Raw genomic sequence first — 57,671 nt, 5'->3', positions numbered from 1 at the left:
CGACGCGATTCTGTCCGGCATCCTCATCGGTGGCGGCTCGCAGCCCATCCACGTGCTCATGAAATTCCTGAACGAGCGCAGCGTCGTGGACATGAAGCCGGTGCGCCAGGAAGACCTCGTCATCACGCCGGCCGCCGTCGCCGGCCCGCCGCTCGATCCGCCGACTCGCTCCGCACCCCATGCCAGTCTCGACATCCCGTACGATGGCGGTGTCGATCGCGACACGCTCGACCCGGGTCGACGCCGGCTTGCGAATCCGGACCTGATCGTGTACCACCATACCGCCATGCACAGCGACGCGGCGTTTGAGGATGTCGTCCGCGTGATCAAGGGGCGGGGATGGTCGACCGGCTACCACTGCGTGGTCACCTACGACGGAGCGATTCACCCGTTTTGCCGCTGGGACTATGTGGGCAACCACGCGTTCGGGGTGAACGACCGCTCGTTGGGGATCGCGCTGAACGGCAACTTCCATACGACACCCGGCGATAGCGGCGCCAATGACCGGGGGCAGTACGGTCATGCCTGTCCGGCCGACGACCAGTTGTTCAATGCCGCGCGCGTCGTTGCCCTGTGGTGCCACCTGTACGGGATACCAGTGGAATTCGGGCGGACGATCGTGTCGCACCGTCAGATCCGGGCGACGGCTTGCGCCGGCTCGAATTTCCCGGACCGGATCTTCGAGCAGCTTGTCCGCGGTTTCTACGAACAATGGCGCACGCCGGCGGCCCAGGCAGAACTCGACCTCTATCGCAGGAAGCAATTCCTTTTCCCGGCTTGACCCATGGACATCCTGCTGCTACTCACCTTTCTTTATCTGATGCTCCTGCTGTTGGCGTTGCTGGTCGAGCGCATCATGGAGCTACTGCACGCGGTGTTCAATTACGTCGAGTGGAAATTCCATTTCGAGCGGATCTGGAACCGCCGCGCACGCCGGCTGCTTACGCGATACGACTCCAAAGCCAAATCCAACATACTCTCCCACGCGCTCATCATCACGCAACTCGGACGCATGGTCAAGCAATATACCCCTTCCGAAGAGGGCGTGTATCCTGGCAATGTGATCATCATCTCGGGCAAGGCCGTTCGGCAGGTGCTGGTGAGTGCGTTGTCCCGCGTCGTCGCGACCGGTGTGGCCTTCGTGCTCTGTGCCGCGTCGGGCATCAACCTCTTTACGGTGATCGATCTCGCGCTGGGCGCGTCGGCCCAAACGATCCCGTTTTACCGCGCGATAGACGGACAGACCCTGCAGCTGGCCATCACCGCAGTACTCATCGGGCTCGGCTCCGAACCCGTGCATCATGTGATCAACAACATCGAGCGCCGGCGTGAGCTGAACGTCGAGAAAGAGCGCCTCAACAAGGCGCTCGTCGAAGCCGCCCAGAAACAGGTCTGACCCATGCGCTACGACATCCTCGTCTTCTCGGCTATCGGCGTCTTTCTCCTCGCGGGTTTTGCGATACAGTTCCTCGATTTGAAGGGACGCGGCATCCTCTACGCATTCGGCGCACTAGGCGCGCTGGTGGGGTTGCCAACGCTCTACCGCATGCGCAAGACCAAGTTGAAGCGATCGATCGAGCGCCGGCTGCGTGCCCTGAACACGCAGCAACTCCGTCTGGACGAGTTGGCCACCCTTTATGCCAACGCGCCTTCCATAGCCCGCACACGGGAAGCACTGCTGCGCGCACGCGCCGATGGTCTGCGTCAGATCGCCGAGATCGAAGCCGAGGCGCGCATGCCCCTGGCTGAGGCCCGAGAATACGCCCGGCTGTTAACGCGGGTGGACCTGGAGGCTTACGCACCGTCCCGCGATGGAGGGGGCGGCCACCGCATGTCTTGAGGCATTCAATCCATTGGCTGAATGCGTCTTTCCCTGCCCCCCTGCTTCAGCGTGGGGGCAGGGGCTTGCACCTTTGCATGATTTCTCAATGAGCAGGCGACTTGCTTGACCTGATGCCCCCACGCTGAAGCATCGGGGCTGCAGTTGTATCCCAAATGTCGGGCAAGATCGTTGGCCTTGAACATCGCGCCTAGCCCCCATGCTTCAGCGTGGGGGCTAGGGTTTGCAGCATTGCGCAAGCCACTCATCTTGTTTGGTGGCCCCAAGGTGCAGCGTGGGAGCAGGCTTCTCGCAGATCTCCTGGCGCTTGGATGAGCTGAAGCCAGGGAGATGCCGCTCAAACATTTTTCATCCTTTTCGCGCCTTCCCCCATCCATGCGTACATTCCAGCATCGCTTTCCAGAGCCCCCAACGCCAGCATCCGCCATGAAAACCGTCTACCTGCTGATCATCCTCCTTCTCCTCACCCTCCCCGCAGCCGGCCAGGACGATAGCTTCCGCCCGCTATTCGACGGACAAACCCTCGCCGGCTGGGAAGGTAATCCCACCTACTTCCGCGTCGAGAACGGCGTCCTGATCTCCGGCCGGCTCGATGCCGATATCCCGCATAACAATTTTCTCTGCACCACGGAGGAATTCGACAACTTCGATCTCCGGCTCGACGTTCGCATGAACGGCCGGCGCAACAACGGCGGCATCCAGATCCGCACCGAGCGCATCCCGCTCCACTACGAAGTCTCCGGCTACCAGGCCGACATCGGCGAGTGGCCGCCGGAGGACACGAAGTTCGTCTGGGGGGCGATGTACGACGAAACGCGGCGCAATACCTACCTCTCGCCGGCCCGGGAGGACATCCCCGACTTCGTCCACATCACCGACTGGAACGACTACCGCGTCCTCGCAGACGGCCCCCGCATCCAGATCTGGGTCAACGGCGTCCTCACAACCGACTACACCGAAACCCAGGCCGTACCGGGCAAGGGCCGGATCTGCGCCCAGATCCACGGCGGACCCGCCGCCGAGGTGTGGCACAAGAACATCCGCATCAAGGAACTGAGCTACCCGCTGTTCGACGGCAAGACCCTCGCCGGCTGGGAAGGCAATCCCGACTACTTCCGGGTCGAGGACGGCTCCATCGTCGCCGGCCGGCTCGACCGCGCCATCCCCAACAACGAATTCCTCTGCACCACGAAGGAATACGGGGATTTTGAGCTGACGCTCCAGGCAAAGATGCGTGGCAACGTCAACAACGGGGGCATCCAGTTCCGAACCAAGCGCATCCCGAACCACCACGAGGTATCCGGATACCAGGCGGATATCGGGGCCGTGGGCACCAACGAGAAGCCCGTGCCGGTATGGGGCTCGCTGTACGACGAGAGCAGGCGCGACCGCTACCTCGTGCCGGCCGTTCCCGACATCGCGTCTTTCTCCAGCATGACGGAGTGGAACGACTATCGACTGGTGGCGAAAGGCTCCCGCATCCAGATATGGATCAATGGCCGGCAAACCACCGACTTTACCGAGGTCTCGCACGTAGACGACTCCGGTGTGATCTGTGTCCAGATACACGGCGGGCAGGCGGCCGAGGTGTGGCACCGCAATCTGGCGATCCGGGTATTGCGCTAGGGCATCCTGCGGGATCGCAGGATGACTTCGGCTCGAACAGACAACGAGAACTGCCGCCGGCGGCGGCAGAAAACCTGATGCTTTCAGATAAATCCGTTTCCTTTGCCTCCCTCCACGCCGGCCCCGGCTTCGTCATTCCCAACCCGTGGGACGTCGGCTCCGCGCGGCTGTTGCAGGCGCTCGGGTACGAGGCGCTCGCGACGACCAGCGCCGGCTTCGCCTGGTCGCTCGGCCGGCTCGACGGCGAAGTGACGCGCGGCGAAAAACTGGCGCACTGCCGGGCTATCGTCGAGGCCGTCGACATCCCCGTCAGCGCCGACCTCGAGAACGGATTCGGGCACAAACCGGAGGAAGCGGCCGAAATGATCGTGCTGGCTTCGGAAACGGGGCTGGCCGGCGGATCCATCGAGGACTACAGCGGCAACCCGGACGACCCGATCTACAGCCTCGATCACGCCGTCGAACGCATCCAGGCCGTCGTCGAGGCGATCCGTGGTCTCCCGACTCCCTTCGTGCTCACCGCCCGCGCCGAGAACCTCCTTCACGGCCGCATGGACCTCGACGACACCATCCGCAGGCTCCAGGCCTTCGAGGCCGCCGGCGCGGACGTGCTCTACGCCCCGGGTCTCAAAACGCTCGACGACGTTCGCCTCGTCACCGGGTCGCTGTCAAAACCCGTCAACGTCCTCGGCCCTATGGTCGCCGGCGCATCCGTCGATGACCTGTTCGACGCCGGCGCCCGGCGCATCAGCCTCGGCGGCGCCCTCGCCCGCGCCGCTCTCGGCGGCATGCTGGACGCGGCCGTCCAGTTGCGGCAAAACGGCGGCTTCGGCTGGCTCGCCGGCGCCGCCCCGGGGGCTCGCATCGCGGCGCTGCTGCAACGCTGGCACTGATAGCGTGGTTGACAAATTCCCTCGTAGTCATCCATTGTACGTTCTATGGCCCCCACGCTGAAGCATGGGGGCTGCGGATTTTTCCCAGCCATTGCGTGATGCTTCTAGCCTGCCTGGCTCAAAACCCGCAAAAAACGCTCGAAACCATTTTTCCCCCATGCTTCAGCGTGGGGCAGCCACCCCGGCCGTCCACCACTTGACCGCAAGCCGTTTTAGCACACAATTTCTCGACCATGGCCGCAACCGGATCGCAGCTAGGTCGTAATCGACCTAGCACTATGTCCAAACAGACCTAGACGATCCGCCCATGCAATCCAAACGCCTCCTCGCGGCCTCGCTCGAACCGGTGATGCTGACCTTGCTGGCCGAAGGGCCCAAGTACGGCTACGAAATCATCCAGCGCGCCCGCCGGCTCTCGAACGGCCGCATCCAGTGGTCGAACAGCCAGCTCTACCCCCTCCTGCACCGACTGGAGACGGACGGACTCGTCGAGGCCTTCTGGGAGGCGTCCGAGAACGGGCCCGACCGCAAGTACTACCGCCTCACCCCGCAGGGCCTCGATGCGCTCGACGCGACGAAAAACGAATGGCGCGCCATGCACGCGATTTTTGCGGAGCTGTGGGGCCCCGAGTTCACCCTGGGACTGGCCGGCTGAGGAAACGCATATGTTCGATCTGGAAAAAGCGATCGCCGCCTGGCGGCATCCCTACACCTTTGCCAAGGCGTTCAGCGCGCGCGACATCGACGAAATGGAGCGCCACCTGCGTGATCAGGTTGAGGAACTGGTTCAGGCCGGCGCGTCGCCGGAAAGTGCCTTTCGCCAGGCCGTCGCCGAGATGGGCCCGCTGGACGCCGCCACCCGGGAGTACGGCAAAGTATGGTGGCGCAAGGTGCGGCACCGGGGCGCGGTATCCCACGAAGCACGCGCGATGTACGCCATGGCGCGCAACGATGTCAGACTGGCCTATCGCAACCTCTGGCGCGACCGGGTGCCGTCGGCGATCAACATCCTCGGCCTGTCCATCGCGCTGGGCTGCTGCATCACGGTATATGTATTTCTGGCGACCTGGTATTCGCTCGACAGCTTCCACGCGCAAGGCGAACGCCTGCTGCTGGCGCAGCATGTCGTCGAACGCAACGGCCAGTCCGAGATCTGGGGATCGATGCCCATGCCGCTCGGGCCAGCGCTGGAGGCGGATATCCCCCAGGTGGAACGCGCCGTACGCATCAACCGCGCCGGCGTGAGCATCCGCCGCGGCGACGAGCTGTTCGACGAAGCGGTCACCTTCGTGGACATCGGCTTTTTCGACGCCCTGTCCTTCCCCCTGGCATCCGGCACGCCGGAGGCGCTGCGCGATCCATCGGCCGTCCTGCTCAGCGAACCCATGGCGCGCCGGCTCTTCGGCGAGGCCGACCCGGTGGGAGAAACCCTCGCGATGACCTTTGACCGACGCGTGCGACGCACGGTGACCGTCGCCGGCGTCCTGCAGCCCTTCCCGGCCAACAACGGCTTTCGGTTCGACATGCTGATGGGCTTCGACACCCAGTACGACCTCGGACTGGCCGAGCGCGACGATTGGCGGACGCAGACCTCGGGCCTGTTCGTGCTTGCGCGCACGGCCGGCGATGCCGCGTCGATCGCCGAGCAGATGAACCGCTACCTCCCCGTCCAGCACGCCGCGAACTCCGAATGGCCGATCCAATCGTTCGGATTCGACACTTTCACCGCTCCGTCTTCCGACGCCTTCCGCATCCGGGGGCGCATCTCGGAGCCGGCGGATCCCGCGCTGACGGTGCTGCTCGTGCTGATCGCCGCTTTCATGCTGGCGCTGTCGGTGTTCAACTACATCAACATCACGCTGGGATCGGCCGCGCGGCGGCTCAAGGAAATCGCGCTGCGAAAGGTGATCGGCGGCAACCGGCGGCAGTTGATCGCCCAGTTCATGACGGAGAATGTGCTGCTCTGTCTGATGGCCCTGGCGATCGGCATCGCCCTGTCACGGTTGGCGATGGTGCCGCTATTCAACGCCACCTTTGTGTTGAACCTGGACCTGCGGTTCTGGGAGCACCTCGGCTTCTGGGCCTTCCTGGTCGGGCTGCTGGCGTTCGTCGGCATCGCCTCGGGCGCCTATCCCGCGCTGTACATCGCGTCCTTCGAACCCGTCGCCATCTTCCGGGGCCGGCAGCGGCTGGCGGACAATGCCTGGTTCACGCGCGCCTGCCTCACGTTCCAGTTCGTCCTCGCCTTCATCACCGTCATCATGGGGGTCGTGCTGACGCTCAACAGCCGCTACCTGATCCGGCAGGACTGGGGCTACGACCCTTCGCACACCCTCGTATTCGAACTCGAGGACATCAGCCAGTACCAGCCGTTCCGGGATGCGCTCGCGCAACACGCCGGCGTGCTCTCCGTCGGCGGCGCGGCCGAGCACATCGGGCGGACGCCCGGAAGGGCGGAACTGCGGAGGCCCGACGGCGAAACGACGCCCGTGCTCCGCTACGACGTCGACTCCGCCTATGTCCAGACGCTCGGATTGCGCCTTAGGGAAGGCCGGCTCTTCGACCCGGGGCGCACCGGCGAGGCGGGCCGCGCGGTTGTCGTCAACGACCGCTTCGTCCGTGCGATGGGATGGGCCAATCCGCTTGGACAGACCGTCCGGCTCGACACCACGGTGTACGCGGTCGTCGGCGTCGTCGAGGACTTCTCCTTTTTTCTACTCGCCGAACCCCAGCCCGCGGCGCTCGTGGCGAGCCCCGCAACGGCCTTCCCCTACCTGACCGTCCGTGTGCGCGACGATGCCCTCGCGGGGGTGGAGGCCTATGCCGAAACCGTGTGGAAGCGTCTCTATCCCGAATCCACGATCTCAAAGTACCGGCAGGCGACGGTATTCGACGACACGTACCAGCAGTACAACAGCGTCACGCAAACCTTCAACTACATCGCCGGCCTCGCGCTGCTCATCGCGTGCATGGGGTTGTTCGGTCTGGCGTCGCAGAACATCGCGCGGCGGATGAAGGAAATCAGCATCCGCAAGGTCGTGGGCGCTTCGCTGGGGCGGCTCACGATCCTGATCAATCGGCGTTTTCTCGTGCAGCTGGCGGTGGCCGCCGGCATCGCCACTGCCCTGTGTATCCTGGGTATCAACCTGCTTCTCGGGGTCGTCCGCGAATCGGTCCCGATAGCGCATATGCCCCTGACTCCCCTGCCCTTCCTGGTCGCGTACGCCCTGGTGCTGGGCACCACCGCCCTGGCGATCGGGTCGCAGTGGCACAAGATCGCGGGCGCGAATCCCGCTGACGTGCTGCGGGGCGACGGGTGAGTCCTTGAGGAAAGATTCGCCGGCATGACAGGGTGACGTTCGTTAACTTCGGCCACGAACGCCAACCCGATATCCCCCATGCAGCAATCCTGGATCACCCGCGCCGGCGGGCCCGAGGTACTCGAACTCCGAGAAGCCCCCACCCCCGAGCCCGGCCCGGGGCAGGTCCGCATCCGCGTCGAGGCGAGCGGGGTGAATTTCGCGGACGTGATGGCGCGGCGAGGCCTCTATCCGGACGCTCCGCCGCTGCCAACCGTCGTCGGCTACGAAGTGGCCGGCACGATCGACGCGGTTGGCCCGGGCGTGGAGCGCTCGCTCGGCGAACCGGTGCTCGCCTTTACGCGCTTCGGCGGGTACAGCACGCATGTGATCGTCGTCGATGGCCAGGCGATAGCCCGGCCGGCGGGCATGCCGGTGAACGATGCGGCCGCGCTCCTCGTCAATTACATCACCGCCTTCCAGGCGATGGTATTGATGGGCAGCATCCGCCGGCCCGAAGAGATCGGCCGCCCGGTCCGCGTGCTCGTCCTGGGTGCCTCGGGCGGCGTGGGCACGGCGGCGGCGGACCTCGGACGCTACTACGGCGCGGAGATGTATGGCGCGGCCTCGGCCTCCAAACACGCGTATGTGAGGGAACGAGGCTATGCGCATGCGCTGGACTACCGGGAAACGGGCTGGGAAAAACGCGCGAAGGAGCTGACGGACGGGCATGGGTTCGACCTCATCCTGGACCCCGTCGGTGGCGAGAGCTGGTCGACCGGATTCGACCTGCTCGCGCCGGCGGGCCGCATGGTGATGTTCGGCTTCTCGACGGCGTTCGATTCCGGCAAAACCATGGGAAAACTGGCGTTCCTCAAGGCCATGACCAGCGTGCCGTGGCTCAAATTCCTCCCTTTTCCCCTGATCGACACCAACAAGGGCGTGCTCGGCCTCAACGCCGGCCACCTCTGGGGGTATCCCGAAGAAGTGCGGCGTTGGATCGATCGCCTGCTTGAGTTATATACCGAAGGGCATCTCAAACCGGAAGTCGACCGGACCTTCCCCCTCGCCGAGGCCGGCGCGGCGCACGCGTACCTGGAGGAGCGTCGCAATCGGGGCAAAGTATTACTCATTCCTTAACCAGATGCTACTTTCGGGCAACGGGAAGATGGATTACACTGGAGCAAACATGACACGCCGCATGTCGCGCCCCTGTTTTCAGGTTGGCCTGGCGGTTGCGCTGGCCGTCGTCGCGCTCGCCGGCTGCGCGCGCCAATCGGCCATCGTCACCACCGCCACCGGGCTTCGGTATCAGGTGCTCGTGGCGGGCGAGGGCGACCCCGCCCGTCCGGGGCAGCGTGTGACGATTCACGAAACCGTGACGCTCCGGAACGGCACCCCCGTGTTCGATTCGCGCGAGAAGAACACGCCGATCACGATTCAACTGGGCGTCAATCAGGTCATCGCCGGCCTGGATGAAGGGGTCACCGGGATGCGGATCGGCGAACGACGCATCTTTACGATTCCGCCGGCGCTCAGCCATCGGTCGTCGTATCCCCCCAACACACCGCCCGACTCGACGCTCGTGATCGACCTCGAAGTCCTGGACATCCTCGATCCCTGATCGACCTGTATCCGCAGCAGAACCCAGATCTTTCCAACGCCCGCATGTCTGGCATCCGTCGCTTCGTCACCCTCGCATGCGCCCTCTCCTTCGTCATCCTGGCCGGCGATAGCGCCGCACAGGTGCGCAATCCAAACCGCTTCCTTCCGTTGGAGGTGGGCAACCGGTGGGAGTTCGCCACGACCCGTAAATCCGGCGCGGCCGTGCCGGCTTTTCTCGTCTATGCCGTCCTCCGGGACACCGTGATCGATCGCCGCGCCTATGTCGTCATCCAGGAACGACGCCTGAGCAACATCCGAACGCACGTCGCCTCGAGCGAATGCGTCATGCCGACTGGCGGCGAGAATCAGGCCCGTGTGCCGCCGGCCTTCCCTGCCTGCTTCGAGATGCTGGTCACGCCCCGGTGGGCCGGGCAGTCCGGGACGTCCCGCGATCGCCCTGTTGAAATCCGGATCGGAATGGACGCGCAGTATGCGGCCCCCGCGACCACGACCCACCGCGATGCATGGACCTCGTCGTACGGCGATGAATACACGGCAACCACAACCTACGCGCTCGGATTGGGGCCGTATCATCACGAGCAATCGCGCAGCTACCGCGTCGGCACGCGGCCCGACGATGCGTGGGAGGCGAATCTCATCTTTGCGCGCGTCGGCAACGCGACATATGGAAAAAGTGCGCTACCCGTGGCATCCTCCTCAGCGCGCGCCGACGCGCTGCCGGCATTTAACATCCACCCGAATCCCTTTTCGGATCGCCTCGTAGTGGAGACATCGGCCGACGTGCGGCAGGATATCCGTGTCGAATTATTCGATCTCCTCGGGCACAGCGTGGCGGATACGACCACCCGATTCCCGGAGGGATCCATCACGATTCGGGTCGCCGGCATGGCCGACGGCATGTATCTTCTACGGTTGAGCGACGTCCACGGGCACGCACTCGCCCGGCCGCTTGTCCGACTTTCCAGATGACTCACCTGATCGCGCTCTGTTATGTGGGATGAACGCTACAGCACGGAAGAATACATCTACGGCACCGACCCCAACGACTTTCTGGCCGAGATGGCCGGATCGCTCCCGGTCGGACAAACGCTCTGCCTGGCGGATGGCGAGGGGCGAAACGGCGTTTATCTGGCCGGCCTGGGCCATGCCGTCACCGCGGTGGACAGCTCGTCGGTCGGGCTCGACAAAGCACGCCGGCTCGCCGCGACCCGGGGGGTCGAGATCGCAACCGTTCATGCCGACCTGGCCGACTTCTCCATCGAACCGGGCGCCTGGGATGCCGTCGTATCCATCTTCTGCCATCTCCCCGGCGCCCTCCGCCGCGCCGTGCACCGCCGTGTCGTGGAGGGACTCAAACCCGGCGGCGTGCTCCTGCTCGAAGCATACACGCCGGATCAGCTCCGCTTCGGGACCGGCGGACCGCCGGATGTCGACCGGTTGATGCGGCTCGCAGATCTGAAAACCGAACTGGATGGACTGACGTTCGAGGTCGGTCGCGAGCTGGAGCGCGACGTGATCGAAGGCCGCTTTCACGGCGGTCGCGGCGCCGTCGTACAGGTCTTCGCCCGCAAGAAATGATATGAAGCGCGCTGCTCTCGTACTGCTCGTCCTGCTGGCGGTGGCGGTAATCGGCTGGCGCATCAGCCGGTCCCGGTCGTTTCAGTTTTTCGGCGGGCTGGTTACGCGCGTCGACACCGCCGAACCCGTCGTGGCGTTGACCTTCGACGATGGCCCGACCGCGCTCGGCGTCGATTTTATCCTCCCCTTGCTGGACAGCCTCGACGTGCGCGCCACCTTTTTCCTGACCGGCCGGGAGATCGCCGAGTCGCCCGAGCTGGCCCCGCGGCTCATCGCCGCCGGCCATGCGATCGGCAACCACTCCTACACCCACAGCCAGATGGTGCTGAAGTCGCTGTCCTTCGTCCGCGACGAAATCGAGCAGACCGACGCGCTCATCCGCCAGGCCGGCTGGACCGGCGACATCCCGTTTCGGCCGCCCTACGGCAAACGGCTTCTGGTGCTCCCTTATTACCTGGATGCCACGGGGCGAAAGACCCTGCTCTGGGACGTCGAGCCGGAATCAAACCAGGGCCCCGAACCCGATCCGGTGGCGATGGCGACCGACGCGATCGAGTACGCGCGGCCGGGATCCATCATCATCATGCACATCATGTACGAAAGCCGGCGGACCTCCCGCGAGGCCATACCGCTCATCGTCGACGGGCTTCGCGACCGCGGCTTTCGGTTCGTCACCGTGCAGGAGTTGATGCAGGCATACGCCAACGACTAAACCATCGCACGCTCATGGCACACCATCGCGCAGCCCGACTTCTGTTCGCCGCCGCCCTGCTTCTCCAGGCAGGCTGCGATCCCTCAACCGACGCCCCCACTACGGCCCTGCCCGGGTGGACCCTCGTCTGGAGCGATGAATTCGACACCGACGGCCTGCCCGACGCGGGTAAATGGGGATACGATGTCGGCGATCACGGCTGGGGGAATCAGGAACTCCAGAATTACCTCGCCCGAAATCCCGAAACGGCCCGCGTCGAAGAGGGCCACCTCATCATCACGGCTTCGTTGACCGGCGAAGGCGACAGCAAGACCTACCCCTCCGCCCGGCTCGTCACAAAAAACAAGGGCGACTGGACCTACGGCCGCGTCGAGGTGCGCGCGAAGATCCCGCGGGGCCGCGGCACGTGGCCGGCGATCTGGATGCTGCCCACCGCGAACACCTACGGGACGTGGCCGGCGAGCGGCGAGATCGACATCATGGAGCACGTCGGGTTCGACCCCACCAACATTCACGGCACCGTCCACACCAGTTCGTTCAACCACACGATCGGCACCCAGAAAGGCGAGGCGCGCATCGTCCCGACGGCGCTCGACGCGTTCCATGTCTACGCCATCGAGTGGCGCAGCGACCGCATCGACTTTTTCGTCGATTCCGACCGCTACTTCACCTTCGCCAACACCGGCAACGGGCCGGCCGATTGGCCCTTCGACCAACCCTTCCACCTCGTCATGAATATCGCCGTCGGCGGGTCATGGGGCGGCCAGCAGGGCGTCGACGACACGATTTTCCCTCAGGAAATGCAGGTGGATTACGTGCGCGTGTATCGCGAAGAATAAACGATCTCCGGTGCCAACCCAATCCCTCACCCATCATGAATCGAACCTGGACAGGCCTCCTCCTGCTCGTGGTATCCGGCTGCGCCATCGGCCAGGAGCGCTTTCTCGACACCCCCTATCTTCGCGCGCCTGAACACGCGCCGGACCATTTCATGGTGGCCGGCGCATCCGATGCCGAGCTGGTCGAGCCACGTCCCGGCAACGGGTGCGTGAGTCCGATGGTGGATCCGCGCGATGGCACCCGCCTGCTGCTCTTCCGCTCCGCGGCGGGGCTGGGCGATTACGACGCGCCGGCCGGGCAGTACGGCCTCGAAGATGGCGAGTTGCTGCGCATCGAATGCGCTACCGGACGTCCGGAAGGGGTGGTCAGGCGCTAGCCTGCCCTGCCCGTCCGCAATAAAAAAGGGACGCCACCGCGGTAGATCCTCGCGGTGGCGTCCCGATCAGGTGACGGTCGAGGGCAATCAGTCGCTCCCGCCAACCAGCTCGTTGAGACCTTTCAGGATGAACTGTTGCTGTTCCTTATCCTGCGCCTTCTCCAGATGACGCGCCAGGGCCTGGACGGCCTCCGGAGAATCCATCGCGGCGACGCGCCGGACGGTGAAGTCGAGCTGCTTCGGCAGCCTGGACGCCATGGCCAGGTCGAGGGCCCGGTTGAGGTCGACCGTCGCCATCGGCTCGGCGGCGTACCAGACGAGCAGCGGCAGGTTGTGGTCGCCGGCGTCTTCCGCGTGGGCCATCAGGCCTTCGAGCACACCCCAGCGCTGCGCCGGCTCGATGCGCTGCATCGCGCTCGCGAGATAGAGCCGCACCAGCGCCGACGCGTCCGTCTTCGCCATGGAGGCCATCTTCGTCAGCGCGCCGTTCGGCAGCGTCCTGTCCTCCGCCATCAACTGGATGGCCCAGCTGCGGACGGCCTCGTCTTTGTCGCTGAGCAGCTTCACCATGTCCTGATCGCTCAGGCCTTTCGTCACGTGGAGCGCCCACAGCGCGCGCAGACGGCGCGTGACGTCGGTGTTGCCGTCGAGGATCTTCTTCAGGCCGGCGTGCACCTGCGGGTTCGGGCCGCGCTCCTGGAGGATGCGGCGCGCATGGCGCACGTACCAGTCGTTCTTGTTGAGCATCTGCGCGACGAGTTCGTCGTTGCTCATCTTGCGGAGATCGACCCGCACGAACCGGTCGTTTTCGTGCGTGATCTTGAAGATGCGGCCCAGCGTCTTGTCGTGCACGTCGGGGTTCGAGCTGTGGCACTGGTTTTTGTCGTACCAGTCGATCGCGTAGACCGAGCCATCCGGCCCGTACTGCAGGTTGAGCCACTGCGACCACGTATCGTTCGTGAGCAGGAAGTCGTCCCCGTGGTGCCCCACGTAACCCGATCCCTGCCGCTCCATCACATCGACGTTCGTGCGGTTGCCGTGGATGTTGTTCATGAACAGCTGGTTGCGGTATTCCGCCGGCCAGGATCCGCCCAGATAGAACATCGCGCCGGCGTGGGCATGGCCACCGCCCTTCAAATCCGACCGGTTGTTGCCGGCGTGCGGACCGCGCTCGCCGACCCAGTGGACGTGGTCCGCGTGCGTCGTGATGTCGTCGTAGATGTACGGGTTGAAGTGCTTGCCGCCCTGGCGGAAGTAGCGCCCGCCCTGGATCACGTGATACAGATGCGGGATCACGCAGGCCGTGATGAAGAAGTGTCCCTCGTCGTTGTAGTCGAGCCCCCACTGGTTGCTGCCGCCCTCGGCGAAGACCTCGAACTCGTGGCGAGTCGGATGGTAGCGCCATACGGAAGCGTTGAGCCGCGTGCGCTCCGCGTCCGTCGCGCCGGGCTTGCCGACGTTCGAATGCGTGAAGACGCCGTGGTTGCCGTACAGCCAGCCGTCAGGACCCCAGGTAAAGCTGTTGAGCGTCTCGTGGGTGTCTTCCGTGCCCCATCCGTCGAGCAGAATCTGCGGCGGCCCGGACGGTTTGTCGGCGCCTTCCTCCATCGGGATAAACATGAAATACGGAGCCGCGCCGACCCATACGCCGCCGAAACCGACCTCGAAGCCGCTGACCAGGTTGAGGCCGTCGGTGAACAGCTTCTTGCTGTCCAGCGTACCGTCGCCGTCGGTGTCCTCAAATATGTAGATGCGGTCCTTGCCCTCGCCCTCCGGCGCCGGCGTGGGATACGTGTTCGCCTCGACCACCCAGAGCCGGCCCCGATCGTCCGTCGTCATCGCGATCGGGCGGACGATGTCCGGCTCGGATGCCGCCAGCGTCACCTTGAAGCCGGCCGGCACCTTCATCGCCTTCACGGCTTCCGGACCGGAGAGGCCGGCGTTGAGAACCGGATCCATCGGCGGCATGATAAAGACGTCCGCCGGATTAAATTCGTTCGGGAAGATGGGCCGCGAGTCGTAGAACTTGAAGTCGTCGAAACTGATAAACGCGAAGCGCTGGTCGGAAACGTACGGGATCTCGGAGATCCCGGTCTCGTCGTCGATCAGGCGGATGTAGATGTCCTGGCCCTGATACGGGCGGAGGTCGACCACCACCGGACGCAGCGTCGAGTGGTCGGCGCCGTTGGTCTTGAAGATCACCTCGTTGTTGCTCGCGCGGACGAGTTCGACCCGCGTATCCGCGAGCGCCCCGCCGGCGACCAGAAAGCTCGCATAGGGGTGATTCACGGAGAAGGTGGTGGACGTCATCTGGCCCAGCGCCCGGTGCCCGACGACTTCGCCGCTGCTGACCCAGTATTGCCCTTCGTGTCCGCTCCGCGTATCGCCCGTGCGTACCACGACCACGTCGCCGTTGATCGGCTCCGGCGTGAAGCCGGTGCCCTCGACCGTCCAGTCCGTCAGCGTGCCGTCCTCGAAGTTGAGGTTGACGGGGCGGCCGTTCTTGACCGCCGGGAAGCCGGCGATGACCGGGCCCACATCCTCGAGAATCTGGAACTTGCCTTCCATGCCGGCGGCCCGATGCCCCGGTATGGTGCAGAAATAGATGTCGCTCTCCTGGGCGACAAATGTGATGACGTCGCGATCGCCCGTCTCGACCAACGTCTTGCTCTTCGCATCATGCTTCTGCAGGGCGATGTCGTGCGTCATCGGCTCGGCGTTGATGATGGTGATCTGAACCGTCTCGCCCTTCGCGGCCTGGAGCAGCGGGTTGCGGATGCCGTCGATCGCGCCGCCGACGCCCCGGTAGCCGAGGATGGACGCCTCGAGCGTGTACTCGCGATCCGCGACACGCGCGCCGGCCGTCTGCGTCTCAGGTTGCGCCGGCAGGAACCAACCGGAAAACGTAAGGAGTCCGAGGACGGCGACCGCCGCCAGAGTAAGTAGGGAAGTTTTCATCGCCTAAGGGGTGAACCGCGGGTGGAATACACGGAAAGCGCGGAAGCGCTTCAGGAATGTAGGGAGTCCCTTTCAAATAAGCGACGGTTGCGGAAATGCGCGTTCAAGGTTTAATGGAATCGGGAGACCCTTGAACGCTGAACCTTGAACCTCGAACCTTAAACCTCGAACCACTGCACGCAGCAGCCTTCAGCCCCCGATCAGAATCATCGGCCGGTTCTCTCCCGCGGCGATGTTGTACATGCCGGCGTGGGCGGCTTTTTTCCGCTGGACGGCGGCCTCGACGATCTCCCGCATCGTTGCGTCGCTGGCGCCGGCGCGCATTGCATCGCGGAGGCTAACTTCGGCGTTGCCGAACAGGCAGACCTTGAGGTTGCCATCGGCTGTTATGCGCAGGCGGTTGCAGCCGCCGCAAAAGTTCTCGCTCATCGAGGTGATGAAGCCGACCGAGCCGGCGTAGCCGGGCACGCGGTAGGTCTTGGAGGTCTCGTTCGGTCCATCCTCCTGGCGCGCCAGACCCGGGTGCTCCGCCTCGATCCGCTCGATCATCTCGGTGTAGGCCATGAACCGGTCGTCCTTCCAGCCGTTGCCTTCGAACGGCATGTATTCGATGAACCGTACCTCGATGGGCTTTTCGCGCGTTAGCGTCACAAAATCGGCCAGTTCGTCGTCGTTGAAGCCGCGCAGGACCACGCAGTTGATCTTCACCGGGCGATACCCGTATTCGATCGCCATGTCGATCGCGCGCATCACCAGCTCGAACCCCTCGCGGCGGGTGATGGTCGCGAACCGATCCTCGCGCAGGGTATCGAGGCTGATGTTGAGGAGATTCACGCCGGCGGCATGCAGCGCCGGCAGCTTTTTGGGCAGGAGGAGCCCGTTCGTCGTCATGGCGAACGTGCGCAGCCCCTCAAGCCGGCCGATGCGTCCTACCACGTCTTCCACATCCTTGCGCACCAGCGGCTCGCCGCCCGTGAGCCGGATCTTGGTCACGCCGGCCTCGACGAAGAGCCGCGAAAGGCGTTCGATCTCTTCGAACGTAAGGATGTCGGCGTGCGGCTTGAGCGGCACCCCCTCCGCCGGCATGCAATACTGACACCGCAGATTGCACCGCTCGGTAAGCGAAATGCGCAGGTACGTGTGATGGCGGCCGAAGGTATCGGTAAGCATGGCGGTTGTCGATTCGAAAGGCGGGCACGGGGTTGTACCGAACGCGCCCCGCGAGGTTCGGCCGGCTTACTCGCGCGCCACCGGCCGGTCGGGGTCGGTGATCCATTCGCTCCACGAACCCGGATAGAGCCTCGCTCCGGGGTAGCCGGCGTGCGCCATCGCCAGCAGATTGTGTGCCGCCGTCACACCCGACCCGCAATAACAGACCACGTCTGATTCCTCCACCCCCTCGAAAAGCGGCGCGAAACGCGCCTTGAGCCGCTCCGGCGGGAGAAACCGGCCGTCGATATCGAGATTTCCCCCGAATGGAAGCGATCGGGCGCCCGGAATATGCCCCGCGACGGGGTCGATCGGCTCGACGCGCCCGGCGAAACGCTCGTACGCCCGCGCATCCAGCAGTACAAAATCACCGGCCTCGCGGCGGGATGCTACCTCCTCGGCCTCGGCGACGAGCCCCGCGTCGAGCCGCACCGTGACCGCCCCTTCCCGGGCCGGCGGCGTCGCGGTGTCGACGGACCCGCCCGCCTGCTGCCACGCATTCCATCCCCCATCCAGCAACGCCACCCGTTCGTGTCCGATCCAGCGCAGCAGCCACCACAGCCGGGACGCCACGCCGCCGCCGGCGTCGTCGTAGACGACCACCTGGGTATGATCCGTCACGCCCCATCCGGCGACGGCCCGCGCAAACTCCTCCGGATCGGGCAGCGGGTGCCGGCCGGTCTTGCCGGGCAGGATGGGGCCGGACAACACCTCGTCCAGATGCGCGTAGTAGGCCCCGGACACGTGCCCTTCCGCATAGGCGCGCCGGCCGCGCTCGGTATCGTCGAGCGAAAATCGGCAATCGACCACGACCCACGACGGATCGTGCAGGTGCGTTTTCAGCGTATCGGCGGAGACGAGGGTCGTGAAGGCCATTGGATTTGCGATTAGCGATTAGCGATTAGCGAAGGGGATTTCCCTGCTTGGCGTTCCGGTGGCAATTTCGGGTGCGCATACCGATTTTACCAGGGGAAAAAACCTGCAGGCGCGTTGAACGGGATGCGGTTGATAGATTCGGGAAACACACAATAACCGACATCCTGCATCCCGCATCCCGTATCTTTATCCCCAGACACCCAGCGCATTCTACCCCACGCCGATGTACGAAGTAAAGCAGATTCTCCACCACGCTCGTCGGCTGCGCGACGCGGGGCAGCCGTGTGCGCTGGCGACCGTGGTCAAAATCGGCGGATCCACCTACCGCCGGCCCGGCGCGCGCATGCTCGTCGACCGCGACGGCGCCACCTGGGGCACCATCAGCGGCGGATGCCTGGAAGGGGAAGTCGCCGAGCGCGCCCTCGAGCAGATGAAAACCGGGGTCGCCGAAACGCACCCCTTCGAACTGGGCGAGGACGACATCATTCTCGGCTTCGGCACCGGATGCAACGGGATCGTGCACGTGCTCATCGAACCCTTCGCCGCCGGCGAAGCGGTGACGCCGCTGGACTGGATCGGCGACGCGTTCGCGTCGCGCAGGCCGGCCGTCATGGCGACCGTGCTGGTGGCGACCGGCGCCTGGGAAAACCAGGTCGCGCGGCATGCCCTCTTCGCCGGCGATGAACCGATGCAGACAAGCGCCCCACTGCCCCCCGATCTGCTGAACGCCATCCGGCAGGACGCTCGGGCGTTGCTCGACGACCACAGTGTGCCCGACCACAAGCAAACCTGGCAGAACCGCGTTTACGAAACCGCCACCGCCAGCGCCGACGTCCTCTTCGAGACGGTCCAGCCCCCGATCCGCCTGTTCGTCTTCGGCGAGGGCCACGACATCGCCCCGATCGTCCGCATCACCCGCTCGCTCGGCTGGGAAACCTGGATCGTGGGCCGGAAGCCCGAAGCCGAACTCGCGCGCAAGATCCCCGACGCCGACCGGCACGTCTTCCTCATGCACCCGGAGGAGGTGGCAAGCCGCATCACGCCGGATGCGCGGACGGCGGCGTTCGTCATGAACCACAGCTACCTGCGCGACCGGGCGCTGCTCGCCGGCCTGATCGAAACGCCGATCCGTTATATCGGCCTCCTCGGCCCCCGAAGCCGCACCGAGCGCATGTTCGTCGAGCTCGCCCCGCTCTCCGAGGAGGTCGAGACCCGCATCTACGGACCGCTGGGCCTGGACATCGGCACCGAGACCCCGGAAGAAATCGCCCTCGCGGCCATCGCCGAAGCCCAGGCCGCCTTCCACGGCCGCGCCGGCGGCATGCTCCGCGACCGCACTGCCGCGATTCATTCGTGAAGGTTGCAGGTTACACGTTGCAGGTTGGCAGGTTTATTTCCTGAGGTGCTTGAACGTGCATTGGATGGCGAGATGCCGATCTAGAGCGCTTTCGACAACCCCGTCGCAAGCGCCGGGGGCTCAGGAAGACAACCCGTTTTTATTTCTCAACTGTTTCTGAGGCATCATGCGCGAGTCATCGCATATCCAGACGCGTTGCCGTGCAGCATCCAGCATGGCACCGTCAACGCATCTTGCGATGTGCATGGTGCGATTTTAATTCCTCGAAAGCGTTCTCCGTATCCACATCCCGCAGCACTCCCTCGTCGTCTACCGGCACCTCGACGACGCGGGCCGCGTGGCGCTTGAGGATGCCCCGGCATCCCTCCGGCTCTTCGTGCGCCAGGATCTCGTCCCGATAGGCGCTGGAGAAGAGGACCGGATTCCCGCGCGTTCCCCGGTAGACGGGCACCACGATCCCGCCGGCCTCCAGCGCGTCCACCAGCAACGCCAAGGTCGCCGGCCGCACCAGCGGCATGTCGCCGAGCATGATCAGATAGCCGTCAGCCGATTCGGACGCAGCGCGGACGCCGGCCTGGATGGAGGAGGTCATCCCGGACGCATAGCCGGCGTTCGGGACACAACGAAGCGCCACGCCTTGCAGCACCGATCCTACCTGGTCCCCCTCATGTCCTACCACCGCCATGCACTCACCCAGCGGCGCTTCTCCCAGTGCCCGCGCGGCATGGAGCACCAGCGGCAGACCGCCTAGCGGCATGAGCAGTTTGTTCGCCTCGCCCATCCGCGAAGAAAGCCCCGCCGCAAGCAAGATACCCGATACAAACACCGGCTTTTTGCGGTCCGATTTCGTCATTTGCGTATCAGTCGATGCCGATCTAACTTCCGATCCGAATTGCCGTCACCGGCTGCTTCGCCGTCAGCAAGACGTCCTCCGGTTTCAGTCAGCGCCCATCTTAACGAGGATAGAACGGAATGTCCATTCAGAAAATATCTTTCAACGAGCAGGTCAGCGCAAACCTCAAGCGCGCCGCCGCTCTTACCGATTACCCGCCGGGACTCATCGAGCAGATCCGCATCTGCAACAGCGTTTACTCGATCCAATTCCCCCTCAAGCGGGACGACGGGAGCATCGAGGTCATCAAGGCGTGGCGCGCCGAACACAGCCACCACCGCACGCCGGTCAAGGGCGGGATCCGGTATAACGAACACGCCGACCAGGACGAGGTGATGGCCCTCGCCGCGCTGATGACCTACAAATGCGCGATCGTCGATGTGCCGTTCGGCGGCGCCAAGGGGGCGGTCAAGATCAATCCGCGCGCCTACTCCGAGGCCGAACTGGAGCGCATCACCCGCCGCTACACCTACGAACTCATCGCCAAAAAATTCATCGGCCCGGGCATCGACGTGCCGGCGCCCGACTACGGCACCGGCGCCCGCGAAATGGCCTGGATCGTCGATACCTACAACTCGATGACCACGTCCGAACTCGACGCGCTGGGCTGCGTCACCGGCAAGCCGGTCGCCCAGGGCGGGATCCGGGGCCGCGTCGAGGCCACCGGCCGGGGCGTGTGTTTTGGCATCCGCGAGGCGTGCAGCTTCGAAGAGGACATGAAGACGCGCGGCATGAAGACCGGTATCGAGGGCAAGACGTGCGTCGTGCAGGGGTTTGGCAATGTGGGGTACCATTCCTCCAAGTTCATCCAGGAGTCGGGCGGCGTCATCCTGGCCATCGCGGAGTACGACGGCGCGATCTACAACCCGAAGGGGCTCGACATCGAAGCCGTCGACGCCCACCGCAAAGAGCACAAGACGATCACGACGTTCCCCGGAGCCACGCTGATCAAAAATACGCTGGAAGCGCTCGAACTGGAATGCGACATCCTCGTGCCGGCGGCGCTCGAGAACCAGATTACGATGGAGAACGCGTCCCGCATCAAGGCGAAGATCATCGCCGAAGCCGCTAACGGACCGGTTACGGCCGACGCGGCCGAGGCGCTCACGGCGCGGGGCGTGCTGATCATCCCGGACATGTACCTCAACGCCGGCGGCGTCACCGTATCCTATTTCGAGTGGCTGAAAAACCTGTCGCACGTGCGTTTCGGCCGCATGGAGAAACGCTTCGAGGAGCGGAGCAACATCCAGATCCTGCAGACGCTGGAAAAAATGACGGGTAAGTCGATCGACACCTCGATGATGCGCAGCATCGCGCACGGGCCGGACGAGGTCGACCTCGTCAACTCGGGGCTCGAGGACACGATGGTCGAGGCGTACCGGCAGATCCGTGTCATCCAGGAGCGTCACGAGATGAAGATCGATCTGCGCTGCGCCGCGTTCATCTCCGCCCTGGAGAAGATCGCCTACGCGTACGAGCTGCGGGGTATTTTCCCTTGACATCGTGCATCGTAACGATGTTTTTGGGTAACGCACCCCGCGTCTAAGGACCCACGCACGTAGATGCCCGAACCCACCTGTTCAGAGGACCCTGCTTCAGGCGACGCTTTCGTCGCCGGTCGCCGGGTTGATGTCGCGCACCACGGCCTGCTGGTGTTCTTTACGCTGATCTGGGGCTCCAACTTCGTGCTGGCGGAGATCGCCCTCCAGGAGCTGGCGGCGATCTCATTCAGTGTGGCGCGTTTCGTCGCAGCCGCCGGCGTGCTGCTGATCGTCCTCTACCTGCGCGGCCGCGCCACCGGGCCGCGATGGCTGGGGCTTTTCCCTGTCCTGCACCGGGCCGACTGGCCACGCCTGCTCGTCGTATCCCTGCTGGGGGCCACGATGGCCCCCTGGCTCGGTATCGAGGGGCTCCACCTCACGTCGAGCGGACGCGCCGCGCTGTGGCTCGCCATCTGTCCGGCGGTGAGCGCCGGTCTGGGCTTTTTGCTGCGGACCGAACGCTTGAACCGCATCGGCCTCATCGGTCTGGTGGTGGCGGCGGCGGGCACGATCGGCCTCGCGCTCGACGGGATGGCGCCGGGCCGTAACGCCTGGCAGGGCGACGCGCTGCTTTTTCTGGGGATTTGCTGCACAGCCGCCGAATTGCATCTCATCAAGCCCCTCGCGATCGCCTACGGCGCCACCTCCGTGGTTGCCGCGCGGACTGCGATCGGCGGCATGCTGTACGTGGCCATCGCCCTGCCCTCCATCGCCGCACAGCCCTGGCTGTCGCTCAGCGCATGGACCTGGATCGCCATCCTCGCCGGCGGGGCGATCGGCGTGGGCGTGGGACAATGGATCAAGGTTCGCGCCCTGGACACGCTCGGCCCCACCCGCGTGGTACTGTATGGCAACCTGGTCCCGCCGGCCACCCTGTTCCTCGCCTGGCTGATCCTCGGGACGGAGCCCACGGCGGTCGAGATCGGCGCCGGCGTGACGATCATCGCCGGCGCGATATGCCTCCAGCTGGGCGATCCGCATCGGCCGAAGGAGCTCTCGGTCGCGTCCTGATGCGCGCATCCCCGGCACCCGGTGGGCGCGCCGGCATCATTTCACCTCGCCGTCGTACCGCAGCCGTTTGTTGAGCAGCGTGCCCCAGAGTTTGTTGTAGGGATGCACCTGTTCGACCGGCCGGCCGTCGCGCTCTACAGGAAACCCGTTGTTGGCCCACATGAACAGGGAGCCCTCCAGGTTGGCGACCTGGCCGGCGCCGGCCTGCCGCAGCTTCTCGGCCCGGGCGGAAGACCGGTACCCGACCGAGCAATAGACGACGATAGGCCGGCCGGCCGCTACGGCGAGGAGCGAATCGGCATCCTCGGCATCCGGATCGGCATGCACCGCGCCGGCGATGTGGCTCACGTCGTATTCGGCCCGGGTGCGCACATCGACGAGCAGGGGTTGCACCCGCGTGTCGTCGGCAAGCCAGCGCGCCAGCGAGTCCACGGTGATCTGATCGACTTCCGGATACCGATGCCGCACGTCGCGCAGGACGGTCGACCAGACCAGCGTCTGCGCGTTCGCCATGGCCACGGGAAGGAAGAGGGTGAGAACCAGGAATTTTGTCATGTATCGGAATGTTGATTCGACTCGACGCTTCAGATCGCCCATCGGACCGCACCATCGGATCGCCCCATCGGATCGCCCCATCGGATCGCCCCATCGGATCGTAAGAGCACCGGCGCTGTCCCGGATTGGAACGCCCGAGAAGCCCCTCCGTTCAACGAGCCGACCCTCAACAACCTCCAAACCCCCTTTTCCGACCGATCCAATGAGCACCCAGGGACGCGTACTGGTAGCGATGAGCGGCGGCGTCGACTCGTCCGTCGCGGCCGTGCTGCTGCGCGAGCAGGGGTATGAGGTGGTGGGGATCACGATGAAGACGTGGGACTACACGTCGAGCGGCGGACGCGGCGGCAAGGAAGTCGGTTGCTGTTCGCTGGAATCCATGAACGACGCCCGGGGCGTCGCCCTGGCGTACGGGTTTACCCATTTCATCGTCGACATCCGGGAAGAATTCGGCGACTGGGTGATCGAGCGGTTCACCGAGGAGTACCTCGCCGGCCGCACGCCCAACCCCTGCGTCCTGTGCAACACCCACATCAAGTGGGCCGCCCTGCTCCGCCGGGCCGATGACCTCGGGTGCGATTTTATCGCCACGGGGCACTACGCCCGCCTGCGCCATGACGAGGCGCTCGGCCGGCATGTCCTGATGCGCGGCCTCGACACCAACAAGGACCAGAGCTATGCGCTCTGGGGCCTCCCGCAGGAACACCTGCGCCGGTCGATTTTCCCGCTCGGCAGCTTCACGAAGCCCCAGATCCGGCAGATGGCGCACGACTACGGCCTCCTCCGGGTAGCGGACAAGCCGGATTCGTACGAGATCTGCTTCGTGCCAGACAACGACTACCGCCGGTTTCTCAAGGACCGGGTGCCGACGCTCGCCGGCACGGTGAAGGACGGTCCGTTCGTACTCAGCGACGGCACTCCCGTCGGCCGGCACGAAGGCTATCCGTTCTACACCATCGGGCAGCGGCACGGGCTCGGGCTGGCGCTGGGCTTTCCGGCCTACGTCACGCGGATCGATGCCGAAACCAACACCATCACGATCGGCCCCCGGGAAGAACTGTTCCAGCAGTCGCTTGTCGCGCGCCAGCTCAACCTGATCAAGTACCCCGACCTGCGCACCGAGCGGCCGGCCGAGGCGAAGATCCGGTACAAGGACGACGGCGCTCCGTGCCTCGTGTGGCAGAGCGACGACGACACCCTCAAGGTCGTCTTTTCCGAAGCGCGGCGAGCCATCACGCCGGGGCAATCGCTCGTGCTGTACGAGGGCGACGATGTCCTCGCCGGCGGGTGGATCCACGGCGCCGGCGAGACGCACATCGATGTACCCGCGGCCGACGTCGACATCCTCGGCGAAGAATCCTGATCGCCCGGGGTATCCCTCGGGCGCAACCTCCTCTCTACCTCAACCCGATCTCCATGCGCCTCCTTCTCGGATTGCTCCTCCTGGTCCTCGCCGCGCCGGCGTGCAAAACGACCTCTTCCCCGAATGCCGAGGGAAGCGTCCAGGCGACGATGCCCTTCAAAGGCACCATCGTCTACCTCGACCTCGAGGGCGGCTTCTACGGCATCGAGGCCGAGGACGGCGAGCGCTATTTCCCCATCAACCTCGCGCTCACCTACCGCGAAGACGGCCTGCGCGTCCAGTTCGACATGCGCCTCCGCACCGACGTCATGACCACCGTGATGTGGGGCACGCCCATCGAGATAATTGAGATGGGGCGGTTGTAGTTCTAGGTTCGAGGTTCGAGGTTCGAGGCTCAACGTTCAAGTTTCGATGAGCCAGGTCATCATATCGAATGCCCTGGAACCTCGAACCTTGAACGTTGAACCTCTCCCCAGCCTAGCGCTCGTAAAAGAACGGCGGCTCGATGCCCAGGGCGCGGAGGTACACGTAACCCTGGCCGCGGTGGTGGACTTCGTTGTCGACGATGTAGTTCAGGATCCAGTACCCGGGTCCTTCCCACTGCCCGAAGGCCAGGTCGACCTCCAGGAACCGGTGCCCCGGGATCGTGGCCCAGGCTTTATCCAGGCCTTTCGTGGCTTCATCCCACATGCGGAGCGCTTCTTCCTTCGTGGCCGGTTTCGGGCCCGGGTTGAATTCCCATGTGCCCGTCGCTACGCCTACGACCGTGGGCACGGTCATGCCGATGATCTCGCCGACCAGCTCGGAGAACGGACGCATCCCGCCGATCGAAAACGAGGCAAACTTGTCTTCCGGAAACGCCTCGATGATGCGGCGCGTCAGGCGGCGATGACCCTGCCAGTGCTCGAGAAAGGCATCGGCGGGAATAAAGAGGGTGTGGTTTTTTTCGGTAGCCATAATGGTGCTTCGGGAGTTGGTGACTGATCTTGCGCGCGTTTCGAACGTCCGGTGCCGGGCATTGGGATGCGGGAGGCCGGATGCTGGATGCGGGATGCAGGATACGGGATGCAGGATACGAGATACTGGATCGCCGACAAAACACGCACCCGGAGCGTATCCAGTCTCTTGACTCCCGCGTCTCGACATCGCCTCGATGACGCGCGAAAGATCGCGTAGTGAATGTACGTCCGCAGGTTACGCCGGCCCCGATGTCAACGCTATGTCACAGGGTACTGGACCCTTTTTTCGCGAGCCCAGACACCTACTTCGCCTGCATCCAGTACGCTTCGAGCATCTTGTAGGAGGAGGACGATCCCGACGACATGTCGACGAGCCGGGGCGACAGAAAATCGGTGTGCGGTGCGTAGTCGAGCGCGCTGCGTCCGTGCGGGAGGAGCTTGCCGGCGGCGACCGTGAACGGGAACGTCTTGATCGGCTTGCCATCCGCCTTGATCACCACCTCACAGCCCCCGTCCGTCGCCGCGAGGTTTTTCAGCGTGAGGTATTCGCTCGATCCCCTGGCGATCTCGCGGCTGAAGAACTGCCAGTCGTCGTTGCTCAGGACCGTGTTCGAGGTCGTGGCGGCGACTTCCTTGCCGCCCTTCAGGATATGAACGGTCAGCATGGCGCGGCTGCCGGCATCCGGCACTTCGCGGAGGCTGGACCACCAGTTGATCTTGACCAGGCCGGCGGGGTCGTCCACCGGCGCGGAGAAGTAGGCCAGGTCGGCCCAGGGACCTGCCCGCCGGTAGCTCGTTTTGGGATTAAACGGGTCGCCGCTACTGCCACCTTCGAGCGTGAACGGCAGGGTGGTGACGGCCTCGCCGTTCACCTGGAGCGTCATCGTGAAGTCGCCGGCCTTGTTGAGCTGAAAAATGCCGGGGCCGCTGTTGGCCACCAATCTTCCGAAAGCCGGAAAATCGCCCGCCGGCTCGACGCGCAGGGGGATCGTGACCGGGGCGCCACCCCCGCCCGACACCACGAGCGACGCCTCCGCCCCCTGGGGCGGAAAGACGACCTGCAGACCGTCGACGTTGAAGCCGCCGTTGGCCTCGTAGAATCGCAGGTTCAGGAGCGACTGGTACTCGGCCGCCGGCTGGTAGCCCTGGGCGGCGGCCTGAAGCGTTACCAGGAGGAGAAGGACAGCTATTCCGGATGCGCGCAGGCAGCTCATGTTGGCTTGCGGTTGGTGAATCGATCGGACCAATCTACATCCGACGCCATCCTTACATCCTACCTCCGGAGAGGAATTTTGCCGCCCCTTTTGCCCCCACGATGTGGCGCGACGCGGCATCCATCGAGATGCCCGCCGGCGACCTTGCTCATTCGAGATTGCTTGCCTTTTTCGCGTCGCGCTCGTCCGTCAACGGCAGGCTGATCATGTTCGCGAAGAAGGCATACACCTCGGGGTGAAACTCTTTCAACTGCCGATACCAGCCGAGCGCCGTATAGAGATAGGTCCCGTTCCCGTATTCGGCGAGCAGCGTCGAACTGGTCATCGGGGCTTCGCCGGGGTCGTGCATGCTGAAGACTTCGTGGTAGCGCGCGTCGTATTCGCCCGGGAAGTACAGGCCGCGCTCCTGCACCCATCCGTCCCACAGCGACGCCGAGATCGCGTTGGGCTTGTGGAACAGCGGCGACTCCGGCATGAGCACCGTCACCTCCGCATCCTCGCGCGTCACGCGGTCGTGGCTGAGGACGAGCGGATAGGGCGCGAGGTTGTCCGGGTTTTTCTTCGATGCATCGAACGGGTCGGCGAATTCTGCATTCCACTCGAACGTCTTCTGGTAGTTTACGATGAGATGCCCGCCGGCGCTGACCCAGTCGAGCAGCCGGTCGTTGTACGCCCGCAGGTCGGCGCGGACGAGATAGGCCCGGATGTCCACCAGGATGGTCTGGAAGGCGGTTAGGTCGCCCTCGGCCAGCGTCAGCGAGTCGAGGAGGACGTGGTCGACCCCCAACTGCGTCAGCGCCTGGTCGAGGGTGTTGTCGTAGCTGGCGACGACGCCGACATGCAGGTTTTCAGGCACCAGCACGTTGAAGACGCGCCCCTTCACGAAGGTATGCGACGGCGTGGCCGGCCCGGTCGCCGGCGAGGCCATCCCGGTTACCGCCACGGTATAGTCGCCCTCGGGCAGGGAGGACGGCAGATCGAAGTCGAGCGTGACCGCGCGGCGGTCGCCGCCGGCGATCTGCACGGTCTGCTGGGTGGTATGCAGCACGTCGCGCGCGCCGTCGCTCGACACCGCGAGGCGGAACGCCACCTGCGTGGCTTTCGGATCCATCACATCCAGATTCAGCGCCAGCGCGTTCGCCCCGCCGCGGAGCCGCATCACCTGCTCCGACGCGGTCACGACGATGGGCGGCGCGATCTCCAGCGGAAGATGGCCGGCGGCGACGAGCTGCGGGGCGTCGCCCCGGCGGAGGGTATACGTCACCGGCGGATCGTTCGTAAACCGGTCGTACTGGCGCTCAACCCGCGGTAGCGTCGCCGCGGCGTCGGGGCGGACACGCAGCGAGACCACGCGATCCGAGCCGGCGGACAGCACCAGCGTGGTGTCGATGGCTCCCGTAAAGGTGAGGTGCATGGGCGGGGCATCCATCCGCATCGGCGCGAAGCGCACCTCGACCTGCTGGCCCGGCACCGCGACGGCGGTGCTGAGCGTGAAAAAGCCCTCCGGCGCCGGCTCGATGCGGCCCGAGGCGATCCAGTAGCTCAGGTCCGGCGAGGCGCTCCGGTTCGCCGGCAGGTTGGACGCGAGGTCCGACGTGATCGGCGGCGCCCCGTCGGCTTCGCGGAGGAGCACAAAAAAGGTGTTGTCCTGCATGCGACGGAAGGCGGCGAACATGCCCATCCCCTGCGAGGCATGCTCGCGGAGCGCGTCGGTCGCAATGTCGCCGTAGCTCTTGCCGGCCGCGGCGTTCATGTCCGTCACCGGCACCTCGGCATCGTAGGGCTGATCCGTCCGCCGCCAGAGGCGAAGGAAGAGCCGCTTCGGCTGCCAGAGGTCCACCCCGTCTTCCTCGAGCTGCTCGGGATGATACGTCGGGTCCGACGCGAGGGCGAACGCGTCGTACGCCGAGATGCCGACGGCCTGGTGCTGGCCGTGCTGCAGGTTCGGGCCGACAGTGAGGGTGTCGTGGTTGGTGAACATCACGTCCGGCTTCAGCTTGCGGACGAGGTACACGATGCGCGAGGTCACCTCGTCACGCCCGCCCCACTTCTCAAACGCCTCGCTGGCCTGCTTGGAGAAGCCGAAGTCCTTGAAGTTCAGGAAATACACCTGCGTCCCGAGCTGCCGCGCGGCGCGTTCGGTTTCCTGCGTCCGGATGGCGCCCAGCTCTTCGTAGAGTTCGGGGCCGATCTCGTTCTGGCCGCCTTCGCCCCGGGTATAGATCACACTATAGGCGATCGCATCGTCGGCTTTTCGGTAGTAGGTGAGGGTCCGCCCGTCCTCGTCGTCTGGATGCGCGGCGAGGTTCATCACCACCAGCGGCGCGGCGCTCTGGGCCGAAGCCGGCTGCCGGCCCACGCCGGCGAAAATGAATAGCAGCAGAAGGGACACGTTGAGTCGCATGCGTTTCTTATTTTTCGGCCGCGAAGAGGGTGGGAAGCGGGATGCTGGACGGAAGATACGGGATACGGAATGTTCATGTGCTGAACGACGCTATCCGGTAAAAGATCTTGCCGCCGGCATCCTCCGTCGTACCCAACCCCCTACCAGGCCCTGAGGATTCCCCGAACCCCATCCTGCATCCCGCATCCAAACATCCTGCATCCTGCATCCTGCATCCAACATCCAAACATCCTGCATCCCGCATCCCACATCCAAACATCCCGCATCCAAACATCCCGCACCCAACATCCCGCACCCAGCACCCCTCATCCCATGACCTCATCCGACAAAGCCTTTCTTTTCCAGCTCCTCGACACGCCGAGCCCTTCGGGGTTCGAGTCCGCCGGCCAGCGCGTCTGGGCCGAATACGTCCGCCGGCATGCGGACCGCGTCGAGAGCGACCACTACGGCACGGCCTGGGCCACACTCGACGGCACGGGCAAGGACGACGCGCCGCGCCTGATGCTCGAAGCGCACGCCGATGAGATCGGGTTCATGGTCAACCACATCTCCGACGAGGGCTTTCTCTACATCGTCCGCATCGGGGGATCGGACCGGGCGATCACGCGCGGCCGCATCGTGCGCATCCTCGGCAGCCAGGGCGAGGTCGAGGGCGTGGTCGGCAACACGGCCATCCACCTGCGCGACCGGAACGACGACAAGGTGCCCGACTGGCACGACATCTTCATCGACATCGGCGCCGGCAGCAAGGCCGAGGTGGCGGCGCGCGGCATCCGGGTGGGGCATCCGGCCGTGTTCGCCGAGTCGGCCCGACAGCTGGGTGCTAACCGCATCGTGGGGCGCGCGCTCGACAACCGGATCGGCGGCTACATCATCGCCCGCGTGATGGCCCGCCTGGCCGCGGGGCCCCGGCCGGCGGCGACGGTGCACGCCGTCAATGCCGTGCAGGAGGAAATCGGCGGCCACGGCGCACGGATGGTCAGCTACCGGCTCAACCCGACGGTCGCCGTCGTCCTCGACGTCTGCCACGCCACGGATTCCCCGGGCATCAGCGAACCGAAACACGGCAAAGTGAAGATGGGGGGCGGCCCCGGCCTGACCCACGGCTCGGCGACCCATCCCCTCGTCGTCCAGCGCCTGATCGAGGTGGCGGAGCAGGAAGGCATCCCGCTCCAGCACGAAGCCTCGTCCTACTTCAGCGGCACCGACACCGACCAGATCTTCAACTCCCGCGCCGGCATCCCCAGCGCGCTCGTCTCCCTCCCGATGCGCTACATGCACTCGACGGTGGAGATGGTGGATACCGCCGATATCGACGCCGTGGTGAAGCTGCTCACGGCGTTTGTGTACTCGTTATCCGCCGGCGACGGGTTCAAGCTGCCGATTTGAGATCGCGGGGCTGGAGTGCGGGATTGGGGGCGACGGGATGCGTTCGGCTCGGGTTGAGTGTTGGAAGCGATGGATGCTGGATGCAAGATGCAGGATGCTGGATGCTGGTCTCCCCGAATCGAGTCAATAGTCGACGATCCAGCATCTCGATTCCGCACCGAACGGCCGTCAGTTCCGAAGCCGCGCGCGCTTCACCCGGCGCGTTGCATGAGGCGGCGTTTCCGTACGATGCTGAGCGCCATCTCCAGCGCCTGTTCGGCGTTCAGGCGGGGGTCGACCTGGGTTTTGTAGGCCCGTTCGAGGTCGCCGTGTTCGAGGCCGCGGGCTCCGCCGGTGCATTCGGTGACGTCTTCGCCGGTCAGTTCGAGGTGGACGCCGCCGAGGTAGGTGCCCATCCGGTGGTGGATCTCGAACGCCTGTTCGAGCTCGGAAAGGATATAGTCGAACGGACGCGTCTTGTAGCCGGACTCGGTGCGGATGGTGTTGCCGTGCATCGGGTCGCAGATCCAGAGGACCTGCTTGCCGGCTTTTTTGACCGCCTCGATGAGCGGCGGCAGGCCGGCCTCGATCTGGTCCTTCCCGAACCGGGTGATCAGCGTGAGCCGGCCGGGGTCGTTGGCGGGATTGAGGATTTCGATCAGCTCGATGAGGTCCTTCGGTCCGATCGCCTTGCCCACCTTCATCCCGATGGGGTTCTCGATCCCGCGGACATACTCGATGTGTGCGCTCTCCGGAAAGGCCGTCCGCATCCCGATCCAGGGCATGTGCGTCGACAGGTTGTACCAGCCCGGATTGTGGGGCACGCGGCGCGTCTGCGACTCTTCATAGGGCAGAAAAAGCGACTCGTGGCTCGTGTAAAACGGCGCCCGGTCGAGCGCAGCGCTTTTCGTGTCGGCGAAGGTCTCCATGAACGAGACGGATTCCTTGATGGCATTGACCATCTCGCGATAATCGGCGGCGCGGGGCGAATCGCCCAGGAAGTCGAGGTCCCAGTATTCCGGATGGTGCAGATCGGCGAAGCCGCCCGTCACCAGCGAGCGGACGAAGTTGAGCGTCATCGCCGAGCGGCTGTGGGCCAGGAGGAGCCGGTCCGGCGCCGGCACGCGGGCCTCCTCGGTGAACGGCAGCCCGTTGATCATGTCGCCCCGGTAGGTCGGCAGCGTCACCCCGTCGATCGTCTCGGTGTCCTCGGAGCGCGGCTTGGCATACTGCCCGGCGAAGCGCCCGACGCGGATGACCGGCAGCCGGAGCCCGAAAATCAGCACGACGCTCATCTGGAGCAGGACCTTGAGCCGGCGGGTGATGATGTCCGCCTCGCATTCGTCGAAGCTCTCGGCGCAGTCGCCCCCCTGGAGCAGAAACCGCTTGCCCTGCGCGGCCTCGCGCAGCTGTTCGCGGAGCGACTTGACCTCCCACGAAGTCACGAGCGGCGTGAGGCGCGAAAGGCGGCCCAGGACGTTCGAAAGCGCGTCGGGGTCGGGATAGGTGGGTTGCTGGAGGGCCTTTCGGGCGCGCCAGCTGGCCGGCGACCAGTCGGCGCGGGGATCGGTGGGGACGGATGGATTCGCCATCGGGTGTCGGGTGGGATGCCGCTTTTGTTATGTTTCCGTGATGATTGCGAGGCGGGCGCGTCGGTATTCTTGGGATGACGTCTGATCGGCCACGGATCATCGTCAACCCTGAAGTATACCATCCTGATCCTACCACGCATGACATCCACCGCACCCGCCCCGTTTGCCATGTCCACCGTGCCCGCCGACACGCCGGCCATCCTGATCGTCGAGGACGATCCTGACCTCGCCGGCCTGCTTCAGATCCACCTCGGCGACCTCGGCTACGCGACCGACATCGCGCGCGACGGCCGAAGCGGCCTGGAGCGGGCGCTAACCCGAAATTACGCCCTGCTGATCCTCGACATCATGCTGCCGGGGCTCGACGGCTTCGAGGTCTGCAAACGCGTCCGCTCCGAGAACCGCGCGCTGCCGATCCTCATGCTCACGGCCAAATCCGAGGAGCTGGACAAGGTCCTCGGCCTCGAACTCGGCGCCGACGACTACCTCACCAAACCGTTCAGCATCCGCGAACTGCTCGCCCGCGTCAAGGCCATCCTCCGGCGATTCGACATCGTTCAGGAAATCGCGCAGCCGGCGGCCGAAGCCCAGCCCCTCCTCTTCGGCGACCTCTTCGTCGATCCGGAGAAGCGCAAGGTGCTCCTCCACGGCGAGGCGCTGGACCTGACGGGCAAGGAGTTCGACCTCCTGATGCTGTTCGCACAAAACCCGGGGCGCGCGTACAGCCGGCAGGAGCTGCTCGATATCGTCTGGGGCTACCAGTACAGCGGCTACAGCCACACGGTGAACTCCCACATCAACCGGCTGCGCAACAAGATCGAACCCGACCCCGCCGAACCCCGCTACATCAAAACCGTCTGGGGCCACGGCTACCGCTTTGCCGAACCCGACGAACTGCAGTCCTGACGCCCCATGCGAAGTTTTTACGCCAAGTTGTCGGCCATCTTCCTGCTGCTGATGCTGATCGTGGTCGTGGTCGTTTCCATCCTCGGCTTTCAGGCGGCGCTGCAGCTCGAAACCGAGACCGAACAAAAGCTCAACCGGACGCTCGCGCAGGATCTGGCCGTCGTCTTCCAGCCCTGGCTGATGGAGAAGATCGATGACAAGATGATCCAGATGGAGATCTCGGACATGATGGGTCTGAACCGCCGCATCGAGATCTACCTGATGGGGCCGGATGGCGTGATCAAGGCGCACTTCGTGCCCGACGGACAGCCGCTGCCGATGCCGCACGTGGATCTGGCGCCGCTCGACGCCTACCTCGCCGGCGCCGAGTTGCCCATCCTCGGCGACGACCCCCTGCGCGTCGGGCGGAAGAAGCCGTTCACCGTCGCCCCGATCACCATCATGGGCGAAACCGGCTGCTACCTCTACGTCATCCTCGGCGGCGAGCGCTACGAGACGGTCGCCAACATGCTGCGGGACAGCTACATCGTGCGCACGTCGGCGCTGGGCATCGGGCTCACGCTGCTCGTGTCGGTGATCGTCGGAATGATCCTGTTCGCGCTGCTGACCAAACGGCTCCGCAGGATGCGGGAGTCGGTCAAGGCCTTCGAACGCGGCAACCTCCAGAAACGCATCCAGCCCGGCGCGGCCGACGAACTCGGCGAACTCGGCGTGGCGTTCAACCAGATGGCGGATACGATCGTCGCCAACATGGACCAGTTGAAGCAGGCCGACCAGCTCCGCCGCGAACTCATCGCCAACGTATCGCACGACCTGCGCAGCCCGCTCGCCTCCATCCAGGGCTATCTCGAAACGATCCTGATCAAGGACGAAAGCCTCTCCGCGAATGAACGGCAGGCCTATCTGGAGGTCGGGCTAAAAAACACCCGCCGGCTCGGCGCGCTGATCGAATCGCTCTTCGAGCTGTCGAAGCTCGACGCCCGCCAGATCGAGCCGCAGATCGAGCAGTTCTCCATCGCGGAACTGGCACAGGACCTCGTGATGCACTTCCGCCCCATCGCCGAGCGCAACCGCATCCAGCTGACGGCCGACGTCGCCGCCCCCCTCCCGCTCGTCTTCGCCGACATCGCGCTCGTCGAACGCGCGATCTCGAACCTGATCGACAACGCGCTGCGCCACACCCCGGCCGGCGGGTCGGTCCGGATCATCCCGACGAACGACGCCGGCTACGTGCGCGTCGAGGTGGCCGACACCGGCGCCGGCATCCCGGAGGCCGATCTCTTGCGGGTGTTCGACCGCTTTTATCGCGTCGAGAAGAGCCGCGCGCCGGAGGAAAACGGCGGCGCCGGCCTGGGCCTGGCCATCGCCCAGAAGATCGTCGAGCTGCACGGCAGCGCCCTGCATGTGCACAGCATCGTCAACCAGGGCACGTCGTTCGATTTCCGCCTGCCCACCCGCCGGGACCTGGTCAAGCGGGCCGCGCTGCAGCCGGCGTAAACCACCAGTCAATAACGGACTTTTGTTTCAAAACAAGGATTCTGATCGTTTTGCGGCGATATCCGTCCGAAAAAAAATGAACATTCACCGTTCAGGTACTGGACTCTTACATAAATACATCCTACATTAGGCCCCGATCCACGAAAACCGGCCGCGGCGAAAACAGGAGCGCGGCGACCGGGCATCGATCGGATCCATCCATTCTTCAGCGGCGCTGACACGCATCGAATCCCGCTGAATCAGGAGTTCGCAGCTCGATAGGCTTCTCGTTTCGATTGCGCTTGTCCCCCTCCGGCCAGTGGGCGGGTGAGCTTCTTTTCAATCGATACCGTCACATGTAGAGCACATCAAGGCTCTGCCCTTGCCATTCACGAAAGGTGACTCCATGAAGGCTTTTCCGATGGGCGATTTCAGCCCCATGCTTCGTCCGCATCCCAGCGTCGTTCGCAACCGCACCCGCCCGTCCGCCGGCGAGGTCGACCAGCTGCGCGCGACCATCGATCAACTGCAGTCCGAAAACCGCGAGCTGCGCGGCGAGATCACGCGCCTGCGCCTCTTTCAGGCGCTTGACGTGCCGGCCCAGGAAGACAGCGAAGACGCCGAGTCCCCCCTCCCCGACGACGCCCGGAAGCTCTACGTGGTCCTCCCCCGCAGCTTCTCCCAGATTGCGTTTTTTAAAATGGCGTACGACCTCGGCTTCAGCGTCGAACGCAGCCAGAAAATCGTCGGCCTCCTTCTTCGCCACCGCTTCCTCGAACGCGTCGGCGAGGAGCTGCGCAAATCGGATCCGTACCAATACCGCCTCCCCCTAAAACGATAACCCCCCGTTGGTGGAATCAGGTCCCCCCAGGGACCGTAAGCCGACGGCGCCAAGCCGCCCCTGTAGGTCGGGTTAGGTCCCCCAGGGACCGTAACCGACGCCATCACCCCCCAGCAACACCCGACGCGTTTCAAACACCGTACAGCGCGCCGTATTTCCGCTCGATGTAGGCGATCCAGTTATCGCTCGTCAGCCGGCGGCCCGTCACGCGTTCCAGCAGTTCGTTGGCATCGACGGCCTTGCCGTGGCGGTGGACATGGGTGCGCAGCCAGCCGAGCAACGGGGCGAACGCGCCGGCGCGGATCTGATCCTCCAGATCCGGGATCGCCGCGGATACGGCGTCGAATAGCTGGGCCGACATCAGGTTGCCCAGCGCGTAGGTCGGGAAATAGCCGAACGCTCCGAGCGACCAGTGGATGTCCTGCAAGACCCCATCGGCGTCGTTCGGCGGACGGATCCCGAGATAGGAGGCCATGCGCTCGTTCCAGGCCGCCGGCAGGTCGTCCACGGCCAGCGCGCCATCCATCATCTCGGTTTCGAGCTCGAAGCGGAGCATGATGTGCAGGTTGTAGGTCACCTCGTCGGCCTCGACGCGGATCGGCGTCGGCGAGACGGCGTTGACGGCGCGGTAAAACGCATCCTGCGATATCCCCCCGAGCTGTTCGGGGAAGACCGCCTGCAGTTTCGCGTAGTACCGATCCCAGAAGGGCCGGCTCCGGCCCACCAGGTTTTCCCAGAGGCGCGACTGCGACTCGTGCATGCCCAGCGAAGCGCCGTCCGCCAGCGGCGTGCGGTCGAACGCCGGATCGATCCCCTGCTCGTAGAGGCCATGCCCGGCTTCGTGGAGCGTCCCGAACAGCGCCGAAGGCAGGAACCGCTCGCTGACGCGCGTCGTGAGGCGCACGTCGGTGATCGAGAAGGACGTCGTGAACGGATGCGCGGAGAGGTCTTGCCGGCCGTGGTTGAAGTCGTACCCGATATCCCGGAGGATCTGCATCCCGAAATCCCACTGCTTCTGCGTGTCGTACACCCGCGTCAGCACGCCTGCATCCACCGGCGGCGCCGCGGCGATGCGGTGGACGATCGGCACGAGCCGCTCGCGGAGTTCGGCAAAGACGGAGGCAATCTCGCGGGTCGTCATCCCCGGCTCGTATTCGTCGAGCAGCGCGTCGTAGCGGTTTTCCGCATACCCGATGGCCTCGGCGATGCGCACGTTGATGTCGATGAGCTGCTTCAGGTGCGGCGCAAACACAGGAAAATCGTTCCGTTCGCGCGCGGATTTCCACGCCTGTTTCGCCCGCGACACCGCCCCGGCCAGTTCGGCGACGAGCGAGGCCGGCAGCCGGCGTTTCCGGTCGATCAGCCGGCGCGTGACGCGCACCAGCGCCGCGTCGTCGCCTTCCAGCTTGCCGTCGAGCGTCTCGACGAGGCCGGCCAGCTCATCCGTCGTCAGGTATTCGTGCGCCAGCTGCCGGAGGGTAGACACCTGATGCGCGCGCGCCTCGGCGGCGCCGTCGGGCATGTAGGTCTCCTGGTCCCATTCGAGAACGTTGGCGGCGGCCTCGAGGTCACGTACGCGGGCGAGGCTGGCCCGTAACTGCTTGAGGGTATCAGTCATTGGATCCCGGGGAGACGCCCCGAGGGCGCCCCTGCATGGTCGTGCTGAAAGTGAAAGATGGCCTTACCGGAGGCGCAAACCCCGGGGCACGATCCATCGTTCCGCCCCGTCGAACAGCGCCTGCGCGACGAGCGCGAGCACGGCGGCGGGGACGGCGCCTTCCAGAATCAGGCCAACGTCGTCCAGCCGGATGCCGGTGAGAATGGGCTGCCCGTATCCGCCCGCCCCGATGAGCGCCCCGAGCGTGGCGGTGCCGATGTTGATGATCGCCGACGTCTTCACGCCGGCCAGGATGGAGCGCGAGGCCAGCGGCAGTTCGACCTGCCAGAGTTTGGCCGCCGGCGCCAGCCCCAGCGCCTCGGCGGATTCATGGAGCGGCAGCGGGATGTCCTTCAGGCCGGCGTGGGTGTTGCGGACGATCGGGAGGAGGCTGTAGAGGAAAAGCGCGACCATTGCCGGCGGCCCCCCGATGCCCAGCAGTGGGATCATAAACACCAGCAGCGCCAGCGACGGGATCGTATAGATCATCCCGACGAGGCCGAGAATGACCGCGCCGGCCCGGTCGTGTCGCGCCGCGAGAACACCGAGCGGGATGGCCACGAGGATGGCGGCGGCCAGGGAAATCAGCACGAGGCGGAGATGCTCCCGCGTATGCCGCGCGAGGCGCGCCGCGCGCGATTCCACGGCCACTTCCACCGCATCCACACCCAGGATCTGCGTGTTCAGGAAGTCGGCCGCCACCTGTTTTTCGGGGATGCGGTCCTGCTTGGCGCGGGCGTTCATGCGCGTCATCGCCGGCGCGTCGATGCGGCCTTCGAGCCGGCGAAGCAGCGCATCGATCTCGGGCACCCGCGCTTCGAGGTCGGCCCGGTAGAGCACGACGGCCTGGTATTCGGGGAAGAAGCCGGCGTCGTCTTCTATAACCCTGAGGTTATAATAGGCAATCTCCGCGTCGGTGGAATAGAGGTCGGTAAAATCGATGCTGCCGTTTTCGATGCCCCGGTAGGCGAGGTCGTGGTCGAGGCCGCGGACGCGCGCGTGGGGAAGCCGGTAGGCATCGCGCAGCCCGGGCCAGCCATCGGCCCGATCCATGAACTCGTTCGAGAAGCCGCCGGCCAGTTCCGGGTGCGCGCGCAGGTCGGTGATCGTTCGGATGCCGAGCGCATCCGCCCGGTCGGCGCGCATCCCGAGCGCGTACGTGTTATTGAATCCGAGCGGCGCCGTCATCCGGATGCCGCGCGTGGCGAGGGCCTCCCGCAACGCATCGATGCCCGCGAGCTGTTCCGACGCGAGCACTTCCTGAATGAGCGTGCCCGTGTAATCGGGATAGACGTCCAGTTCGCCGGCCAGCAGCGCGTTCCACAGGAAGGTGGTGCCGCCGAGGCCGGCGCGGTGCTCGGCGGGATAGCCGGCGCTTTCGACGAGCTGCGCCACCAGGTCGCCGAGAATTACCGCCTCGGTGAAGGATTTTGAGCCGACGCGGACGGGTTGGGCGCCGGCGGTCTGCATGACAAGCGCGGCGAAGGCCAGGCACATCGTCACCCTGCTCCACCCTGAAGGATGGGTATTAAAAAGCGATTCAAAGCGGCAGATTATAGCCAGGCGGGTTTTTCGACCCCGCCCTGAAGGACGGGGGTTAACAAGAGGCTCCGGGCGGCGAACGAAAGACAGGCGTTTTTTTATCCCACGTCCTGAAATACGAGGGGGTTTCGCGGCGCGAACCGAGCCATGCTGCCAGGCTATCCGGTGGTCATCCGCGTACCGCTGGGCGGCGGACGAAGTCGCGGACAAAATCGTTGGCCGGCCGGTCGAGCAGGCTCTGGAAGGGGCCGCGCTGTTCGACGCGTCCCTGTTTGAGGAGGAGGATCGTGTCGCCGAAATAGCCGGCCTCGTGGAGGTCATGCGTGACGAGGACGACGGTCTTTTTGAGCGACTGGAAGATGCCCCGGAGGTCGCGCTGAGCCGGCGCGGATCATCGGGTCGAGGGCGCCGAGCGGCTCGTCGAGGAGGAGCACGTCGGGATCCAGCACGAGTGCCCGCATGAGGCCGACGCGCTGCTGCTGTCCGCCCGAGAGTTCGAGGGGATACCGGTCGAGCCGGTCGGCCGGCATGCGGACGAGCGTGGCGAGTTCGTCGACGCGGGCGTCGATCCAGGCCGGGTCGCGGCGGAGGTGGCGGGCGATGAGCGTCACATTGTCGCGAGCCGTCATGTGCGGAAAGAGGCCGCCGCTCTGGATGACGTAGCCCATGCGGCGGCGCATGGGCAGGAGGCGTTCGGGCGTGAGGCGTTCGCCATCGAAAAAGATCGTCCCGGTGGTGGGCGCGATGAGGCCGTTCATCAGCCGCAGCAGGGTCGATTTGCCGCACCCGCTGGGACCGATGAGCACCGTGGTTCGTCCCGGCTCCAGCGCGAGGTCGATCGGCGCGAGGGCCAGGAGGCCGGCGTACGACTTGGAGACCCGGTCGAGGTGGAGCATGGGGTTAGGCAGCAAGCTGGGTGTCGTTTCGCTGGACGTCTATCCACCCACAAAATGGGAAACCGGTGTATGGAATGCCAGCCGGTACGCAGGAGGTCCGCCCCGGGACGATGAAGAAACCGTGAGGAGATTTTTTGGATGGGCCCCGCGCGGGATCCCGGCGCGGGTGCCGGCGTGAAAGAAAGCCCTGACAGCGAAGGGGTTGACTCGTCGTTGTCTGGCCGAGCGAATCCTCGCGGTGCGAGGAGCAGCCCGGGGATCGCCCCCAGACGCGCTCGGTCTTACATACGCCAATGTAGCTCAGCTGGTAGAGCAGCTCACTCGTAATGAGCAGGTCAGCGGTTCAAGTCCGCTCATTGGCTCGGCAAGCCGGCCCGACGATTCGTCGGGCCGGCTTTTTTGTTAAACCCGATCCGAAAGCTTCGCCGCCTCTTGCGCATGTAATGAAGGGTAAATAAACTTTGCCCTCCATTCCACTTCCGAGGCTTGCCCCACGCACGTGCATGCGCCCGGGCTGACCCTCGTGAAGCGCTTCCTGGCCGTTTGCCGCCCCGTGGCGCTACGTTTCGGCCCGAAGCCTATATTGCAACCGATACGATTCCAGCCCGGTCCCGTCTTCGAGCCCTTCACGCCCGAGCATGCACAACCCGTTTTTCGACCAGCCCATCCTCAACTCCCCCTACGAATATCCCACGCGGCACTGGGAGTTGACGGAGGACGGCCAGCCGACGATGAACATCATCGGACACCGCCGGCGCGTCGACCTCATCACGCCTATCCCCAAACCGAATAAGCAGAAAACCGCCCGGCAGACCGCGCTCGTCTTCGACGAGGGGAAGGGGCTTTCCTCCGAAGACCAGCAGTACAACCCGACGCCGGTCATCAACGCCCTTCGCCGCGAAGTCGACCGATGGCGCATGATCCCCGAACCGGGCAAATGGGGGGTGACCCCGGAAACGGCCCGGCTCCTCCAGCACTGGCGTTCCCACCCGTTTTCGCACATCCGACCCTTCTTCTGCCAGGTCGAAGCCATCGAGACGCTCATCTGGCTGACGGAAGTCGCACCCACGCAGGCGATCGGGAAGCAATTCCTCGAGCACCTCGACGGGGCGAACGCGATGTCCAACCCGGAGCTCATGCGCCTCGCGCTCAAGCTCGCCACGGGCGCCGGCAAAACGACCGTCATGGCCATGATCATCGCCTGGCAGACGATCAACGCTGTCCGCCGGCCCGGGAGCAAACGGTTCACCCGCGGCTTCCTGATCGTAGCGCCGGGCATTACGATCAAGGACCGACTCCGTGTCCTCCAACCCAACGATACGGACAGTTACTTCACCACCCGCGAGCTGATACCGAACGATCTTCTGCCGGATATCCTGAAGGCGAAGATCGTCATCACCAACTACCACGCGTTTAAACTCCGCGAACGGTGGAACCTCGCCGCCGGCAACCGCGCCCTCCTCCAGGGACGCGGCGAAGCCCTCGACACGCTCGAATCGGAGGGCCAGATGCTCCAGCGGGTCATGCCCGAACTGATGGGCATGAAGAACATCATGGTGATCAACGATGAGGCACATCACTGCTACCGCGAAAAGCCGGGCACGGACGACGTTCGCGAGCTGAAGGGCGACGAGAAGGATGAGGCGAAGAAAAACAACGAAGCCGCGCGGCTCTGGATCTCGGGCATCGAAGCCGTGAACCGCAAACTCGGTGTCGCGCGCGTGGTGGATCTTTCCGCGACGCCGTTTTTCCTCCGGGGCTCGGGGTATGCGGAAGGCACGCTGTTTCCGTGGACGATGTCCGACTTCTCGCTCATGGATGCCATCGAATGCGGCATCGTGAAGCTGCCTCGCGTGCCCGTGGCGGACAACATCCCGGGCAGCGACATGCCGCGCTTCCGCGAGTTGTGGAAACACATCGGCAAGAAGATGCCGAAGAAAGGCCGCGGCCAGTCGAAGGGCCTCGATCCGCTCAGCATCCCCGTGGAACTGCAGACGGCCCTCGACGCGCTCTACGGCCATTACGTAAAGACGTTCGAGAGCTGGCGGGACGCCGGCATCCGCGTCCCGCCCTGCTTTATCGTCGTCTGCAACAACACGGCGACCTCGAAGCTGGTGTACGACTACATCTCGGGGTTCGTCCGTGAAAACGACGACGGATCTTCTATCCTCGAAAACGGCCGGCTCGAACTCTTCCGCAACTTCGACCAGCACGGCAACCCGCTACCCCGCCCGCGCACGCTGCTCATCGACAGCGAACAACTCGAATCGGGCGATGCGCTCGACAACGCCTTCCGCGACGCCGCATCCGACGAGATCGATCGCTTCAAGCGGGAAATCAACCTTCGCTCGAACAACGGGGCACCAGGACAGGAGCCGTCCGACCAGGACATCCTCCGCGAGGTGATGAATACGGTGGGCAAGGAAGGCCGGCTCGGCGAGTCCATCCGCTGCGTGGTCTCGGTGTCGATGCTCACCGAGGGGTGGGACGCCAACACGGTGACGCACGTCCTGGGCGTGCGCGCTTTCGGCACCCAGCTCCTATGCGAGCAGGTGATCGGCCGGGCGCTCCGCCGGCAGTCGTATGAACTCAACGAGGAGGGCCTCTTTAACGTCGAATACGCCGACGTGCTCGGCATCCCGTTCGACTTCACGGCGAAGCCGGTCGTGGCCGGCATCGTCCCGCCGCGCGAAACGATCAACGTGACGGCCGTCCGCCCCGAGCGCGACGCGCTCGAAATCACCTTCCCCCGTGTGCTCGGCTACCGTGTGGAATTGCCGGACGAACGGCTGGAAGCGGCCTTCAACGCCGACTCAGTCCTGGAACTGACGCCCGACCTCGTCGGACCCACGATCACCAAAAACCAGGGCATCATCGGCGAGGGGGTGGACCTGAGCCTGATCCACACCCGCGACCTCCGGCATTCGACGCTCCTCTACCACCTCACCCAGCGCCTGCTCTACACGAAATGGCGCGACCCCGGTGAGGAGCCGAAGCTGTATCTCTTCGGCCAGCTCAAGCGGATCGTCAAGCAGTGGCTCGACACCTGCCTGCGGTGCACGGGCGGCACGTACCCGGCCCAGCTCATGTACCAGGAACTGGCGGACATGGCCTGCGAACGCATCACCGCCGGCATCACCCGCGCCCTGATCGGCGAGCGCCCGGTGAAGGCCGTGCTCGATCCCTACAACCCGACGGGCTCGACGGCCTTCGTGAACTTCAACACCTCGAAGCCCTCGCGCTGGCGAACGGACCCGCACCGGTGCCACGTGAACTGGGTGATCATGGACAGCGACTGGGAGGCCGAGTTCTGCCGCGTCGCCGAGGCGCACCCGCGCGTGCGGGCCTACGTGAAGAACCAGAACCTGGGCCTGGAAGTCCCCTACCGCTACGGCTCGATCATGCGGACGTACATCCCCGACTTCATCGTCGAGATCGACGACGGCCACGAGGACCCGCTCCACCTCATCGTGGAGATCAAAGGCTACCGCGGCGAGGACGCAAAGGAGAAGAAGGCGACGATGGAGGAATACTGGGTGCCCGGGGTGAACAATCTCCGCGCCTACGGCCGATGGGCGTTTGTGGAATTCACCGAGGTATTCGAGATCGAGGCCGCGTTCGCAAGGTTGGTCGACACATTGCAATTACCCGTCGCCACCCCGCCAACCCCGTAGGTCGGGTTAGGCCCCCACCAGGGGCCGTAACCCGACACATGTACCCAAACCCGACAATTTCGCCCCCGACATCACCCGACAACCATGATTTCGTAATCCGGCGACACAGCGTTCAGATACGCACCCGTTGATGCGTCGGGTTACGGCCCCTGAAGGGGGGCCTAACCCGACCTACGGGATGGCGCCACATTACACGTACATTGCCCCGATTATGGCCAAACGCAGCACCCCATCCTCCAAACAAATCGAAACCCTCACCCACACCGAGGCCTCGCGGAAGAACATCCCGACGGCCGAGTATCAGGCGGTGATGCGGCAGGAGGAGCAGCACCCGATCCGGGTGGCGTACGCGCGGCGCAACCGCGACCTCGACCCGCAGCTCGTGTGGCGGGGGAAGGACGAGCAGGACTGGTCCGACCTCGTCGTCCAGGCGCCGCCGCTGTACATCCAGGAGAAGATTCACCCCAAGGTGCTGATCGACGACCTCGTGCGGCGCTCGGGGAGTGACGAGACGGACGACCAGCTCAGCCTTTTCGCCGACTTCAACGGCCTGCCGGACGAGGGCGCGAAGACGGAGTTCTACCAGCACGACGCCAACTGGACCAACCGCATGATCCTGGGCGACAGCCTCCAGGTGATGGCCTCCCTCGCCGAACGCGAGGGGCTTCGCGGCAAGGTGCAGTGCATCTACCTCGACCCGCCGTACGGGATCAAGTTCAACTCAAACTTCCAGTGGTCGACGACAAGTCGCGATGTAAAGGATGGGAAAGCGGACCACATCACGCGTGAGCCGGAGCAGGTGAAGGCGTTCCGGGATACCTGGCGGGATGGGATCCACAGCTACCTGACGTACCTGCGGGATCGGTTGACAGTGGCGCGGGATCTCTTGACGGATTCGGGGTCGATATTTGTTCAGATTGGGGATGAAAATGTCCACCGCATCCGTGCATTGATGGATGAGGTGTTCGGAGAGGAAAACACTGTCGCGACCATCACTTTAGTCAAGACCGAGGGCTCCTCGACTAAGGAACTCAGTCAAGTGTGCGATTTCATCTTGTGGGCCTGTAAGTCGCCAGACAATGCTAAGTCCCGTATGATTTTCCGAGACAAGGCCGAGGCGGGTAAAGCGGGAGACTACAAGCTATTCAGAGATAATACTGGAGAGGTTTGCCAAACTGACATCCTGAATACAGACGACGGTATTGCACTTACTGCCACGACATCGCAGCGTCCGATGCAGGGCGGCGACTTGAAGCTGTTTGCATTCCGAGGGCGTGAGTACTCTCCCGGTAACGGTACCTACAAGACTGACGAACGTGGTCTTCTTCGACTTTCCAAGGCGAACCGTCTTTACGCCCGCGCAAACTCACTGAGATACATACGAGCGATTTCTGACTTCCCAGTAGTCCCCCTTAATAATCTTTGGACGGACATCCGATGGGGCTTTGACGCGAAGGACAAACGCTACATTGTGGAGACGCATCCAGGAGTTGTCGCACGTTGTATTTTCTTGGCCACCGACGCCGGCGACCTCGTCCTCGACCCCACCTGCGGGTCCGGCACGACCGCATATGTTGCCGAGCAGTGGGGCCGGCGGTGGATCACGATCGACACCTCCCGCGTGGCCCTCGCCCTGGCGCGTGCGCGGCTGATGGGGGCGCGGTACAGTTATTACCTGCTGGCGGATAGCAAGGAAGGCCAGCTCAAGGAAGCCGAGATCACCCGCACCCTACCCTCCGAGGCGCCCGTCCAGGGCGACATCCGGCACGGGTTTGTGTACGAGCGGGTGCCACACATCACGTTGAAGTCGATTGCGAATAACGCCGAGATCGATGTGATCTGGGAGAAGTTTCAGGCGATTCTGGAGCCACTGCGGGAGGGGTTGAACAAGGCGCTGGGGAAAAGTTGGGAGGAATGGGAGATTCCTCGCGAGGTCGGGGAAGGCTGGCTCGATGAGGTCAAGAAACTCCACGCAGCCTGGTGGAGTGCCCGGATTCGGCGGCAGCAGGAAATCGACGCCTCCATCGCCGCTAAGGCCGATTTTGAGTACCTGTACGACCGGCCGTATGAGGACAAGAAGAAAGTCCGCGTGGCCGGACCCTTCACCGTCGAGAGCCTCTCCCCGCACCGCGTGCTGGCGATGGACGAAAACGACGAGTTGATCGACGGTGTGGCCGAGGACGGGGCGGCGTATGCCGAGGGACAGGACTTCGCCTCCGTCATCCTGGAGAACCTGCGGATGGCGGGTGTCCAGCAGGCGCACAAGTCCGACAAGATCACCTTCACCTCGCTGACCCCTTGGCCGGGGCAGTACATCTGCGCGGATGGTCGGTATGTGGAGGGCGACGCCGAAAAACGCGCGGCGGTATTCATCGGTCCTGAGTTCGGCACCGTCTCCCGCCCCGATCTGGTGGCCGCGGCGCGCGAGGCCGGCGATGGCGGGTTCGATGTGCTCATCGCGTGTGCGTTTAACTACGAGGCGCACGCGTCGGAGTTCGACAAGCTGGGCCGGCTGCCCGTGCTCAAGGCGCGCATGAACGCCGACCTGCACATGGCGAGTGACCTGAAGAACACCGGCAAAGGCAACCTCTTCGTCATTTTCGGCGAGCCGGACATCGACATCGCAGAAGTCGAGGGCAACCAGATCCAGGTCCGCATCAACGGCGTGGACGTCTTCCACCCCCAGACCGGCGAGATCCGCAGCGACGGCGCCGAGGGCATCGCCTGCTGGTTCATCGACACCGATTACAACGAAGAGAGCTTCTTCGTCCGCCAAGCCTACTTCCTCGGAGCGAACGATCCGTACAAGGCACTGAAGACGACGCTAAAGGCCGAGGTGGATGAGGAGGCCTGGGCGTCGCTGAACAGTGATACGTCGAGGCCTTTCGAGAAGCCGAAGTCCGGGAGGATTGCGGTGAAGGTGATCAATCATCTGGGGGATGAGGTGATGAAGGTGTTCCCTGTCAAATAACCATTATTTATGCACAGCATCAGAGATTGCTTCCAGACTTCCTACGCTCGCCACTCCGCAACCCAGGTATATGTACACAAGTCTTTAACGCCTTACATATTTTGATCTATGAAAAAGACACCTGAGTATCTTGACGCGGATAAATCTATTCTTTTTCTCGGTTCTGGTTTTTCGAGTAGTGCTCGGAATATCCGCGGCGATTTCATGCCAACAGGTACCGACTTAAAAAGGCGACTAGCAAAGGTTTTGAATGTTAGCGAAAGCTCCTACGACCTCACAACAATAGCAAGTGAAGTTGCCAGCAATTCAGATATTAACATATATCAATTGATGTATGAGACATTCACAACTCTCTCACCATCAGAGGAACAACTAGCACTACTCACTTACCCCTGGCTACGAATATACACCACAAATTATGATGACATTATTGAGCACAGCTACAGACAACTACAAAAACCAATATATAGTTTTAGCTACGATGAAAATAAACCACGCAAAATATTCCCGGGCTCCATTATTCACCTACATGGCTCAATCAGAGATATAAATGAGGACAATGTCAATGACCATCTCATACTAAATGAACAATCATACGTTCGGCAGAGTTTTCAACACTCAGTTTGGTACGACGAATTCACAAGGGACCTTCGCTTTTGCACAAATTGCTTCTTTGTGGGATACAGTCTAGCTGATTACCACATTTCAGCTCTCTTAATGCAGGCAAATCTAATCAAACACAAGGTCTACTTCATAACCAATAAGCCCGACAATATATTTACCAATCGCACACAAGATTATGGCACAGTTCTGCCAATACAACTAGCGGGCTTTACAAAACTACTAGACCAATTACCCAAAAGAACAAAGAAACTCAATCTCAATAATCTAAAAGTATTCAAACACATAAATCCCTACAAAGACAACAAAGCGCTCTCAGATCCAACTTCAAATGAAATCGCAAATCTAATTACTTACGGCACATTTAACGAACACAGGTGCATGTCCTCTCTACCAGAACCCAAATATGTCATTCCAAGAAAAGAAAAATCCAACGAAGCGTTACTTGCATTAGAAAACGCAAAAACACTTCTAGTACACTCAAAGCTTGGAAATGGAAAGACAGTTTTTTTATACATACTAGCACACAAACTGTCCCAGCAGGGGTACATGTGTTTTCGGTGCAAGGAATCAACCGAACTACTTATCCCAGAACTTGAGTTACTAAAATCATACGAGAAAATAGCAATATTTTTTGAGTCCTATGATACAGCCATTGAAACCATTAAGACAATTGAACAACATACACCTCAAGCCAAGTATATCATTGAAGTTCGCACGGGAATTCAAGAAGTACGACTACATGAAATACATGATCGTTTTCCTACTCCCATCAGCAGGTTCGATCTCAATCAGCTATCAACAATTGAAAAGAATGATTTCATACAAGTCTTAGACAAGGCAGGATTACTAGGCAGAACAGAAAATAGGACAATTGAGGAGTGCCACGATCTCCGAGAGATTGTCGTTGCATTGTATAATAACAGAGAAATAAAAACAAAACTCGAGAAAGAAATTGAACCTCTTCTTCGGGATCGCATCACCAGCACTATTATCATATCCAGTCATATACTGCGATGGATTGGACACGACTCAAACTCAGCATTCCTCAGAGTAGTGACTGGAAATGACGCATACGCCGAAGTCGCAAAGTTCAAAGAAACAGCACTTGATATATTTATATTTTCAGAGAATGAATTCCGAGCTCAATCTGCTTTATTCTCCGAATTCATGATCGACAACTACTTCCAACCTAATGACGTCATACAAATCATCTCCTCCATGATAACTGAGGCACTTAAGAGGCGCGAAGATAGGTCATTCAGGGCAATATCAAGTAAGCTGATGCAAGTATCAGTATTAAAAAGAATACTTAAAAACCACATTGAGTCAGAATCTAGCATTCGCAGTTTATTCAACACACTTCAGAACAATAACAACGTCAACAATGAACCACTTTTCTGGCTCCAATATTCCATTCTAATGATGGATATCGGCGATCTTGGTATTGCAGAGAAGTTCATCGAAACCGCATACAATCGCGCCAGCAAGAAGCAAGGATTTAAGACCTATCAAATCGATACGCACGCATTGCGATTATTTCTTAAAGCAGAGATCATATCCCAGGAGAAACGCGTGGTACGATTCAACGACATTATTGATTTACTCGAGAAAGTTTCATCCATGACCCTTGAAGACAGCCACAGAGATTTTGCATTAAGGGTTATTGTTGACATTGAACCTTTCGTGCAGAGCAGATTATCATCATTCAATTCATTTGAAATTAACACTCTACTAATCCAGTTAAATCGACTCAACAGCAATGTTTCTCAACTACAGAGTAGGCATGCGGATTTCGAAACAAACATCGAATCACGCAATGCATTAGCAAGCGTTCAATCAGCCATATCAACACTGTCTAAACACCTCAAGTTATCACAATAGATACACTCATATTACATATAATCATCTATAGACCTATCTGTTAGAAATTATATCTAACAGATATCTAAAATTATTTATTATGACCGGTCACATATACCTCATCGATCAAAACGAAACCCTCCGCGCCCTCCCCGAGCGACCGTACAACAGCGAAAGCCTGTTGCAGGAGCTGCTGGATAATTACCCTGACCTCCTCGCCGGCGAGCAGATGGATGAGGAATCGCCGCGCCGGTGGTTGCTGGTGACCCGCGAGTACGGGGTGCCGGGAGAGGAAGATGGCTACGACCGCTGGTCCCTCGACCATCTGTTCCTGGACCAGGACGGCATCCCGACCCTCGTCGAGGTCAAGCGCAGCACCGACACCCGCATCCGCCGGGAGGTCGTCGGGCAGATGCTCGATTATGCGGCGAATGCCGTCGCCTACTGGCCGATTGAGCGGATCCGGCAGGTGTTTGCCGCCACGGCCGAACAGCGCGCGGAGGATCCGGACCGTCTGGTGTTACAGCTGCTTGGCAACGAGACAGAGGATCCTGAGGCGGTACACACCTTCTGGAGCAACGTCAAAACCAACCTCCAGGCCGGCCGCGTCCGCATGGTGTTTGTGGCCGACCTGATCCCGGTCGAACTCCGCCGCATCGTCGAGTTTCTGAATCAGCAGATGGACCCCGCCGAGGTGCTGGCCGTCGAGGTGAAGCAGTTTGTCGGAGACGGGGTGCGGACGCTGGTGCCCAAAGTCATCGGGCAGACGACCGGCGCCATGCAGAAGAAGCAGAGCGGAGCCGGCGGCAACAGCGTCTGGACCGAAGAGCGGTTTCTTCGCGAAATGGCCGAGCGGCAGGGCCGGCCGGCGGCTGAGGTCGCGAAGGCCATTTTGGAGTGGTCACGCGCCCGACAGCTTCGGATCTGGTGGGGCCGCGGGGGGCAGAACGGGTCGTTTTTCCCCATGCTCGACCACAACGGCGAGCAGAACTCGCTGGTCTCGCTGTGGACGCATTCCGGCTCCGTAGAGGTCCAGTTCCAGTACATGAAAGGCCCGTTCGCGGAGGAGGCAGCCCGCAGGGAGTTGATGCAGAAGCTCAATCAGATCCCCGGCGTCGCGTTGAGTCCGAGCCGTATTTCCATGCGCCCGAGCTTCCCGATTGCTGTGTTAACGAAGCCTGAAAATCTCGCGCGGCTGTTTGAGATCTGGGAGGAGTATCTGGAGAGGATCCGCGCGAGCTGAAGACATGTAGGGAGGGGAAATCCCTATCCGGCACACCCTGCCAGAACAATGTCACATGAGCACCTTAGCCCGGCCTCGCAGGACTTTATATTCAGGCATGACAAGGCTCTGGACACAAGTTTTGGGCTGAAAGGTAGTCGGTATGGAGTCAACGAAAACGCGGGAGGAGAAGTGTGTTAGTATGGCGGAGAGTGGTGTTTTTATTAATTAGCTTTGTCATCCCGACCGAAAGCGCCGGCGTAAGCCGGCACTGGAGCGGAGGGACCTCCTTCCGTTTGGCAAATTGCCCGGAATATGGAGGTCTCTCCACTTCCCCGCGCGTACGCGCGGGTTCGGTCGAGATGACATTTTTTGAGGGTTTCAGATACACGTTATACCTGGATCAAAGCCCATGCAATTCCGCATCGCCGACACCTTCACCGACAGCCTCGCCCGGCTGACGAATGACGAGCAGAAAGCCGTCAAGACGACGGCGTTCGACCTCCAGATGAACCCCGCGCACCCGAGCCTGCAATTCCACAAGCTCGACAGGGCGAAGGACCCGAGGTTCTGGTCGGTGCGAGTGAGTCAGGATATTCGGCTGATCATTCACCGGTCGGACGCGAGCCTGCTGCTTTGTTATGTCGACCATCACGATGAGGCGTATCGGTGGGCCGAACGCCGAAAGCTGGAGACCCACCCGAAGACCGGAGCCGCGCAGTTCGTAGAGATCCGGGAGCGGGTAGAGGAGATTCCGGTCTATGTACACGTGGCGCAGCCGGCGCCCGAAAAGCCGGCCCTGTTCGCGCACTACACTCACGAAGCACTCCTCGCTTTTGGCGTTCCGGAAGAATGGGTGGAGGATGTCCGGAGCGCGACTGAAGCCACGATTCTGGAGCTGAGCGATCATCTTCCGGCGGAGGCCGCCGAGGCGCTCCTGGAAATCGCCACGGGCGGATCGCCGCGGCCTGTCGCCGAGGCATCACCAGAGGTGGCGCCATTCGAGCACCCGGATGCGCAGCGGCGTTTCCGCGTTGTGGCCAACGTCGAAGAACTCGAGCGTGCCCTCGAATTCCCCTGGGACAAGTGGACGCTCTTCCTCCACCCATCCCAGCGCGACCTCGTCGAGCGCGACTTTTCGGGGCCGGCGCGGGTGTCCGGCACCGCCGGCACGGGGAAGACCATCGTCGCCCTCCACCGGGCGGTGCACCTGGCCCGGCAGCATCCGGAGGCCCGAGTGCTCCTCACCACCTTTTCCGACACCCTGGCCAACGCGCTGCGCGGCAAGCTGCGCCGGCTGATTCACAACGAACCCCGACTCGGCGAGCGGCTCGAGGTGCATGCGATCGACGCCATCGGTCGCCGGCTGAACGACCTGCACTTCGGCGCCATGGAGGTCGCCTCGCGCGACAAGGTGCGGAGCGTGATCCGGGAGACCGCGGCGGCTATCGACGGGCATTCCTTCTCCCTGACGTTCCTGTATAACGAGTGGGAAAATGTCGTCGACGCCTGGAGGCTGGAGACCTGGGAAGCGTACCGCGACGTACGCCGGCTGGGCCGCAAGACGCGACTTCCTGAAAGCCAGCGGCTGGTCCTCTGGTCGTTGTTCGACCGGGTCCGCCTCACGCTGGAGCGCGAGGGGCTGATGACCTATGCCCAGATGTACACCCTGCTGGCAGACCGGTACACGGCCGAGCCGAACCCTCCATTCGAATGCATCGTCGTCGACGAAGCGCAGGACGTGAGCGTAGCACAGCTCCGGTTTCTTGCGGCGATGGCCGGCGGCCGGCCCAACGCCCTCTTTTTCGCTGGCGACCTCGGGCAACGCATCTTCCAGCAGCCGTTTTCGTGGGCCTCGCTCGGCGTGGAGGTACGCGGCCGCTCGCGCACCCTGCGCATCAATTACCGCACGTCCCACCAGATCCGCCGGCAGGCCGACCTGCTGCTGAGTCCAGAGATCACCGATGTCGACGGCAACACCGAAAGCCGGCGGGGCGCCATCTCCGTCTTCAACGGCCCGCCTCCGGTAGTCGAGATGCTCGACAGCCCCGAGGCCGAGATCGAAGGGGTGAGTCAGTGGCTGGCTGAACGCGAGGATGAAGGAGTGGCCCCGCATGAGATCGGCGTGGTGGTCCGCTCGGAACGCGAGATCGCACGGGCTACCGCGGCCGTAGAGGCGGCCGGAATGCCGTATCGCGTACTCGACGACACGGTCGAGACCACTACGGGCTTTGTGTCGATCAGCACGATGCACAGGGCAAAGGGGCTGGAGTTCCGGGCTGTGGTCGTCATGGCGTGCGACGACGACGTAATCCCGTCCCAGGAACGGATCGAAACCGTGTCCGACCAGGCCGACCTCGAGGAGGTCTACCACACCGAGCGGCACCTGCTGTACGTGGCGTGCACTCGGGCGCGAGATCAACTGCTGGTGACGAGCGGCGGGCCAGCGTCGGAGTTTTTGGAAGATATGCGCGGCTAGATGAAATGTGTAGCTCACCGACAACTCCTTATCAGATCCCTTATCTTTATATCAGACACCGAGTCCAAAAGACAATCTGTTGCGACCCGCCGCCATGACCAAAACCGTTCAACTCGCTCTGGATGATGCCCATGTTTGGCTTCGCCAGCACTATGGCGAACGACTGTCACATGTTGTCCTCTATGGATCACACGCCCGCGGCGATGCGCGGCCTGACAGCGATGTGGATGTCCTGGTGGTACTAAAAGGCACCTACGATCTCTACACAGAAATTAAGCAGTTGGTCCAGCTACAGACAGACCTTTTGGACCGTTACGGCGAATTGGTTGCCTTCCAGCCCTATTCCGAAGCAGAGTACCAGCAGTTGGACGGGGCGTTCATGACGATTGTCCGAGAAGAGGGGCTGGTGTTGTGAAGCCGGAAAGCCAGGCATTATTCGCCAAAGCCAATCGCGCGCTGCGCACCGCGAAACTCTGTTTGGATGATGGAGATGCCGTTGGGTCGCTGAATCGTGCCTATTATGCGGCTTTCTACGCAGCAAGTGCTGCGCTACATCAGGCAGGAGAGATGACGAAGACACACAATGGAGCCATGAAACAGTTTCATGCACGATTCGTGGCAACCGGCGACCTGCCAGGGGAACTAGGAGGCATCTTTCGACAAGCCTACGAATTCCGTGAGCGGGCTGATTATGACGCTATGACCGTTTTCGAAGAGGCCGGCATACACCACTTGATCGAAGATGTGTCCCGATTTATTGCAGATGTCGAGCGCCTGACCAGGCAAAGGATCTGATTAGAACCCAGCACTTTCGGCCGATTTCTCCGTCACGCGATGATTAAGGTGCCTTGCTTGTCCCGACCGCGGACACTCCTATCTCGAGACCCCACACCGCGCCGTCACCGCCGCACCACGCTGCTCCCCCGGCCCGACTCTTGCACCTCCTCCCCGCATCCGCAGGTCACCCTGTGCGACGCCGCCTCTACGCCGGATCGAACGCCCGCAATGCCCTCCCGACGGGAAAATCGTTCCTGCGCCTGACGGCACGTTCTGCCTGAATCCGCGCGCCACGGCCGCAAACGGCGCCCCGACGCCGTTACGCAGCCGCCGGATCATTCGAGAACACAATTGTGATAGACTCCTGACATTTCAGCCGCATACGACCCGTATACTTTCTTCGCACTTCTCGCCCGGACGGTCCGCGCATCTCTGACGCCGCCGGCGACCAACACACTTCCCAGTGCCCTTCCCATGGCCGTACCAACGTTCCCGAGCAAAGCGCCCGGTCGTAATCCGATCGCACCCAGGACGGAGCCCTCGCCGTTTTTCGACGCCCCCGCGCCGGCCGAGCCCGAACCCGCGCACGAAGCCAGCCAGGGCGAGCAGCTGCTCAACCTGCTCTTCCGCGGCCGCTGGTTCATCTTCCTCTCGTTCGTGCTGACCCTGACGGGGACCGGCATCTATACCTATCTACAGGTACCCATCTTCCGGGCCGACAGCCTCGTGCTGGTCGACAACCGGATCGCGCCCGACCTCAAGGACGCCCTCGACACCACGCCCGGCAATCGGCGGGGCCCCGGGCGCTCCGTCGAAACCGAGATCTACGTGCTCCAGCGGTCGCTGGACGTCGCCACCCAGGTGGCCGAGCGGCTCATCGCGGCGCGCATCGACCCCGTCACTGGCCGGCCGATCAGCCTGATCGCCGGCGCCACGTCGCCGGCCCAGCTCGCCTACACCGTCCAGAACCTAGTGTCGATCCAGCGCGAACCCGTGGCCGACGTGCTCCGGATCTCGGCTGTGTCGACCGATCCGAACGAAGCCAGCCTGCTCGCCAATTTCTACGCGGAAGAACTCGTGGACCGCGCCCTCTGGCGGAGCCGGAGCCGGCTCTCGGCCACACGCGCCTTCCTCGAAAACGAGGCCAACGAGCGAAATCGCGAGCTGCGCGCGCTCGAGGAGCAGATGAAGACGTTCCTGCACGAAAACGGCGGCCTCACGATGAGCTCGGAGGCGACGGCCCTGATCGACCAGGTGTCGACGCTGGAGCAGGCGCGGACCCAGAACGAACTCGAGCTGAAGCTGAAGCGGGTGTCCGCCGAGATGCTGGCGCAGGATCTCGCCGGCATGCAGCCGAAACTCGCGCGGCACCTCGCCGACAACACGGCCGAGGAGATCAAACGCGCCCAGACGGCCATCGCCGACATCGACGCCCGGCTCGACCAGATCTACCGCCAGAACCCGGGGCTCAAGGGCTCGCCGGAGGCGGCCTCCAACCCGACCCTCGCCAGCCTGAATCGGGAGCTCACCGCCCTGCAGGACACCCTGTCGCGGCTGTCGACCTCCTACGTCGACGACGCCGGCCTCGCGCTCGAAGGCGACGGCCTCTCTACCCTCAGCCAGATCCAGCGCCAACTCGCCGACGAGCGGCAGGAAATCGCCCGCCTCGAGGCGCGCGGCCAGCTCTATCGCCGGCAGCTCGACGAATACGGCGCCACGCTGAACAGCCTGCCGGCGCAGCAGATCGCGCTCACCCAGCTCCAGCGTTCGCTCCAGACGACGGAACGCGCCTACCTCTTCCTGCGCGAAAAGCTCGAGGAGGTCCGCATCTCCGAAGAATCCGAGCAGGGCTATGCCGAAGTGATCCGTCAGGCGTTCGCCCCGCCCTTTCCGGAATATCCCGACAAGCCGCGCAACCTCATCCTCGGCGGACTGGTGGGCCTGCTGATCGGGCTCGGCCTGGCCATGCTGCACCAGCAGCGCACGCGCGGCATCATCTTTTCACCGGAAGACCTGCAACAGCGGTCCTATCCGCTCATCGGCATCATCCCCGCGATGACGCCCGAGGCGCCGCCGCCGGCGCCGGCCGGCACCACGGCCCTGCAACGCCCGAACGTCGATGCCATGCTGATCAACGGGCTGTCGCCGGCCTCCATGGTGGTCGACGCCTACCGGAAGCTGCGGTTCAACATCCTGAACACGAGCCTCGGCGAACGCATCCAGACCATCACGATCACGAGCCCGAATCCCGGCGAAGGCAAGAGCCTCACGGCGCTCAATCTCGGGATCGCGATGGCTCAGACGGGCCGGCGCACGGTCGTCGTGGACACCGACCTGCGGTGCCCGACCGTACACGCCAAACTCGGCATGGCCAACAAGCCCGGCTTTATCGAGATGATGCAGGCGCGTCACCTCCAGTTTCGGCGCGCGCTGCCCGAACAGAACAACCTGTACGTGCTGACCGCCGGCGCCAGCTACGCCAACGCCTCCGAGATCCTGGCGTCGCCGGACATGCCGGTGTTCGTCAACGAACTGAAACGGCATTTCGACATCGTCATCTTCGACACGCCGCCTTATCTGGCCGTGTCGGATGCGGTGTTTGTCTCGAGCTTCTCCGACGCCACGGTAATCGTGGCCTCGGCCGGAAAAACACGCGACTATGAGGTGCGCGAGGGGATTCGGGACTTCAGCCAGGCCGGACATCGCGTCATCGGCACGGTGCTGAACGCGTTCGATCCCTCCTCGCTCGCCGGCAACCGCGCGCGCTACCGGTATTACCGGGAGGATGCGTATTACACGCTGGACGCGGCGTGACCGTTCGGCGTGCGGAGCGGCCGATCGGTGGATGATCGGGCGGCGTCGGGATTTGGCGTCGGGTTACGGCTCCTGGGGGAGCCTAACCCGACCTACGGGCTTTGCCAATTTGTCGGTCCCGAGGGAATTCGTGGGACTGACGTGGCGGAGCCGTACCGGGAAGACGCGTCAACCCGCGATACGCCGGCATTCGCCGCCATCCTGACAACCTGCAACCTGACAACCTGCAACCTGACAACCTGCAACCTGACAACCTGCAACCTGACAACCTGCAACCTGACAACCTGCAACCATTAACCATGCACTGGCGCATCTTTTACACCGCACCACGGGCCGAAACGAAGGCGGAAGAGCGCTTGCTCGGGCAGGGCGTCGAGGTCTTTTTGCCTCGCTGCACGACCCTGCGCCGCTGGAGCGACCGAATGAAGAAGGTGACCGAACCGCTGTTTACGAGCTACCTGTTCGCACGGGTGGACGAGCGCGGGCGGATGCAGGTGTTGCAGACGCCGGGCGTCGTGCGGTGCCTCAGCTTCGGCGGCCGGCTCGCGTCGATCTCCGACGACGAGATCGAGCGACTCCGGATCACGCAGCGGGACCTCGACCGGCTGACCCTGCATCCGACCTGGGTACCGCCCATCGGCCGCGAGGTCGTCGTCAAGGCCGGCCCCTTCGAGGGGCTTCGGGGCGACGTCATCGAGCACCGGGGCCAGTGTTCGGTCATGGTGCGCGTGCATGCCATCAAGCAGGCCGTGCGCGTGCAGGTGCCGGCCGAGTATGTGCGGGAAGCCGAACTCGCCCTCTGACGGCCCTCCCCCGGCCTGACCCTTTTTACGACCACCACATCCTTTCATGACCGACCTGATCCACAAGCTTCGCGGCATCCTCACGGCCCGCGAAAAGAAACATTTTGTTGTCCTGCTCATCGCCATCGCCTTCATGGGGCTGTTCGAGATGGCCGGCATCGCCTCCATCATGCCGTTCATGCAGCTCGTCTCCCGCCCCGAGACGATCGAGCAGCAGGCCTGGCTGAAGCGCATCTACGACACCTTCGGATTCGCATCCTACCAGTCGTTCCTCATCGCCGCCGGCGTGTGCGTCCTGGGCCTGATGACGATCGCGAACGCGTTCACCGTGTTCACGCTCTGGCTACAGCACCGCTTCGCCTGGAACAGTTCGCACGCCATCGCGAACCGGCTGCTGCGCAAGTATGTGAGCCAGCCGTATACGTTTTTCCTGAAGCACAACTCGTCGGTGCTCTCGAAGCAGGTGCTGACGGAAGCAAACGACCTGGCACAGGGTGTCCTGTTGTCGGTAGCGACGCTGGTGGCGCGCACGTTTGTTACGCTCGTCATTTTTGGCCTGTTGATGGTGGTCGATCCGGTGCTGGCCCTCATCGTTCTGGGCGTTTTCGGGGCGATCTACGCCGTGGTCACATACCTCAATCGCTCCTATATCACCCGACTGGGAAAAGAACGCTTCACCGCCAACGAGCAGCGCTTTAGAGCCGCCAATGAGACGCTTGCCGGAATCAAATTGCTCAAGATAAGCGGTCGAGAATCGCACTTCCTCAACCGATTTTCCAACGCATCCAGGCGATATCCCCGCGTCGAACCGCGACGCGAGGTGGCCAACGTAGTGCCGGTCTATTTTGTTCAGACGCTAGCATTCGGGGCGATTCTCGTCCTCATCCTGTACATGCTTTCCACCAGAGGCAATCTGCAGGACGTCATTCCGATACTCGCACTCTACGCGCTGGCCGGCTACCGGCTTATGCCCTCGCTTCAACAGCTCTTTACCGCTTCCAACAGGATTCGATTTCAGCTTCCGGTGGTCAACTCCATCC

At 63.2% G+C, this 57,671-nt stretch carries 45 protein-coding genes and 1 tRNA gene (1 of these 46 running past the window's edge); 34 read left to right on the top strand and 12 right to left on the bottom strand.

Annotated features, from left to right (window positions below):
• From R2834_16835 to R2834_16770, 14 genes are all read left to right on the top strand, one after another.
• Nucleotides 1-781: the 3' portion of an N-acetylmuramoyl-L-alanine amidase gene (locus tag R2834_16835; GenBank protein ID MEZ4702001.1), read on the top strand. Its footprint begins 695 nt before the window's first position; the window shows 781 of its 1,476 coding nt (coding positions 696-1,476); its start codon lies beyond the left edge, outside the window; its stop codon occupies nt 779-781.
• A 3-nt stretch (nt 782-784) separates the two neighbouring features.
• Nucleotides 785-1,396, top strand: a complete 612-nt coding sequence (locus R2834_16830; protein ID MEZ4702000.1) for a hypothetical protein — start codon at nt 785-787, stop codon at nt 1,394-1,396.
• A 3-nt stretch (nt 1,397-1,399) separates the two neighbouring features.
• Nucleotides 1,400-1,840, top strand: a complete 441-nt coding sequence (locus R2834_16825; protein ID MEZ4701999.1) for a hypothetical protein — start codon at nt 1,400-1,402, stop codon at nt 1,838-1,840.
• Nucleotides 1,841-2,266: 426 nt separating this feature from the next.
• A complete protein-coding gene (locus tag R2834_16820) occupies nt 2,267-3,466 on the top strand; it encodes a DUF1080 domain-containing protein (protein ID MEZ4701998.1) in 1,200 nt (399 codons plus the stop codon).
• A 77-nt stretch (nt 3,467-3,543) separates the two neighbouring features.
• Nucleotides 3,544-4,359, top strand: coding sequence for an isocitrate lyase/phosphoenolpyruvate mutase family protein (locus R2834_16815; GenBank protein MEZ4701997.1), 816 nt, complete (start codon nt 3,544-3,546; stop codon nt 4,357-4,359).
• 307 nt (nt 4,360-4,666) lie between these two features.
• Complete coding sequence (locus R2834_16810; protein MEZ4701996.1) at nt 4,667-5,014, top strand: PadR family transcriptional regulator; 348 nt, start codon at nt 4,667-4,669, stop codon at nt 5,012-5,014.
• A gap of 10 nt (nt 5,015-5,024) precedes the next feature.
• Complete coding sequence (locus R2834_16805) at nt 5,025-7,679, top strand: ABC transporter permease (GenBank protein MEZ4701995.1); 2,655 nt, start codon at nt 5,025-5,027, stop codon at nt 7,677-7,679.
• Nucleotides 7,680-7,757: 78 nt separating this feature from the next.
• A complete protein-coding gene (locus tag R2834_16800; protein ID MEZ4701994.1) occupies nt 7,758-8,798 on the top strand; it encodes a zinc-binding dehydrogenase in 1,041 nt (346 codons plus the stop codon).
• A gap of 61 nt (nt 8,799-8,859) precedes the next feature.
• The gene (locus tag R2834_16795) at nt 8,860-9,282 is read left to right on the top strand and encodes an FKBP-type peptidyl-prolyl cis-trans isomerase (protein ID MEZ4701993.1); all 423 of its coding nucleotides are present in this window, start codon (nt 8,860-8,862) and stop codon (nt 9,280-9,282) included.
• Between the two features lie 44 nt (nt 9,283-9,326).
• Nucleotides 9,327-10,253: a T9SS type A sorting domain-containing protein gene (locus R2834_16790; GenBank protein ID MEZ4701992.1), complete on the top strand. Its 927-nt coding sequence runs from the start codon at nt 9,327-9,329 to the stop codon at nt 10,251-10,253.
• A 21-nt stretch (nt 10,254-10,274) separates the two neighbouring features.
• On the top strand, nt 10,275-10,862 hold the full coding sequence (locus R2834_16785; GenBank protein ID MEZ4701991.1) for a class I SAM-dependent methyltransferase: 588 nt from the start codon (nt 10,275-10,277) through the stop codon (nt 10,860-10,862).
• 1 nt (nt 10,863) lies between these two features.
• Nucleotides 10,864-11,574 (top strand): polysaccharide deacetylase family protein, encoded by a 711-nt coding sequence (locus R2834_16780; protein MEZ4701990.1) that lies wholly within the window; start codon nt 10,864-10,866, stop codon nt 11,572-11,574.
• A 14-nt stretch (nt 11,575-11,588) separates the two neighbouring features.
• Nucleotides 11,589-12,413: a glycoside hydrolase family 16 protein gene (locus R2834_16775; GenBank protein MEZ4701989.1), complete on the top strand. Its 825-nt coding sequence runs from the start codon at nt 11,589-11,591 to the stop codon at nt 12,411-12,413.
• A gap of 35 nt (nt 12,414-12,448) precedes the next feature.
• A complete protein-coding gene (locus R2834_16770) occupies nt 12,449-12,790 on the top strand; it encodes a hypothetical protein (protein MEZ4701988.1) in 342 nt (113 codons plus the stop codon).
• A gap of 87 nt (nt 12,791-12,877) precedes the next feature.
• Here the strand turns inward: R2834_16770 and R2834_16765 are convergent, their stop codons facing one another.
• The 3 genes from R2834_16765 to R2834_16755 all read right to left on the bottom strand — a co-directional run bounded on the left by R2834_16765 (nt 12,878) and on the right by R2834_16755 (nt 17,833).
• Nucleotides 12,878-15,748 carry a plastocyanin/azurin family copper-binding protein gene (locus tag R2834_16765; GenBank protein ID MEZ4701987.1) on the bottom strand — a complete coding sequence of 957 codons (2,871 nt, stop codon included), beginning with the start codon at nt 15,746-15,748 and terminating at the stop codon, nt 12,878-12,880.
• 189 nt (nt 15,749-15,937) lie between these two features.
• Nucleotides 15,938-16,918 carry a GTP 3',8-cyclase MoaA gene (gene moaA, locus R2834_16760; GenBank protein ID MEZ4701986.1) on the bottom strand — a complete coding sequence of 327 codons (981 nt, stop codon included), beginning with the start codon at nt 16,916-16,918 and terminating at the stop codon, nt 15,938-15,940.
• Nucleotides 16,919-16,984: 66 nt separating this feature from the next.
• Nucleotides 16,985-17,833, bottom strand: coding sequence for a sulfurtransferase (locus R2834_16755; protein MEZ4701985.1), 849 nt, complete (start codon nt 17,831-17,833; stop codon nt 16,985-16,987).
• 223 nt (nt 17,834-18,056) lie between these two features.
• Here R2834_16755 and R2834_16750 point away from each other — a divergent pair, with 223 nt between their 5' ends.
• Nucleotides 18,057-19,190 (top strand): XdhC family protein, encoded by a 1,134-nt coding sequence (locus R2834_16750; GenBank protein ID MEZ4701984.1) that lies wholly within the window; start codon nt 18,057-18,059, stop codon nt 19,188-19,190.
• A 223-nt stretch (nt 19,191-19,413) separates the two neighbouring features.
• Here the strand turns inward: R2834_16750 and R2834_16745 are convergent, their stop codons facing one another.
• Nucleotides 19,414-20,043 carry a nucleotidyltransferase family protein gene (locus tag R2834_16745; GenBank protein MEZ4701983.1) on the bottom strand — a complete coding sequence of 210 codons (630 nt, stop codon included), beginning with the start codon at nt 20,041-20,043 and terminating at the stop codon, nt 19,414-19,416.
• Between the two features lie 119 nt (nt 20,044-20,162).
• Here R2834_16745 and R2834_16740 point away from each other — a divergent pair, with 119 nt between their 5' ends.
• Together R2834_16740 and R2834_16735 are read left to right on the top strand one after the other, a co-directional pair.
• Nucleotides 20,163-21,581 (top strand): Glu/Leu/Phe/Val dehydrogenase, encoded by a 1,419-nt coding sequence (locus tag R2834_16740; GenBank protein MEZ4701982.1) that lies wholly within the window; start codon nt 20,163-20,165, stop codon nt 21,579-21,581.
• Between the two features lie 63 nt (nt 21,582-21,644).
• Nucleotides 21,645-22,634 carry a DMT family transporter gene (locus tag R2834_16735; protein MEZ4701981.1) on the top strand — a complete coding sequence of 330 codons (990 nt, stop codon included), beginning with the start codon at nt 21,645-21,647 and terminating at the stop codon, nt 22,632-22,634.
• Nucleotides 22,635-22,670: 36 nt separating this feature from the next.
• Here R2834_16735 and R2834_16730 read toward each other — a convergent pair whose 3' ends face one another.
• On the bottom strand, nt 22,671-23,189 hold the full coding sequence (locus tag R2834_16730; protein ID MEZ4701980.1) for a rhodanese-like domain-containing protein: 519 nt from the start codon (nt 23,187-23,189) through the stop codon (nt 22,671-22,673).
• A 202-nt stretch (nt 23,190-23,391) separates the two neighbouring features.
• Here R2834_16730 and mnmA point away from each other — a divergent pair, with 202 nt between their 5' ends.
• Together mnmA and R2834_16720 are read left to right on the top strand one after the other, a co-directional pair.
• Nucleotides 23,392-24,552: a tRNA 2-thiouridine(34) synthase MnmA gene (gene mnmA / locus R2834_16725; GenBank protein MEZ4701979.1), complete on the top strand. Its 1,161-nt coding sequence runs from the start codon at nt 23,392-23,394 to the stop codon at nt 24,550-24,552.
• Nucleotides 24,553-24,605: 53 nt separating this feature from the next.
• Nucleotides 24,606-24,917: a hypothetical protein gene (locus R2834_16720; protein ID MEZ4701978.1), complete on the top strand. Its 312-nt coding sequence runs from the start codon at nt 24,606-24,608 to the stop codon at nt 24,915-24,917.
• A gap of 112 nt (nt 24,918-25,029) precedes the next feature.
• Here the strand turns inward: R2834_16720 and R2834_16715 are convergent, their stop codons facing one another.
• The 3 genes from R2834_16715 to R2834_16705 all read right to left on the bottom strand — a co-directional run bounded on the left by R2834_16715 (nt 25,030) and on the right by R2834_16705 (nt 29,129).
• A complete protein-coding gene (locus R2834_16715; protein MEZ4701977.1) occupies nt 25,030-25,509 on the bottom strand; it encodes a DinB family protein in 480 nt (159 codons plus the stop codon).
• A gap of 304 nt (nt 25,510-25,813) precedes the next feature.
• Nucleotides 25,814-26,725, bottom strand: a complete 912-nt coding sequence (locus R2834_16710; protein MEZ4701976.1) for a hypothetical protein — start codon at nt 26,723-26,725, stop codon at nt 25,814-25,816.
• Nucleotides 26,726-26,873: 148 nt separating this feature from the next.
• Nucleotides 26,874-29,129 (bottom strand): PIG-L family deacetylase, encoded by a 2,256-nt coding sequence (locus tag R2834_16705; protein MEZ4701975.1) that lies wholly within the window; start codon nt 29,127-29,129, stop codon nt 26,874-26,876.
• A gap of 312 nt (nt 29,130-29,441) precedes the next feature.
• On the opposite strand from R2834_16705, the gene R2834_16700 reads away from it, so the two are divergent.
• On the top strand, nt 29,442-30,518 hold the full coding sequence (locus R2834_16700; GenBank protein MEZ4701974.1) for a M42 family metallopeptidase: 1,077 nt from the start codon (nt 29,442-29,444) through the stop codon (nt 30,516-30,518).
• 191 nt (nt 30,519-30,709) lie between these two features.
• Here R2834_16700 and R2834_16695 read toward each other — a convergent pair whose 3' ends face one another.
• Complete coding sequence (locus R2834_16695; protein MEZ4701973.1) at nt 30,710-32,089, bottom strand: 3-deoxy-7-phosphoheptulonate synthase class II; 1,380 nt, start codon at nt 32,087-32,089, stop codon at nt 30,710-30,712.
• 138 nt (nt 32,090-32,227) lie between these two features.
• Between R2834_16695 and R2834_16690 the strand changes: the two genes are divergently transcribed.
• The 3 genes from R2834_16690 to R2834_16680 all read left to right on the top strand — a co-directional run bounded on the left by R2834_16690 (nt 32,228) and on the right by R2834_16680 (nt 35,312).
• A complete protein-coding gene (locus R2834_16690) occupies nt 32,228-32,995 on the top strand; it encodes a response regulator transcription factor (protein MEZ4701972.1) in 768 nt (255 codons plus the stop codon).
• A 6-nt stretch (nt 32,996-33,001) separates the two neighbouring features.
• The gene (locus tag R2834_16685; protein ID MEZ4701971.1) at nt 33,002-34,492 is read left to right on the top strand and encodes a HAMP domain-containing sensor histidine kinase; all 1,491 of its coding nucleotides are present in this window, start codon (nt 33,002-33,004) and stop codon (nt 34,490-34,492) included.
• A 385-nt stretch (nt 34,493-34,877) separates the two neighbouring features.
• Nucleotides 34,878-35,312, top strand: a complete 435-nt coding sequence (locus R2834_16680) for a hypothetical protein (protein ID MEZ4701970.1) — start codon at nt 34,878-34,880, stop codon at nt 35,310-35,312.
• 130 nt (nt 35,313-35,442) lie between these two features.
• Here the strand turns inward: R2834_16680 and R2834_16675 are convergent, their stop codons facing one another.
• The 3 genes from R2834_16675 to R2834_16665 all read right to left on the bottom strand — a co-directional run bounded on the left by R2834_16675 (nt 35,443) and on the right by R2834_16665 (nt 39,407).
• Nucleotides 35,443-36,930, bottom strand: a complete 1,488-nt coding sequence (locus R2834_16675) for a carboxypeptidase M32 (protein MEZ4701969.1) — start codon at nt 36,928-36,930, stop codon at nt 35,443-35,445.
• Nucleotides 36,931-36,993: 63 nt separating this feature from the next.
• Nucleotides 36,994-38,466, bottom strand: a complete 1,473-nt coding sequence (locus R2834_16670) for a glycine betaine ABC transporter substrate-binding protein (GenBank protein MEZ4701968.1) — start codon at nt 38,464-38,466, stop codon at nt 36,994-36,996.
• 362 nt (nt 38,467-38,828) lie between these two features.
• Nucleotides 38,829-39,407 carry an ATP-binding cassette domain-containing protein gene (locus R2834_16665; protein ID MEZ4701967.1) on the bottom strand — a complete coding sequence of 193 codons (579 nt, stop codon included), beginning with the start codon at nt 39,405-39,407 and terminating at the stop codon, nt 38,829-38,831.
• A gap of 289 nt (nt 39,408-39,696) precedes the next feature.
• Between R2834_16665 and R2834_16660 the strand changes: the two genes are divergently transcribed.
• The 11 genes from R2834_16660 to R2834_16610 all read left to right on the top strand — a co-directional run.
• A tRNA-Thr gene (locus R2834_16660) sits at nt 39,697-39,769 on the top strand.
• Between the two features lie 276 nt (nt 39,770-40,045).
• Nucleotides 40,046-43,081, top strand: coding sequence for a DEAD/DEAH box helicase family protein (locus R2834_16655; GenBank protein ID MEZ4701966.1), 3,036 nt, complete (start codon nt 40,046-40,048; stop codon nt 43,079-43,081).
• Nucleotides 43,082-43,259: 178 nt separating this feature from the next.
• On the top strand, nt 43,260-46,052 hold the full coding sequence (locus R2834_16650; protein ID MEZ4701965.1) for a site-specific DNA-methyltransferase: 2,793 nt from the start codon (nt 43,260-43,262) through the stop codon (nt 46,050-46,052).
• Between the two features lie 108 nt (nt 46,053-46,160).
• Nucleotides 46,161-48,557, top strand: a complete 2,397-nt coding sequence (locus R2834_16645; GenBank protein MEZ4701964.1) for an SIR2 family protein — start codon at nt 46,161-46,163, stop codon at nt 48,555-48,557.
• Between the two features lie 79 nt (nt 48,558-48,636).
• The gene (locus R2834_16640; protein ID MEZ4701963.1) at nt 48,637-49,779 is read left to right on the top strand and encodes a hypothetical protein; all 1,143 of its coding nucleotides are present in this window, start codon (nt 48,637-48,639) and stop codon (nt 49,777-49,779) included.
• 391 nt (nt 49,780-50,170) lie between these two features.
• Entirely contained in the window at nt 50,171-52,237 is a 2,067-nt protein-coding gene (locus tag R2834_16635) for a 3'-5' exonuclease (GenBank protein ID MEZ4701962.1), read from the top strand.
• Between the two features lie 94 nt (nt 52,238-52,331).
• On the top strand, nt 52,332-52,652 hold the full coding sequence (locus R2834_16630; GenBank protein MEZ4701961.1) for a nucleotidyltransferase domain-containing protein: 321 nt from the start codon (nt 52,332-52,334) through the stop codon (nt 52,650-52,652).
• Nucleotides 52,649-53,032 carry a HEPN domain-containing protein gene (locus R2834_16625; GenBank protein ID MEZ4701960.1) on the top strand — a complete coding sequence of 128 codons (384 nt, stop codon included), beginning with the start codon at nt 52,649-52,651 and terminating at the stop codon, nt 53,030-53,032. Before R2834_16630 ends, R2834_16625 begins: the two co-directional genes overlap by 4 nt.
• 456 nt (nt 53,033-53,488) lie before the next feature.
• A complete protein-coding gene (locus R2834_16620; GenBank protein ID MEZ4701959.1) occupies nt 53,489-55,828 on the top strand; it encodes a polysaccharide biosynthesis tyrosine autokinase in 2,340 nt (779 codons plus the stop codon).
• A 299-nt stretch (nt 55,829-56,127) separates the two neighbouring features.
• The gene (locus R2834_16615; GenBank protein ID MEZ4701958.1) at nt 56,128-56,631 is read left to right on the top strand and encodes a UpxY family transcription antiterminator; all 504 of its coding nucleotides are present in this window, start codon (nt 56,128-56,130) and stop codon (nt 56,629-56,631) included.
• Between the two features lie 46 nt (nt 56,632-56,677).
• Nucleotides 56,678-57,671: ABC transporter transmembrane domain-containing protein (locus R2834_16610; GenBank protein MEZ4701957.1), on the top strand; the 994-nt coding region annotated here is incomplete at its 3' end.

It is taken from the genome of Rhodothermales bacterium (assembly GCA_041391505.1).
Taxonomy (GTDB): domain Bacteria; phylum Bacteroidota; class Rhodothermia; order Rhodothermales; family JAHQVL01; genus JAWKNW01.
Note: the sequence above shows the minus strand (reverse complement) of the source record. Positions and strands in the feature narration are given on the sequence as shown.

Bases quoted from the DNA above. Each gene is read 5' to 3' on its own strand.
- R2834_16740 (MEZ4701982.1), top strand. From the start codon at position 20,163: ATGTCCATTCAGAAAATATCTTTCAACGAGCAGGTCAGCGCAAACCTC.
- R2834_16780 (MEZ4701990.1), top strand. From the start codon at position 10,864: ATGAAGCGCGCTGCTCTCGTACTGCTCGTCCTGCTGGCGGTGGCGGTA.
- R2834_16820 (MEZ4701998.1), top strand. From the start codon at position 2,267: ATGAAAACCGTCTACCTGCTGATCATCCTCCTTCTCCTCACCCTCCCC.
- R2834_16815 (MEZ4701997.1), top strand. From the start codon at position 3,544: ATGCTTTCAGATAAATCCGTTTCCTTTGCCTCCCTCCACGCCGGCCCC.
- R2834_16655 (MEZ4701966.1), top strand. From the start codon at position 40,046: ATGCACAACCCGTTTTTCGACCAGCCCATCCTCAACTCCCCCTACGAA.
- R2834_16695 (MEZ4701973.1), bottom strand. From the start codon at position 32,089: ATGGCGAATCCATCCGTCCCCACCGATCCCCGCGCCGACTGGTCGCCG.
- R2834_16690 (MEZ4701972.1), top strand. From the start codon at position 32,228: ATGACATCCACCGCACCCGCCCCGTTTGCCATGTCCACCGTGCCCGCC.
- R2834_16705 (MEZ4701975.1), bottom strand. From the start codon at position 29,129: ATGCGACTCAACGTGTCCCTTCTGCTGCTATTCATTTTCGCCGGCGTG.
- R2834_16750 (MEZ4701984.1), top strand. From the start codon at position 18,057: ATGTACGAAGTAAAGCAGATTCTCCACCACGCTCGTCGGCTGCGCGAC.
- R2834_16770 (MEZ4701988.1), top strand. From the start codon at position 12,449: ATGAATCGAACCTGGACAGGCCTCCTCCTGCTCGTGGTATCCGGCTGC.
- R2834_16630 (MEZ4701961.1), top strand. From the start codon at position 52,332: ATGACCAAAACCGTTCAACTCGCTCTGGATGATGCCCATGTTTGGCTT.
- moaA (MEZ4701986.1), bottom strand. From the start codon at position 16,918: ATGCTTACCGATACCTTCGGCCGCCATCACACGTACCTGCGCATTTCG.
- R2834_16615 (MEZ4701958.1), top strand. From the start codon at position 56,128: ATGCACTGGCGCATCTTTTACACCGCACCACGGGCCGAAACGAAGGCG.
- R2834_16650 (MEZ4701965.1), top strand. From the start codon at position 43,260: ATGGCGCCACATTACACGTACATTGCCCCGATTATGGCCAAACGCAGC.
- R2834_16685 (MEZ4701971.1), top strand. From the start codon at position 33,002: ATGCGAAGTTTTTACGCCAAGTTGTCGGCCATCTTCCTGCTGCTGATG.
- mnmA (MEZ4701979.1), top strand. From the start codon at position 23,392: ATGAGCACCCAGGGACGCGTACTGGTAGCGATGAGCGGCGGCGTCGAC.
- R2834_16640 (MEZ4701963.1), top strand. From the start codon at position 48,637: ATGACCGGTCACATATACCTCATCGATCAAAACGAAACCCTCCGCGCC.
- R2834_16715 (MEZ4701977.1), bottom strand. From the start codon at position 25,509: ATGGCTACCGAAAAAAACCACACCCTCTTTATTCCCGCCGATGCCTTT.
- R2834_16775 (MEZ4701989.1), top strand. From the start codon at position 11,589: ATGGCACACCATCGCGCAGCCCGACTTCTGTTCGCCGCCGCCCTGCTT.
- R2834_16620 (MEZ4701959.1), top strand. From the start codon at position 53,489: ATGGCCGTACCAACGTTCCCGAGCAAAGCGCCCGGTCGTAATCCGATC.
- R2834_16765 (MEZ4701987.1), bottom strand. From the start codon at position 15,748: ATGAAAACTTCCCTACTTACTCTGGCGGCGGTCGCCGTCCTCGGACTC.
- R2834_16735 (MEZ4701981.1), top strand. From the start codon at position 21,645: ATGCCCGAACCCACCTGTTCAGAGGACCCTGCTTCAGGCGACGCTTTC.
- R2834_16635 (MEZ4701962.1), top strand. From the start codon at position 50,171: ATGCAATTCCGCATCGCCGACACCTTCACCGACAGCCTCGCCCGGCTG.
- R2834_16785 (MEZ4701991.1), top strand. From the start codon at position 10,275: ATGTGGGATGAACGCTACAGCACGGAAGAATACATCTACGGCACCGAC.
- R2834_16745 (MEZ4701983.1), bottom strand. From the start codon at position 20,043: ATGACGAAATCGGACCGCAAAAAGCCGGTGTTTGTATCGGGTATCTTG.
- R2834_16795 (MEZ4701993.1), top strand. From the start codon at position 8,860: ATGTCGCGCCCCTGTTTTCAGGTTGGCCTGGCGGTTGCGCTGGCCGTC.
- R2834_16720 (MEZ4701978.1), top strand. From the start codon at position 24,606: ATGCGCCTCCTTCTCGGATTGCTCCTCCTGGTCCTCGCCGCGCCGGCG.
- R2834_16675 (MEZ4701969.1), bottom strand. From the start codon at position 36,930: ATGACTGATACCCTCAAGCAGTTACGGGCCAGCCTCGCCCGCGTACGT.
- R2834_16710 (MEZ4701976.1), bottom strand. From the start codon at position 26,725: ATGAGCTGCCTGCGCGCATCCGGAATAGCTGTCCTTCTCCTCCTGGTA.
- R2834_16670 (MEZ4701968.1), bottom strand. From the start codon at position 38,466: ATGTGCCTGGCCTTCGCCGCGCTTGTCATGCAGACCGCCGGCGCCCAA.
- R2834_16830 (MEZ4702000.1), top strand. From the start codon at position 785: ATGGACATCCTGCTGCTACTCACCTTTCTTTATCTGATGCTCCTGCTG.
- R2834_16665 (MEZ4701967.1), bottom strand. From the start codon at position 39,407: ATGCTCCACCTCGACCGGGTCTCCAAGTCGTACGCCGGCCTCCTGGCC.
- R2834_16730 (MEZ4701980.1), bottom strand. From the start codon at position 23,189: ATGACAAAATTCCTGGTTCTCACCCTCTTCCTTCCCGTGGCCATGGCG.
- R2834_16825 (MEZ4701999.1), top strand. From the start codon at position 1,400: ATGCGCTACGACATCCTCGTCTTCTCGGCTATCGGCGTCTTTCTCCTC.
- R2834_16755 (MEZ4701985.1), bottom strand. From the start codon at position 17,833: ATGGCCTTCACGACCCTCGTCTCCGCCGATACGCTGAAAACGCACCTG.
- R2834_16645 (MEZ4701964.1), top strand. From the start codon at position 46,161: ATGAAAAAGACACCTGAGTATCTTGACGCGGATAAATCTATTCTTTTT.
- R2834_16805 (MEZ4701995.1), top strand. From the start codon at position 5,025: ATGTTCGATCTGGAAAAAGCGATCGCCGCCTGGCGGCATCCCTACACC.
- R2834_16790 (MEZ4701992.1), top strand. From the start codon at position 9,327: ATGTCTGGCATCCGTCGCTTCGTCACCCTCGCATGCGCCCTCTCCTTC.
- R2834_16700 (MEZ4701974.1), top strand. From the start codon at position 29,442: ATGACCTCATCCGACAAAGCCTTTCTTTTCCAGCTCCTCGACACGCCG.
- R2834_16800 (MEZ4701994.1), top strand. From the start codon at position 7,758: ATGCAGCAATCCTGGATCACCCGCGCCGGCGGGCCCGAGGTACTCGAA.
- R2834_16680 (MEZ4701970.1), top strand. From the start codon at position 34,878: ATGAAGGCTTTTCCGATGGGCGATTTCAGCCCCATGCTTCGTCCGCAT.
- R2834_16810 (MEZ4701996.1), top strand. From the start codon at position 4,667: ATGCAATCCAAACGCCTCCTCGCGGCCTCGCTCGAACCGGTGATGCTG.